Genomic DNA, 57351 nt, shown 5'->3' on the forward strand with positions numbered 1-57351 from the left:
GCGTCCGAACCACAGCAACTACATGGCCGGCCGCACACCCAAACACATGCTCGACACCCTCAAAGCCCGACAGACAAACTGACACCCTCCACAGGGTCCACCTGTCAACAGGACCCCCGGACAGGACGGTCTAGTCGATCACCGCGACCACGTCGCCCGATCCGACGGAATCCCCGGGGGCGACCTTGACGTCCTTGACCGTTCCCGCCTTGTCGGCGTTGATGTTGTTCTCCATCTTCATCGCCTCGAGGACGCACACGGTCTGGCCGACCTCGACCTGGTCGCCGACCTCGACGAGCACCTTCACGATCGTGCCCTGCATCGGCACCGTGACAGCGCCGGAGCCCGCGGCGCTCGCGCCCCCGGCGGCGCCGCCGGCTGCTCGCCGGGGTCGGGGACCGGCAGATGCCGACCGGGCGGCGCCCGCTGGTGCGGCAGCGATCGACTCGGGCAGCCACATCGTGACGCTGAACCGCTTGCCGTTCACCTCGACATCGACGTCGCGGCGGGTCTTCGGCTCCGTCGCTGGTGTTTCGCCGCCGGGCGTCTGGCCACCCACCCCGCTGAGGTCGAGCACTTCCTCCACCCACTTCGTCGAGTGAGCAGCGGACCGGAAGTCGGGGTGCTCGAGGATGGCGATGTCGGCGGGGATCGTGGTGGCGATGCCCTCGATCGTCATCTCCCGCAGGGCCCGCACCATCCGTCGGATGGCGACGTCGCGGTCGCGACCCCACACGATCAGCTTGCCGACCAGGTTGTCGTAGAACTGGCTGACCGCATCGCCGGACTCGTAGCCGCCGTCCCACCGCACACCGAATCCCTGGGGGGGCACCAGCTTGTGGATCGGCCCCGGTGAGGGGATGAACGCGCCCCCCGCCGGGTCCTCGGCGTTGACCCGCACCTCGATGGCATGGCCGGTGCGCACGATCTCGTCCTGGGTGAACGACAGCGGCTCACCCGATGCCACCCGGATCTGTTCGGCCACGAGGTCGATGCCGGTGACCATCTCGGTGACCGGGTGCTCGACCTGCAGCCGGGTGTTCATCTCCAGGAAGTAGAACGCACCGTCCTGGTACAGGAACTCGACGGTGCCGGCGTTGTAGTAACCGCACGCCTGAGCCACCTTCACCGCCGCTTCGCCCATGGCTCGGCGGATCTCGTCGGGGAAGGCCGGTGCGGGGCTCTCCTCCACCAGCTTCTGGTGACGGCGCTGCGCCGAGCAGTCGCGCTCGCCGACCCACACGCAGTTGCCGTGGGTGTCGCCGATGATCTGCATCTCGATGTGGCGGGGCCAGGGGAGGTACCGCTCGACGTAGCACTCGGCCCGACCGAAGCCCTTGAGTGCCTCGGACTGCGCCGACTCGAACGCCTCGGCCGCCTCGTCCGCAGATCGCACGACCCGCATGCCGCGGCCGCCCCCTCCATAGGCCGCCTTGATCGCCACCGGCCAACCGTGCTCCTCGCCGAAGGCGATCACCTGGTCCGCGCTCTCGAGGAACTCGGTGGTCCCCGGCACACCAGCCACGCCGGCGGCCTCGGCGGCCCGCCGGCTGCTGACCTTGTCGCCCATGACCTCGATGGCCTCGGGAGGTGGTCCGATGAAGGTCACCCCCTGCGCGGTGATGGCGCGGGCGAAGTCGGTGTTCTCGGAGAAGAACCCGTATCCCGGGTGAACACCGTCCGCGCCCGAGCGCGCGATGGCATCGAGGATGGCGGCGGTGTTGAGGTAGCTCTCCGCTGCGGTCTGCCCGCCGAGGGCGAACGCCTCGTCGGCCAGCCGGACGTGAAGAGCATCCCGGTCGAGCTCGGAGTACACGGCCACCGTGGCGATGCCCATCTCCTGGCAGGCCCGGATGACCCGAACCGCGATCTCGCCCCGGTTGGCGATGAGAACCTTGGTCAGCACGCCATATGGTTACCTGCATGCGAGGGGACCGTGCCAGATCGGATCTCTCGGGCACCCGTTTCGCGGACCTCCGCTGGGTGGCCGAGACCACGTCGACGAACGCTGACCTGCTCCGGGAGGCGGCAGCAGGTGCACCCGAGGGCGTCGTGCTGGTGGCAGACCACCAGACCGCGGGCCGTGGGCGCCTCGGCCGGTCGTGGGAGTCCCCACCGGGCGCGTCCCTGCTCCTGTCGGTGCTGTTGCGACCCGCGCTGAAGCCCTCCCAGGCTCACCTGGTGGCGAGTGCCGTCGGGCTGTCGGCGGTCACCGCCTGCCAGCAGGTGGCGGATATCGAGCTCCGGCTGAAGTGGCCGAACGACCTCCTCGTCGACCTCGACGGTGTCGAGCGCAAGGCGGGGGGCATCCTCGCCGAGTCGATCATCGAGCACGACGTGCTCGAAGCGGTCGTGGTGGGGCTCGGGCTGAACGTGAATTGGCCGGAGACGATTCCGGAGGAGCTCGCAGGCATCGCCACCGCCCTCAACCTGGTGACCGGCAGGGAGGTGGATCGCGAGGACCTGCTCGTGGCACTGCTGCGCGAGCTCGACAGCTGGTGCGCCCAGCTCGAGCACGAGGAGGGGCGCGACCTGCTGCGCGCCACCTACCTGGCGCGCTCCGCGACGGTCGGGCGCGAGGTGCGGGTCGAGCGACCGGGCGGCACGCTCGAAGGTCGAGCGGTCGACGTGACGGCGGACGGTCACCTGGTCGTCGAGCACGAGACCGGCTCGGCGATCGAGATCACCGCCGGCGACGTGGTGCACCTGCGCCACGGTTGAGTGACGGCTGCCGTGAGGGGCCTTCCGCTCAGGGGTCGAGGGTTCGGGCCTGCAACTCGCGGAAGGCTCGCATGGCGTGCTCGGTCAGCGGGCCGGGGCACGCCGCCAGCACGACGCCGTCGACCGATCGGATGGGCTGGATGTCGCGGGTGCTCGACGTCAGGAACGCCTCGTCGGCCTGTGCCAGGCGGTCGAGCGGGATGTCCGCTTCCACCACCTCGACCAGCTCCAGCACCAGCTCGCGGGTGATCCCGGCGAGGCAACCGGCGCTGAGCGGGGGAGTCCACAACCTGCCGTCGAGACCGAGGAAGACGTTGGTCCCCGTCCCTTCGCAGAGGTTGCCGGCCGTGTTGGCGAAGATCGCCTCCTGGCCGCCGTGCTCGTTCGCGTACCGGAGTGCGACCACGTTCTCGGCGTAGGAGGTCGTTTTGAGGCCGGCCACCGCGCTGTGCTCGTTCCGCCGCCAGGGAACGGTCACCACCGCAGCCGATGGGGGCCACGGCGGCTGCGGGCTGACCGCGATCAGGATCGTAGGGCCACCGTCGCCCCGGTTGGAGCCCAGCGGTCCGGCGCCACCGGTGACGGTGATCCGGGCTCGACCCTCGGTGAGGTGGTTGGCGGCGATGGTGGCGGCGACACCGGCGCGCAGCTCGCCGTCGTCGTAGGGGATCTCGAGGCCGAGGCCGGCCGCGGAACGCCGGAGCCGGCGGAAATGGCGGGTCAGGGCGAACGCCTGGCCGTGCAGCACCTTGGTCGTCTCGAACACGCCGTCGCCGACCGTCAGCCCGTGATCCCACGCGGACACCGACGCGTCGTCGGGGGCGCGCAGCGCTCCGTCGATCCACACCAGCGGCGAGTCGGGGGTCACCCCGGCATGTTCGCGCGCCGGGCTGTCGCGCAGCTCATGCCGGCACGAAGGCGCCGGAGGCGACGTTGAGGAGGTTGCGGGCCTTGAGGTCGGTCTCGGCCCACTCGCCCTCAGGGGTGGATCCCCAGGTGATGCCGCCGCCCGTACCGAGATGGAGCCGGCCCTCCTCGATCCAGAAGGTACGGATGGCCACGTTCAGGTCGCCGGCGCGGCGATCCGCATCCACCCAGCCCACGGCCCCGCAATACACCCCGCGTGGTGCCGGCTCGAGGCGTTCGATGAGATCGAGTGCCGCCAGCTTCGGTGCCCCGGTCACCGATCCGGGCGGGAACGTGGCCTCCAGGAGCTCGGGCCATCCCGTCCCCGGGCGCAGGCGACCCTCGATCGTGCTGACCAGGTGGACCAGGCCGGGGTGGCGCTCCAGGGCGAGCAGGGAAGGGACTCGGACGGTGCCGTAGTCGCACACCCGACCCAGGTCGTTGCGGACCAGGTCGACGATCATCACGTTCTCCGCCCTGTCCTTGGCGGTCAGCTCCTCAGGGCTGGGGGCGGTGCCCTTGATGGGTGACGACCACACCCGGTCGCCGCGCCGGGAGAGGAACCGCTCGGGGCTGGCAGAGGCGACGTGCACGCCGTGGTCCGGCAGATCGACCACCGCGCTGAAGGGGGCGGGGTTGCCGAGCGCCAGCACGGCGCCGAGCGCCGCGACCTTCGCGCCGGGAGGCACCGGGGCGGAGAGCCGCCGGGTGAGGTTGACCTGGTACACGTCACCGGCGGCGATCGCCTCGCGGATGGTGCGCACGCCGCGCTCGAACCCCCCACGATCGAGGCTCGTGGTCCACGCGCCGGCCGGAGGGCCGATCCAGGGCCGACCCGGCCAGGGCCTCGCGGGGCGCACCCGGCCGAATCGGGCGCAGACGGGGCGCCCGGTGAAGGGCACCACGACCGCCCAGAAGCCCGAGCTGTCGAGTGCGGCCAGATCGTCGGTGACGTCCAGCAGCTCGGTGGCGAGCCGGTCACCCACGACCGCGAGGGCGTCGTCCACGGGTCGAGCCTATGGGCGGCGCGGCCTACGATCGAACCGTGGGATTCGAGTTGACGGCCGAGCAGGACGCGTTCCGCAAGGTGGTGCGCGAGTTCGCCGAGGCCGAGATCGCCCCGCGCGCGCAGGAGTGGGACCAGTCCCACACCTTCCCCGTCGACACCGTGCTGGCCATGGGTGAGCTGGGGCTGTTCGGGTTGCCCTTCCCGGAGGAGTACGGCGGCGGCGGCGCGGACCTGACGACCCTGTGCGTCGCCATCGAGGAGCTGGCCCGGGTGGATCAGTCGATGGCCATCACCCTCGAGGCCGCCGTCGGCCTCGGGGCCAACCCGATCTTCCGCTTCGGTACCGAGGAGCAGCGCCAGCGGTGGCTCCCCGACCTCTGCGCGGGCAGGGCGCTCGGTGCGTTCGGGCTGACCGAGCCCGATGCCGGCAGCGACGCCGGCGGCACCCGGACCCGGGCCCGGCTCGACGAGACCAGCGGCGAGTGGGTCATCCACGGTGAGAAGGCGTTCATCACCAACTCGGGCACCCCGATCACCTCCGTCATCACCATCACCGCGCTCACCGGGACGGCCGGCGCGGCACCCGAGATCAGCACCATCGTCGTTCCCGCCGGCTCCCCCGGCATGGTCGTGCACCCCCCGTACCGGAAGATGGGCTGGCACGCGAGCGACACCCACGGCCTGAGCTTCGACGGCTGCCGGGTGCCCGGCTCGAACCTCCTCGGCGAGCGAGGTCGAGGCTTCGCGAACTTCCTGGCGATCCTGGACGAGGGCCGGATCGCCATCGCCGCGCTCGCGGTCGGGGTGATCGAGGCGTGCCTGGACGCCTGCCGGCGCTACGCGTGCGAGCGCATCGCCTTCGGTCGGGCCATCGGCGCCAATCAGGCGGTGGCGTTCAAGGTCGCGGACCTCGCCGTGATGGCCGACGCGGCCCGGGCCTTGACCTACCGTGCTGCGGCCCTCGCCGACGCGGGGCGCCCGTTCAAGAAGGAGGCCGCCACCGCCAAGCTCTACGCGAGCGAAGCGGCTGTCACCGCCACCCGGGAGGCCACGCAGATATTCGGTGGCTACGGGTTCATGGATGAGACGCCCGTCTCGCGCCACTACCGCGACGCGAAGGTGCTCGAGATCGGTGAGGGAACCAGCGAGATCCAGCGGCTGGTCATCGCCCGCGAGCTCGGGCTTCCGGTCACGTAGCGCGCGAAGCGCCACCAAGCGCGCTGGTAGCGTGGCCGTCCGTGCGACGAGCCCGCCGGACGTGGCCACAGCGCCTGTTGATCACCGTCAACGTCGGGCTGGTGGTCATCTGCCTGGGCTCCGCCGCGGCGCTGACCTACGTGCAGCGCGAGGTGAGCGCCCTCCCACGGATCAGCATCGGTGGGGTGCTCGACGACCGGGCCGCTGCGGGGGAGCCGCAGAACATCCTGCTCGTCGGGGTGGACGACGGGAGTGGCCTGTCGTCCGGAGACCCGGTGCTCATCGGGCGGTCGCACTCGCTCAACACCGACACGATCATGGTGCTCCGCCTCGATCCCCGTTCGGAGAAGGCGCTGTTGCTGTCGCTGCCCCGGGACCTCTGGGTCCCGATTGCGGGGTCGAACTCGAAGGGGCGCATCAACTCGGCGATGGCCATGGGTGGGCCCGAGCGGCTGATCCAGACCATCCAGCAGGATTTCGGCATCCCGATCCACCACTTCGTGCAGGTCGACTTCGCTGGGTTCAAGGAGCTCGTGGCGGCGATCGACGGCGTTCCCATGTACTTCCCGTGGCCGGCCCGCGACCGCCGGACGGGGCTGGCGCAGGACGAGACCGGTTGTGTGACCCTCGACCCCGATCAGGCCTTGGCCTTGGCCCGTAGCCGCCACTTCGAGATCAACGAGGGCAAGGGGTGGAAGGAAGACCCGTCTTCGGACCACGGGCGTATCAGCAGGCAGCAGAGCTTCATCAAGGCTGCACTCAAACGAGCGGTGGCCCGAGGCGTGCGGAACCCGTTCACGCTCTCGCAGCTCATCCAGGTGGCGCAGAAGAACGTCACGCTCGACGACCAGCTCACCACGCAAGACCTGCTCGACCTCGGTTCGCAGTTCCGCGAGTTCGATCCCGACACCCTGGAGGTGTTCACCCCACCGACCCGAGGCGGCTTCGCCGGAGCGGCATCGGTGCTGTTCCTCGACGAGAAGGGCGCCCAGCCGATCTTCGACCGGTTCCGGGGTGTGGACCCCGATTCGGACCTGGTCGCCAGCATCCGGGTGGAGGTGAGGAACGGCTCAGGGCGCAGCGGCCAGGGGCGGCAAGCCCTCGACGCGCTCGGCCGTCTCGGGTTCGTGAGCGTGCGCTCCGTCGACGCTTCGAGCTTCCGAGTCGATCGGACGACCGTGCTCTACCGGCCGGGGAGCGAACGGCAAGCGGCCGAGCTGGCGAGGTATCTCGACGGGGCGGTCGGCTTCGAGATGGATCCGAGCCTGCCCGACGATGTGACGGTCGGCCTGGTCACCGGCACGGACTTCAACTCCGTGAGCGCGGACCCGCGACCCCTCGAGGACTTCCAGGCGTTCCTCGACGCACCGACGACCGCTCCGATGTTGCCGTCCACCACCACCCCTACCGAACAGGCCGAACCTGCCGAGGGCGCGGTGGGCTACGTCCCGATGCCACCGCCCGGGGTCAGCTGCGGCTGATCGACGCGACCCGCGGCAGTTGGTCTCGGCGGCCACCCACCCACGAGTACGATGGCGCCTGCCAGCGAGCCAGGGTGAGGGTGGATGGGAAGCAGGATCGCGGTCATCGGCACGGGGTACGTCGGCCTCACGACGGGCGCGTGCTTCGCCCACCTGGGCCATGACGTCGTCTGCGCCGACGTGGACGAGGCCAAGATCGAACGTCTGCGCAGCGGCGAGGTCCCGATCCTCGAGTCTGGTCTCGAGGAGATGGTGCGGGAGGGCTTGCGGTCGGGCCGGCTCCGGTTCGTGGTCGGCGCGGCTGGCGCGGTCCGCGACGCCGAGTTCGCATACCTGTGCGTCCCGACGCCACAGGGGCTCGATGGGTCGGCCGACCTGAGCTACATCGAAGCCGCGGCGAGGGAGATCGCTCCGCATCTCCCGCCTGCCGCGGTGGTGGTCAACAAGTCGACGGTGCCGGTCGGCTCGACCAGGTTCGTCGAGCAAGCGCTCGGCCGGTCCGACGTGTTCGTGGTCTCCAACCCCGAGTTCCTCAGGGAGGGCTCCGCGGTCACCGACTTCCTCCATCCCGACCGGATCATCATCGGCAGCGACGACCAGAGCGCCGCCATCCGGGTGGCTGCGCTCTACCTCGACGTCCCGGCTCCGTTGATGGTCACCGACCCCGCTTCCGCCGAGACCATCAAGTACGCGAGCAACGCGTTCCTGGCGACCAAGCTTTCGTTCGTCAACGCCATCGCCGCGGTGTGCGAAGCCGTCGGGGCGGATGTCAACGACGTCGTGCTCGGGATGGGCTACGACAAGCGCATCGGGCACGAGTTCCTGAAGCCCGGTCCCGGCTGGGGAGGGAGCTGCTTCCCGAAGGATTCGCGGGCGCTGCTGTACCTCGCCAAGGAGGCCGGGTACCACTTCGACCTGCTCGAAGGGGTGATCTCCGTCAACCATGAGCAGTTCGAACGGGTGGTGGAGAAGATCAGGCGCATGGTGGGCACGCTGGAGGGATCGACGGTCGCGGTGTGGGGGCTCACGTTCAAGGCCAACACCGACGACCTGCGCGAGTCACCCTCACTGGAGATCGTGGGCCGCCTCCTCGACTCGGGCGCGGTGGTGCGGGGGTACGACCCGACGGTCCGCGGGCCGCTCGATCAGCTCCCCGGCCTGCAGGTCTGCGACGATCCGTACGCGGCCTGCGGCGGGGCCGACGTCCTGGCGGTGCTCACCGAGTGGGACGAGTTCAAGTGGCTCGATCTGGACAAGGTGGGTGAGCAGCTCCGCCACCGTCAGGTCGTCGACGGCCGCAACCTCCTCGACCGCAGCGCGCTGGCGCGCCGGGGCTTCCGCTACGAGGGCATCGGGCGCACCTGATGGCCAGGATCGTCGTCACCGGGGGAGCAGGCTTCCTCGGTTCACATCTTGCCGATCATCTCCTCGCCCGGGGCGACGAGGTGATCGCCATCGACAACCTGGTCACCGGATCGGTGGCGAACATCGAGCATCTCTTCGGCGTCGAAGGCTTCACGTTCGTGAAGCACGACGTCAGCGAGTACCTCTGGGTGCCGGGACCGGTCGACGCGGTGCTGCATTTCGCCAGCCCGGCATCACCCAAGGACTACCTGGAGATGCCGATCCAGACGCTCAAGGTCGGCAGCCTGGGTACGCACAACGGCCTCGGCCTGGCCAAGGCCAAGCAGGCGACGTTCATGCTCGCATCCACCAGCGAGGTGTACGGCGATCCTGAGGTGCATCCCCAGCCCGAGAGCTACTGGGGCCACGTCAACCCGGTCGGCCCCCGCGGGGTGTACGACGAGGCCAAGCGGTTCGCCGAAGCGATGACGATGGCGTATCACCGGTACCACGGGATCGATGTGCGCATCGTCCGCATCTTCAACACCTACGGGCCTCGGATGCGTGCCGAAGATGGTCGCGTGGTGTCGAACTTCATCGTCCAGGCTCTCAAGGGCGAACCGATCACCATCTACGGCGACGGCACTCAGACCCGCAGCTTCTGCTACGTCGACGACGAGATCCGGGGATTTCTGGCCCTGCTCGACTCCGGCGAGAGCGGGCCCGTCAACATCGGCAACGACGGGGAGTTCACGGTCCGTGAGCTCGCGGACCTGGTCCTCGAGGTCACCGGCTCCTCGTCAGAGGTCGTCCATGAGCCGCTGCCGGTCGACGATCCCCGCCAGCGCCAGCCTGATCTGACGATGGCCCGGCAGCGGTTGGGGTGGCAACCGGAGATCGGCCTGCGCGAAGGCATCGAGCGCACGGTGACCTACTTCCGCCAGCTCCTCGACGTCTGAGCCGGGGCCATGGCACGGCAGCTACGCGTCGCGGTCACGCTCGAGCAGTGCTGGCACGACGTGCCGGGGGGCACGGCGCGATCGGCTCTGGACGCGGTGAGCGCCATGATCCGCCATGCGCACCTCGATCTGGTGGGGGTCAGCGCCCGCCATCGCCACCCACCCCCGCCCGAATGGCGACCGGAGATCGCGGTGCGGATGCTGCCGCTCCCGCGCCTGGCTCTCTACGAGAGCTGGCATGCCCTGCGCTGGCCGGCCGTCCAGCTGGCGACCGGGCCGGTCGACGTCATCCACGCCACCGGCATGGCCGTGCCGCCCCGATCGGCACCGCTGGTGGTCACCGTGCACGACCTGGGGTTCCTGCACCAACCGGGCCACGTCACCAAACACGGTCTGCGGTTCTTCCGGCGAGCGATCGACCTGGCCAGGCGCGAGGCGGACCTGGTGATCGCGCCCTCGCAGGCCACGATCGACGACTGCGTGGCTCACGGCTTCGACCCGACCCGGCTCCGGCTGGTGCCCTGGGGCATCCGCATCGAGGCCGCCTCGGCATCGGCAGTCGGGCAGGCGCTCACCGCTCGCCGGATCGAACGGCCCTACGTGCTGTGGACCGGGACGGTCGAGCCGCGCAAGAACCTACCGGTGCTGCTGGAGGCGTTCGGCCGACTCGAGGACGACGGTGTGGAGCTGGTGCTGGCCGGCCCTGCCGGATGGAACGAGGATCTCGAGCGGCTGATCGGACCGAGCCTGCGTGACCGGGTGCATGTGCTCGGCTTCGTACCGCCGCCGGACCTCCGCGCGCTGTATGCCGGCGCGAGGCTCTTCTGCCTCCCGAGCATCCGGGAGGGCTTCGGCCTGCCCGTGCTCGAGGCGATGGCTCAGGGGACCCCGGTGGTGACCTCTGCGGGCACGGCGACCGAGGAGGTGGTGGGCGACGCGGGTCTGGTCGTGGATCCCGCCGATGTCGAGGGGCTCGCGCATGCCATGGAGCGGATCCTGCGCGACGACGCGCTCGCCCGCCGGCTCGGCGAGCTGGGTCGGCAGCGGGCTGCCACCTTCACCTGGGAGCGCACCGCCGAGTCGCTCGTGGCTGCCTACGAGGAGGCGGCCGGAAGATGAAGGGATCATCGTCCCATCGCATCGGGTGCAACCTCCTCTGGCTGGTTCCCGGGGTGGTCGGCGGGAGCGAGGAGTACACGGTGGGCATTTTGCGCGCCTGGGTCCGTCAAGCCCACCGCTTCCCCGATCTGGAGCTCGTGCTGTTCGTGAACCAGCGCTTCCCGGCGCGCTACCCGGACCTGGTGCGGGACCTGCGCTGCATCGTGGCGCCGGTGTCGGGACGCTCGAAGCCGCTCCGGGTGGCGGCCGAGAGCACGTGGCTGGCGTGGCGATCGCGCCGGGAGCAGGTGGCGCTCGTCCATCACATGGGTGGCACGATGCCCGCTTGCAGAACAGCTCCCGGTGTCCTCACCATCCACGACCTGCAGCCCTGGGACCTGCCCCAGAACTTCGGCTGGACCAAGCGGGCCTACCTCCGGGTCGCGGTCCCCCGGTCCGCTCGGGCTGCCGTGGCGATCGTCACCCTGAGCAGCTGGGCCGGCCGGGACGTCGCCAGGCAGCTGGCGGTGGATCCCGCTCGGATCACCACGGTACCGCCTGATCTCCCTCGATGCCCCGAACCAGCCACGCCGGCGGGGACCGTGCTGTCAGCATACGACCTGGTCGGTCGCCCGTTCGTCCTCTACCCGGCGATCACCTATCCGCACAAGAACCACGCGACCCTGCTCCGGGCGTTCGCGCTGGCCGTCCGCTCGGACCCGGCGCCCGTGCTGGTGCTCACGGCGGGGAGCGGGCCCGCCGAGCCGGACTGCCGCCGGCTCATCGGTGAGCTCGGCATCGGCCCGCAGGTCCGGCGGACCTACCGGGTCCCGAGCGATCACCTCGACGTGCTCTACCGGGAGGCCACCGCACTAGCGTTCCCGTCACGGTATGAGGGCTTCGGCTTGCCGGTGATCGAAGCGATGAGTCGGGGATGCCCGGTCCTGGCCAGCGACGCGGGCGCGCTGGCGGAGGTAATTGGCGACGGGGGCGAGCTCCTCCCCCCTGACGACGTCGAGGCGTGGGCAGGGGCCATCCGCCGGGTGCTCGACGACGAGCCGTTCCGAGCGGAGCTCTCGCGGCGGGCGCGCTCGCGGGCCTCGACCTTCGAGCGCAGCGACTCGCCCCACCGGCTGGCGGAGGTGTACCGGCGAGCCATCGCCGCCGCGCGGGGGGGTGCCCGGTGACGGCGCGTCGAGCGCTCGAGGTGACCATCCTCTGTCCGCACTTCACGCCGGACGTGGCGCCTACCGGCGAGGTGATGACGAGGATCGCCGCCGAGCTGGTCCAGCGGGGCCACCGGCTGCACGTGGTCACCTCGCTGCCGTGGTACGAGCACCACGCGGTGGAGCCCGGCTGGGAAGGCCAGCTGGTGCGCACGGAACGAGCCGGCTGGGGACGGGTCAGCCGGATCCACCCGTTCCCGACCGACAAGCGCAACATCCCGGCCCGAGCCGTGGCGTTCGGCGGCTTCACCGGATTCGCTACGGCAGTGGCCCTCGGTGGCCCGCGCCCCGATGTCGTCCTCGCCATGTCGCCGCCGCTGACCCTCGGGCTTGCGGGATGGGTCGTCAGCAGGGTGCACCGAGTGCCGCTGGTGTTCAACATCCAGGACGTGTTCCCCGACGTCGCGGTCGAGCTCGGCCTGCTCACCGGGCGACGGGTCATCGCCGCGGCGCGGCACCTGGAGCGCATCTCCTATCGGCGGTCCGACGTGGTCACCGTCCTGTCGGACGACCTGGCGGAGAACGTGAAGGCGAAGATCACACAGGGCCTGCACGGTCGGGCCGCGGCCCGGCAGGCCGCGAAGGTGCACGTCATCCCCAACTTCGTCGACACCGGCTGGATCACTCCCGGGCCGAAAGAGAACCGCTACCGCGCCCTCAACGGTCTGGAAGGCAAGCGGGTGGTCATGTACGCGGGCAATGTGGGTCTCTCGCAGTCGCTCGAGCTGCTCCTCGACGCAGCGGCGGCGATGGTCGATGAGCCCGGAGTGGTGTTCGTCATCAATGGCGGCGGGGCTGCTCGCCCCGAGCTGGAACGACGCGCCCAGGGGATGTCCAACGTCCGCTTCATCGACATGCAGCCGAAGGAACGGCTCCCCGAGGTCCTGGCTGCGGCGGACGTCCACGTGGTGCCGCTCAAGAAGGGCCTGGCGTGGTCGAGCGTCCCGAGCAAGCTCTACTCGATCCTCGCCGCGGGTCGGCCGATCGTGGCCAGCGTCGACCCCGGTACCGAGGTGGCCCGGACGGTCGAGCGGGCGGGCGCCGGCCTGGCCGTCCCCCCGGGGGACCCGGAGTCGTTCACGAAGGCCATCCGGCGCCTGCTGGACGCGCCTGATGAAGCTGCCGCCATGGGCTCGTCGGGAAGGCGCTTCGTCGAGTCCTGGGCGTCGCCGGCTGCGGTGGCAGGAGCGTACGAGCAGCTCTTGTTCACCCTGCGCGCCGGAATGCCGAGCCGTGGCGACTAGCGTGGTCGTGCTATGGGCAAGGCATCCTCCTCCAAGAAGGTGGCGCGCGCCGCGAGAGCCGGTGGGTCCGTCCGGCCCTCCCAACGCAAGTTCGTGTTCCCGCTCGCGGTCTTCGCCATCGTCGTGCTCGGTGTCGGCCTGATCTGGTTCGCACGTGGTGAGTCGGGGCTCGACCCGGCCAGCGCGTCACCGCCCACCTCGAAGGACCACTGGCACAACGCGTACGGCTTCTACGTGTGCAACGCCTTCGGTGCTCCCCTCACCGACGTCAAGAACGACACCACGGGCATCCACACCCACGGAGACGGCTTGATCCACATCCACCCCTTCAGCGATAGCCACGGCGGCAAGAACGCGACGCTCGCCAAGTGGGGCGACATGGTCGGGGTGACCTTCGGTTCGAGCTCGATCACCATGCCCGATGGCACCAAGTACGAGAACGGCATGGACTGCGACGGTCAGCCCGCCAACCTGAAGGTCTATGTCTGGCCAGCGGACGATCCCAACGCAGAGCCGACGGTCTACGACCGCGACTTCGGCAAGGTGCAGTTGAAGGCCGACCGCGACGCGATCACGATCGCCATCGTCCCGGATGGGGCCGAGGTGCCTCGCCCACCCAGCCTCTCCAACCTCGACAATCCCGTCGACCTCCCCGGCGGCGGCTCGCCGACGTCGACCATCGCGCTGGACGGCTCGACCCAGCCGAGCTCGGTGGTCCAGGGGGAGACCGACACCGGCGCGACGGTCACCATCCCCTCCCAGGACCCGACCCCGAGTGAGCCTTCCACGACAACGCCAGCCACGGCGACCCCGTGAGAGCCGTCGTCCTGGTCGGCGGCTTCGGGACGCGGCTGCGACCGTTGACCTCGACCATCCCGAAGCAGATGCTCCCGATCGTGGGCCGACCGATGATCGAACGCGTCATCGAGGCGCTGAGCCGGCACGGTGTGACCGACGCGATCCTCTCCCTCGGGTACCGGCCGGATGCGTTCCTCGAGGCGTACCCGGACGACGTCTGTGCCGGGGTCAGGCTGCACTACGCGGTGGAAGCTGAACCGCTCGACACGGCCGGCGCGGTGCGGTTCGCTGCGGAGGAAGGCGGGATCGACAGCACCTTCCTGGTGGTGAACGGTGACGTGCTCACCGACCTGGACATCTCCGAGCTGTGGCGTGTGCACCGCGAGCGCAACGCGGAGGGCACGATCGCCCTCACGCCGGTCGACGACCCGAGCCGCTACGGCGTGGTCCCCATCGACCAGGACGGCCGGGTGGAGGCCTTCATCGAGAAGCCGCCGCCGGGCGAGGCGCCGAGTCACTGGATCAACGCCGGCACCTACGTACTCGAGCCCTCGGTCCTCGAGCGGATCCCTGCCGGCCGGAGGGTGTCGATCGAGCGGGAGACCTTCCCGGCCATGGTCGCGGATCGATCGCTGTTCGCGCTCCAGAGCGATGCGTACTGGGTCGATGCCGGCACCCCGGCTACCTACCTGCAGGTGCAACTCGACCTCATCGACGGGGTGCGCGGTGTACCGGAACCAGCGATCGCCGCGTCCGCGGCGGTGAGTGAACAGGCAGACGTCGAGCATTCGATCGTGATGGACGGGGCGCGGATCGACGCCGGGGCGCGGGTCGTCGACTCCGCGGTCCTGCCAGGCGCCCGGATCGCTGTGGGGGCGACCGTGATGCGGTCCATCGTCGGCCCCGATGCGGTCGTGGGTGAGGGCGCGGTCCTCGACGAGCTGACCGTGGTGGGAGGGGCGATGACGGTGGATCCAGGCCTGAAGGCGCACGGCGCCCGGATACCCATGGAGACGACATGAAGACAATCGTCACCGGCGGCGCGGGCTTCATCGGCAGCCATCTCGTCGATCGGCTGCTCGCCGAGGGCCACGACGTCGATGTCGTGGACAGCCTCTGGACCGGCAACCTCGCGAACCTCGAGCCCGCCCGGCGTGCCCACGGCGATCGCCTGAGGTTCCACCACCTCGACATCCGGGACGCGACCCTGGTCGAGCTCATCGAAGCTCGCGCTCCTGAGGTGGTGTTCCACCTGGCCGCCCAGGCCGACGTTCGGGTGTCGGTGGCTCGGCCCGTGTTCGATGCCGAGGTCAACGTCATCGGCAGCCTGCAGGTGATGGAGGGCGCTCGGCGTGCCGGAGCCCGCAAGGTGGTGGTGGCCTCCAGCGGAGGGACGATCTACGGCGAGCCGAGCCCGGACGCGCTGCCGGTCACCGAGGACCATCCCCAGCACCCGACATCCCCGTACGGCGTCGCCAAGAAGGTGGTCGACGATTACCTGTTCTGCTACCACGCGTTGCATGGCCTGGCGTTCACGGCACTGGCGCTGGCCAACGTCTACGGGCCGCGCCAGGACCCCAACGGCGAGGCAGGGGTGGTGGCCATCTTCGCCGGACGACTCCTGTCGGGAAAGCCGTGCACCATCTTCGGTGACGGCGAGCAGACCCGCGACTTCGTCTACGTCGCCGACGTCGTGGACGCGTTCGTGCGGTCGGTGACCGACGGTGACGGGATGCTCCTCAACATCGGCACCGGTGTGGAGACCACGGTCAACGAGCTCTACGACTCCATGGCCCGTGCCGCCGGGGTCGAACAGCCCGCCCGCCACGCCCCTCCCCGAGCAGGGGAGCTGGCCCGTTCCGCGCTCGACCCCGCACTGGCCGGCAAGATCCTCGGCTGGACGCCCCGGACCGATCTGGACACGGGCACGGTCGCGGTCCTCGACTGGTTCCGAGCACAGCGTCCCGCTTAGCGGAAGAGATCCTCGCCGGGCGCTCTCACCAGCTCGCCCCGGACGCTCGAGTCGCGCAGCCATGCCCGGTCGATGCCCCGCAGGATCGCGACCGGGATGCCTGTGGCCTTCCCCATCACCAGCTCGGCGGCGGCGGCGAGCTCATCGGCGATCGCCACCTCGGTGACCTGCAGCTCGCGACCGAACGAGTCGGTCGATCCGCGCAGGTCGACGATCGCCGCCACGCCCGCGCAGCCGATGGCGACGTCGACGACCCCGCGACGCCAGGCTCGCCCGAACGTGTCGGACACGACCACGGCCACCTCGACGCCCGCCTTGCCCCGGATCCCGTCGCGAATGCGCCGAGCAGATCGGTCTGGGTCAGCTGGCAGGAGCGCGGCCTGGCCCCGGGCCACGTTGGAGAGGTCGATGCCGGCATTCGCGCACACGAACCCGTGCGCCGTCTCGCTGATGACCAGGTCGCCCCGGCGGCGCAGCACCCGGACCGATTCCTGCTCCACCAGCGTCTTGTGGCTGGTGGGGTTCGTCGGGTCGATCGGCACCAGGCGGTTCTCGGCTTTCGAGACGACCTTCTGGGTCACGACCAGCACGTCGCCATCCTGTAGTGCCGTCACCTCGTCGCGCGCTGCGGTCGAGACGATGATGGAGGCAAGGTCATCGCCGGGCGCGACCTCGGGGATGCCCGCCAGCCCGAAGATCTCGATGCGGTTCACGTGACGCCCCGGGCTGTGCGCAGGACGGTCTCGGCGAGGACCGATGCAGCGTGCAGGTCCGACATGATGGCGGGTGCGGTGACGCAGCGAAGTCCTTCCTCCTCGACGGCGGGAGCCAACTCACGGTCGGCTTCGTCCACCACGAGGGTGGCGGCGATCTCCCGGTAGAGACGGGCCACCCCTACGACGGTCGGCTCGTGGCCGAGCTCGCTCATCAACCGGTCAGCGGGCCCCTTCAGGGCAGCGCCGGCGACGATGGGGGACACGGCCACCACCCGATCGCGCCGAGCGGCGATCGCGTCCCGGATCCCCGGTACGGCGAGGATCGGGTCGATCGACACCAGCGGGTTCGAGGGCGCGACCACCACGGTGTCGGCGCCGGTGATGGCGTCGAGCACCCCGGGGGCGGGTCGAGCGGTGGTGGCGCCGTCGAAGCGGAGGGCGGACACCCGCACGGCGTGTCGGCGCTGGACGAAGTACTCCTGGAAGCCGACCTCGAGCCCCCCCTCGTCGGGAAGAGTGACCATGGTGCGGAGGCGATCGTCGGTGGCCGGGACGATCGCTACCTCGACGTCCCAGGCGCGGGCGATCTCGCCTGTCACGATCGACAGGGGTGCGCCGTCGAGCAGCCGCTGCGTGCGGTAGAGGTGGGTGCCCAGATCGAGGTCCCCGAGCCGGAACCAGCTCGCACCCCCGTAACGCTCCAGCGCCTCCATCGCCCGCCAGCTCTCGTCGGCCAGCCCCCAGCCGCGCTCGGGGTCCGCGGCACCGGCGAGCGTGTAGGTCACGGTGTCGATGTCGGGGCTGACGTGCAGCCCGTGCAGCTCGAGGTCGTCGCCCACGTTGACGATGGCCGTGATACTGGCCGGCTCCGCCACCTGCACCAGCCCGGTGAGGAACCGGGCGGCTCCGACACCCCCGGCGATGACGGCGATCATCCGGTCGCTCCCCGGCGTCAACGACCGGGCCGGCCTCGGTCCGAGAGCAGGGCCAGGTCGGCGTCGACCATCAGGTGCACCAGCTCCTCGAATGAGGTCTTCGGCTTCCAGCCGAGCACCGCCCGGGCCTTGGAAGCATCCCCGACGAGGAGATCGACCTCCGCCGGGCGGAAGAAGCGCTCGTCCTGCACGACGAAGTCCTCGTAGTCGAGGCCGACGTGGCCGAAGGCGAGCTCGCAGAACTCGCGCACCGAGTGGGTCTCGCCGGTGGCGATGACGTAGTCGTCGGCCGCGTCCTGCTGGAGCATCAGCCACATCGCCTCGACGTAGTCACCGGCGTAGCCCCAGTCGCGCTGCGCCTCGAGGTTGCCGAGGCGCAGCTCGTCGTCGAGCCCGAGCTTGATGCGGGCCACTCCGTGGGAGATCTTGCGGGTCACGAATTCCAAGCCCCGCCGGCTCGACTCGTGGTTGAAGAGGATGCCGCTCGTCGCGTGCAGCTGGTAGGACTCCCGGTAGTTGACCGTGATCCAGTGCCCGTAGACCTTCGCCACGCCGTAGGGGCTGCGAGGGTAGAAGGGTGTGCGCTCGTTCTGGGGCACCTCGACGACCTTGCCGAACATCTCGCTGCTGCTCGCCTGGTAGAAGCGGATGTCGGGGTCGACGAGGCGGATCGCATCGAGTAGGCGGGTGACACCGAGGGCGGTGGTCTCGCCGGTCAGCACCGGTTGACCGAACGAGGTCTGGACGAACGACTGCGCGGCGAGGTTGTAGACCTCATGGGGCCGGTGGCTGCGCAGCACCTCGATCAGCGAGGCCTCGTCGAGGAGATCGCCCGGCACCAGTGTGAGGCGGTCCTGGATGTGGCTGATCCGCTCGAAGGTGACGGTGCTGGACCGCCTGACCATGCCGGTCACCTCGTAGCCCTTCTCCAGCAACAACTCTGCCAGGTAGGACCCGTCCTGGCCGGTGATCCCGGTGATGAGCGCGCGTCGGGCCATGGGTGTACGTCCTATCGTGGTTCGGGCCGGTTGTCTGCTAAGTGGGTTGGCACGTGAACGAGAACCTCGGTCGCCGCATCGCGGAGCTTCGGGGCAAGGCCGGGTTGACCCAGCAGGAGCTGGCCGAGCGCCTGGCGGTCTCCCGGGTGACGGTGTCGCACCTCGAGGCCGGCCTGACCATCCCGGGAGAGCGCACCGTCGCACTGCTGGCCAGCGTCTTCCAGCTCGAACCGCACGAGCTGGTCGCCGGCACGTCGTACCCCGCCGCCAAGGCTGAACGCTTGCCCGTGGTGGTGGCCCGTTACACGGAGGTGGCCCACCAGCTCGCACTGCTCGACAACGACCTCGCCTGGTTGGAGCACGTGCCAGCGAGGCACAGCCAGGCGGTCATCGCTCGTTGGGAGTCGGTGCTCGCCGACCTCGCCGAGGTGACCCACGACGAGCGGGAGCGACGAGCGTTGCGGGAAGCCCGGGAGCGGTTGCGCTCGCTGCGGGCCAGCCCACACGAGCGTTAGGCCCCGACGCGGGCGCGCCACTCATCGAGCACGTCCGCGAGGGTCTCGTGGAGGGGGATCCGTGGTTCCCACCCGGTGTCCTTGTGCAGCTTGGTGTAGTCGCCCCGCAGGATGGGGACGTCGACCGGTCGCTGGAGGTCGGGATCGCCCTCGAGGCGCATAGGCCGGGAAGCCATGCCCACCAGCCGGTCCGCGAGCTCGCTGATCGCGATGTCGACCCCTCGGCACACGTTGTAGGCCTCCCCCGGTTCCCCGTCGAGCACGAGCAACCGGTACGCGCGCACGACGTCACGGACATCGGTGAAGTCGCGCCGGGGCGTGAGGTTGCCTACGGGGACCACCTCCCGCCCTTCGAGCTCGTTGCGGGCGATGCGCTCGGCGAGCGCCGGGCATACGAAGCGGTTGCTCTGCCCGGGACCGAGGTGGTTGAACGCGCGGGCCCGCACGACGGCGATCCGATAGCCGAGCCACGCCTGGAGCCCGAGGTAGTCGGCGGCGATCTTGCTCGCGGCGTACGGGGTGATCGGGCGCAGCGGGGACTCCTCCGTCAGCGGGAGCTCCGCCAGTGACACCTTGCCGTACACGTCCGCGCTGGTCACGACGAGCACCCTCGCGCCCAGCCCCCGGCACGCGAGCAGCAGGTTGAGCGTCCCCTCGGCGTTCACCCGGAACGTGTCGATCGGCTGCTCCCAGGAGGCGCCCACGTCGCTCCATCCCCCCAGGTGGTAGACGGCGTCAGGCGCCTCGTCCCGCACTAGCGCCGCCAGGCCCTCAGCGTCGAGGAGGTCCGGATGCCCGGCGTGGCGATCGATCCCGACGACCTCGTCGCCCATCGCGGCCAGGTGCGCGGTGAGGTGGCGCCCGACGAAGCCCGCCGCACCGGTGACCAGCGCCTTCATCGGATCATCATGCCGCGTCGGCGATCCGGTGGTAGAGCCTGGCGAGCTGCTCGGCGGTGTCCTGCCAGGAGAACAGCTCGGCCCGGGCCTTCCCCCGCAGCCGGAGTTGATCCGCCAACTCCTCGTCGGTGAGCACCTCTTCCAGTGCGTGCGCCAGCGCCTGGTCGTCGCCCGGCTCGACGCAGCGGGCCGCGTCCCCCACCACCTCGGGGATGCCGCCGGTGCGGGTGGTCACCACCGGGGTCCCCGCCGCCATGGCCTCGAGGGGCGGGAGGCCGAACCCTTCGTACACCGACGGGTAGGCCAGCACCGCGGCTCCGCGCAGCAGGGCGGCGCGCTGGGTCTCGCTCACCCAGCCGAGGCGCACGATCCGGGATCGATGCGCAGCCTGGTCGATCGCCGCGTCCAGTGCCACCGTGCCCCAACCGTCCGGTCCGGCAATGACCAGGCGGACCTCCGGCAGTCCCGCGGCGACGGCATCGAAGGCCGCCACCAGCCCGGGGAGGTTCTTGCGCGGCTCGATGGTGCCGAGCGCCAGCACGTAGCGGTCGCACCCCGCGAGCTGCCTGCCCGAGGCCGGATCGGCATCGGGTACCGGACTCACACCGTTGGGGATGGTCACCACCTTGGCCGGCTCCGCGCCGAGCAGCTCCACGACCTCGGCGGCGACGAACCGCGAGACGGTGTGGATCCACGCGCCGCGGCCGATGGCACGCCTGATGAGCGCGGGGAACTGCAGCGTGTCGCTGGTGCAGTACTCGGGGTATCGCAGGATGGTGAGGTCGTGGACGGTGATGAGCTCGGCCGCTCGCCAGGCCGGCGGGGCGAGGAAGTTCGGTCCGTGGACCACCTCCACCCGGCCCGACCAGCACTCGACCGGGGGGATGCGCCCGTGCCGCCAGAGGAACCGAAGCGGTGGACCGAGCATCGGGAACGGGGAGACCGCGATGCCGGGGGGGAGCACGGCTCGCAGCTTCGTCCGGGCCCGCGGCCAGTAGCCGAACGCCGAGATCCGGAGGTCGGGTCGCCGGGCGAGGCGGAAGATCGTCTCCTCGACGAACCGCCCGACGCCCGTGCGGGTGTCGAGCAGCGCCACGGCGTCGAGCGCGACGCGTACCGGTCGGTCGATGTTCATGCGATCGGGACAGCCGCTGGCGGGACCGTTCAGGCGCGATCTTCGCGGCCGAGCAGGCCGTCCATCAACCGCCGCGGCCCGTCGAGCTGCTGTTCGAGGGACTTCTCGAGCTCACGCCGCCGCACCTGGAGCTTCTGGAAGGCGATCACGCCGAACCCGACGGTGACGTACACGGTGTCGCGGAAGAGCCTCAACGCATCGTGACCCACCCCGCGAACGCTACCGGCGCGAGCCGGAGGGTCACAAAGGCCCCGGTACGGCGACCCGAGGGGTGAACCAGCGGCGCGCTATCGGGGGGTAGCCTGCCAGGACCGTGAGTCCCTCCGCCGACGAAGCGCCTGACCCTGCCGCGCCCGATCAACCGGAGCAGGGTGCCGCCCCGCTCCCTCCTCCGGTAGTGATCGTCATCGTGGCCCACAACCCGGGACCCTGGTTCGAGGACACCCTGCACAGCGTCGCCGCGCAGCAGTACGGGAACACGTCGGTGTTGGTGATCGACGCCGGTGGCACCGCGGACCTCCAACCACGTATCGCTCCCATCCTGCCGGATGCGCTGTTGCGCCGGATCGAGCGCAACGACGGGTTCGGTGCGGCGTGCAACACCGTGCTCACCGCGGTGCAGGGAGCGGCGTTCTACCTCTTCTGCCACGACGACGTGCGGCTGGCGCCCGACGTGGTGCAGGTGCTGGTGGAAGAGGCGTTCCGCTCCAACGCGGGCATCGTCGGGCCGAAGATCGTGGACTGGCGCGCGCCGGAGCGGCTGTTGCAGGTCGGTATGGGCGCGGACCGGTTCGGCCACCCCGCGCCCTACGTCGATCGGGGCGAGCTGGACCAGGCACAGCACGACGCCGTTCGTGACGTCTTCTACATCCCCGGTGCGGCGACGTTGGTACGGGCCGACCTGTTCGCGGCCCTGGGCGGGTTCGACCCGGGCATCTCCTTCCACGGTGATGATCTCGACTTGTGCTGGCGAGCGCATGTGGTGGGTGCGAGGGTCGTGGTCGCCCCGGCCGCTCGGGTCGCGCACCTCGAAGCCCTCGGCGCGCGCCGGCCCGCCGATGATCGTCGCCGCCTCCAGATGCGGCATCGCCTCCGGGCCATGAGGGTGTCCACCACCTGGTGGACGCGGGCCCGCACCGTTCCGCGCGCCGCCCTGCTGGCGATCCTCGAGGTCGTCTACGCGACCCTCATCGGGCGGTTCGGCCAGGCGCGCGACGTCCTGAGCGCCTGGCTCTGGAACGCCCGCCGCGGCGGTGAGGTCCGCTCGCGCCGCAAGGCGCTCGCGGCCGTACGCACCGTCCCCGACCGGGAGGTCAGCCAGCTGCAGGCACGGGGCAGCGCCCGGCTCGCCGCGTTCCTCCGTGGCCAGCTGGGCTCGTCGGACGACCCGCTCACCTCCATCGCCGGTGCTGGGCGCGACCTGGCAACGACGATGCGGTCCTCGCGCGCCCGCACCACCGTGCTCGCCTGGGTAGTGGCGGCGCTCGTGCTGGTGATCGGCAGCCGCGACCTGATCTTCGGTCGCCTGTCGGCCATCGGCGATCTGCCGGTGCTCGGTAGCTCGGCGACCGATTTAGTCGCGCAGTGGGCCAGCGGCTACCGGGCGGTGGGCCTGGGAGCCGAGACCACGAACCCGACCGCTCTCGGGCTCGTCGGCCTCCTCGGCTTCCCGCTGTTCGGGGCCATGTCCCTGCTGCGCAAGCTGGTCCTGCTCGGCATGATCCCGCTGGGCGCGGCAGGGACGTGGCGATTGTGCAAGCCCATCGGTTCCCGTCGCTCCCGCGTGGTGGGCTTGATCGTCTACCTCTGCATCCCGCTGCCCTACAACTCGATCGCCACGGGGGAGTGGGGCGGGCTGGTGCTCTACGGGCTCACGCCGTGGATCGTCGGCCAACTCGCCAAGGCTGGGGGTCTTGCTCCGTTCGGTCCCCTCGGGGGCCGGGCGGGCCCGGGGGTCCGGCCCCGCCCGCTGGTGCAGCGGGTCGTGATGGTCGGGGTCCTCACCGCCCTCGGCGGCATGGTCTTCCCGATCACCGTCGTGGTCGTCCCCGCCGGCGGGGTCGCCCTCGTCGTGGGTGGCCTGCTCGCCGGCCAGTGGGCTGGCGCGTGGCGGGTGCTGGTCGCCTCCGTCGCTGGAGCGCTCGTGGCCGTCGTGCTCCTCGCACCCTGGTCGGCTTCCCTGCTCAGCAAGGGGTGGGCGGAGGTGCTCGCCACATCCGCCGTCGGGCAGAGCCCTCTGGGTCTCCAGGATCTGCTCCGGTTCCGCACGGGGCCGTTCGGCGCTGGCATCCTCGGGTACGCCACGCTGGTGGTGGCGGCCTTGCCGCTGGTCATCGGTCGGGACTGGCGGCTCTCCTGGGCGGTCCGGGGCTGGGCGACGGCCGCGGCCTCGTTCAGCGTGGTTTGGGTCATGTCACAGGGGTGGCTCCCCGCCGACTTGGCTCCGGCATCGCTGTTGCTGGCGCCGGCAGCGGTGGGCCTCGCGCTGGCATCGGCCCTGGGCATGGCTGCCTTCGAGGTGGACCTACCCGACTACCACTTCGGTTGGCGCCAGATCGGATCGCTGCTCGCTGGCGCCGCCCTGGTGCTGGCCACGTTCCCCATCATCGGGGGAGCGGTCGGTGGACGATGGGAGCAGCCGGCCGGTGACTACGACCGTACTCTGAGCTTCCTGGACAAAGAAGGTGAGGAAGCCCCCTTCCGGGTGCTCTGGGTCGGTGAGGCCTCGGTCCTGCCGCTGGCCGGCTGGCAGCTGGACCCCTCCACGGTCGACCGGCTCGCGCCAGGTGCCCGCCTCGCCTACGCCACGTCCGCCGACGGAACCCCGAGGGTCGGCGACCGGTGGAGCACGACGGATGGTCCCACTCCGCTCGTGGGCGAGGCGCTGGCGACGGCTGCCGCCGGTGGCACCAGCCGGCTCGGCGCGCTCCTGGCCCCGATGGGGATCCGCTACATCGTCGTGCCCCAGGCGCTCGCTCCGGAGCCCTACAGCGAGCCTTCCTACGACGCTTCGGGCCTGCGGGCGCTGTTCGAGTCTCAGCTCGACCTCTCGGCGGTCACCGCCGCGGGGGTCGTGGTCTACCAGAACGACGTCTGGGGACCGACCCGGGCGTTGCTGGCGGCCGGTACGGAGATCCCCGGGGACGCCGTCCCTCCCACCGATCGGGTCCTTCCCCAGGTAGAAGGGGCTCCGGTGGCGTTGCCGGAGAGGGTGGGGGTCGAGCGCTTCGAGGGGGGCATCGACCAGCCGGCCACCGTCTACCTGGCGGAGGCCTCCAGCGATCGCTGGGTGCTGGAGGCGGGCGGTGCGGCTGCGGACCGTACGACCGCCCTGGGTTGGGCGAATGCGTTCACGGTCGACACCCCGGCGGATGCGACGTTGCGCTTCGACACCCCGCCGGTCCGCAGGTTGATGCTGGCCGGCCAGGTGCTGTTGTGGCTGGTGGCCATCGGGTACCTGCTGAGGGTGCGCGTCGTGCATGATGAGCGCCGACCGCTCCGGGAGACCGGGCGGGTACCGGAGTCGACGTCATGAGGTCCTGGCGCTGGCCGGCACTGCTGCTCCTCGCCGTGCTGCTCGCGGGTGCCACGGTGGCCGAGCGCCGCCAGACGGCTGGCGAGGCGCCGGCGGGCCAGCAGCCGTTCGATCAGGCGGTGCCGGTGGCGTCGCCGGCGGGCGCGGTCGGCTCGACCTGGTACTGCGCGGGGGGTACGGCCACCGGGTCCCAGGAAGGGCTGGCGGAGCACGTGGTCCACGTGGCCAACACCTCGGACGTCGCCGTCACGGCCCGCCTGACCGCCTACCCCAGTGAGGGGCGGCCGGCGACGAGGACGATCGACGTGGCGCCCCGGTCCCGGGTCGCCGTCTCCCTGGCGGAGCTCGTGACCGCCCCGTTCGCCGCCGCGCTGGTCGAGGTGAGAGGCGGGGGCGTGGCGGTCGAGCACGAGCTCACCGGTCCCAGCGGTCGGGCGTTCGGTGCGTGTGCGTCGGCTCCCTCGAACACGTGGTACTTCCCTGCGGGCACGACCCGGGCGGGCACCCGTATGGTGCTGGCCCTGTTCAACCCCTTTGCAGGCGACGCCGTGGTCGACATCACGTTCGACACCGATGACGGGACCCGGACCCCGCAGGCCTACCAGGCGCTGGTGGTTCCGGGCGGGCGCCTGCTGGCCGTCGACGTGAGCGAGGTGGTGACCTTGCGGGCAGAGGTCGCTGCCGAGGTCAGGGCCCGGTCCGGCCGGCTGGTGGTCGACCAGATCCAGTCGGGTGACGGCAGCGAGGGCGCCCCGAAGGGTCTGGCCGTCACCCTCGGCGCCTCCGCGCCGGCGGAGACCTGGCTCTTTCCCGACGGGGTGGGCGCCAGCGGGTACGCGGAGACGATCGCCCTCTACAACCCCGGCGAGACCACCGCCGAGGTGGACGTGCAGGTTCTGCTCGACGACCCCGACCTCAACGGGATCCCGGAGCCCTTCGAGGTAAGCGTGGGCCCGCGTCGGTCGATGACCATCGACATCCTCGGCGACGGTCGGGTACCCGTCGGTGTGGGGCACGCCATCGTGGTGCGTAGCCGGAACGGCCAGCCGGTAGCCGCCGAGCGAGCCGTCGTCGGTTCTTCTGAAGCGGCTCAGCCCGGCTGGAGCTTCACGGTCGGTGCCCCGGTGCTGGCCAGCCGCTGGATCGTGCCGGTGGCGTCGGCTGGCGGTACCTCGGGGGCGGCCGTGGTCGTACTCAACCCATCGGCGACCGAGACCGCCCGGTTCACGATGGAAGCGATGGGCGACGGGCGCGCCACCGTGCCCGAGGGGTTCGCCGACGTGGAGCTCGCGCCCGGCGAGCGGCGGATCTTCGACCTCGGCAGTGACGCGCTCGGGTTCCGGGCGTTGATGGTGGTGATCGACGGGGAGGGAACCGTGGTGGGGGAGTCACGGTTCGGCTTCTCGCGGGGCTCGGATCTCTCCTACCTCCTCGCGGTGCCCGTGGGTGACACGGTCGCTCCCGCGGTGGGGACGGTGGGCGAGCTCACCCCCGACGAGATCATCCTCGGAGGCTGACCGTGGAGCGGGTGCTGCTCGCGGCGGCGCTGATCGCCGTCGCGGCGCTGGTGGCGGTGCTGATCCAGCGGCGGCAGCCGTCGCCGGAGGCGGCCCCGAGCTTCGCGGTGCCCGAGCGGGTCGATCGTGGTGAGCTCGCCGGATCGGATCGTCCGTGGCTGCTGGCCGTGTTCACCTCGAACACCTGCAGCACCTGTGAGGAGGTCGTCGGTGAGCTCGCACCGCTCGCGGGTCCCGACGTGGCGTTCGCGGAGATCGAGGTGGGCGCGGCCCGGGCGCTGCACGAACGCTACGCGATCGGCGCCGTGCCCCTCCTGCTGATCGTCGATGCGCACGGCAACGTCCGCCGCCACGCGTTTGGTCCGATCACCCGCCGCGAGGTGGAGACGCTGCTGGACGCGCTCCGACAGGAGCGCTGAGCGCCCGACCGGTCGGGCCGGAGCGGATCAGCCGGCGCCCGGAGGCACCGATGCGTGAGGCGACCCCACCGGCGCGTCGGCCTCGGCCGCGTCATCCGACGTCTCATCCGCTGGCGGCGTCGGTGCGGCCCGGTCGCGGGCGAGCTCGATGAGGCGGGTCACCTCCGCCCCGTCGATGGTCTCGTGCTCGAGGAGGGCCCGGGCGACGAGGTCGAGGCCCTTGCGGTTCTCGGTGAGGATCGTGCGGCAGCGTTCCTCCTGCTCCCGCAGGATTCGCTCGACCTCCTCGTCGATGACCCTGGCCGTGTCGTCGCTGTAGTCACGGGTGTGCATGAGGTCCTCGCCGAGGAAGACCTGGCCCTGGGAGCCCCAGGCCATGGGGCCGACCCGGGCGCTCATGCCCCACTCGCGCACCATCTTGCGGGCCAGCTCGGTGGCGCCGACGAGGTCGTTGTTGGCGCCGGTCGAGATGACACCGAACACGAGCTCCTCGGCGATGCGCCCTCCCATGCGCACCACGAGTGAGTCCTCGATGTAGTCCTGCCGGTAGATGTGGCGATCCTCTTCGGGGAGCTGCATGGTGACACCCAGCGCCATACCGGAGGGGATGATGGTGACCTTGTGGAGCGGGTCAGCCGTCGGTAGGACGGCGGCGCACACCGCGTGGCCGGCCTCGTGGTACGCGATGGCCTCCTTCTCCTCGTCGGAGAGGGCCATCGACTCCCGGCGCTGCCCCATCACCACCCGGTCGCGGGCCATGTCGAAGTGGCGGGCATGGATCTGCTCCGCGCCCTCGCGCACGGCGAAGAGCGCCGCTTCGTTCACCAGGTTGGCGAGATCGGCCCCACTCATGCCGGGGGTGCCCCGGGCGACGAGATCGAGGTCCACGTCGGGAGCGATCTTCTTGTGCCTGACGTGGACGTCGAGGATCCGGCGACGGTCTTCCAGCTCGGGGAGGGGGACGACCACCTGACGGTCGAACCGGCCGGGCCGCAGCAGTGCCGGGTCGAGGATGTCGGGCCGGTTCGTGGCCGCCATCATCACGATCCCCGCGCTGACCTCGAAGCCGTCCATCTCCGCCAGCATCTGGTTGAGGGTCTGCTCCCGCTCGTCGTGGCCGCCGCCGAGGCCTGCCCCGCGCTTGCGGCCGATCGAGTCGATCTCGTCGATGAAGATGATGGCCCGCCCCATCTTGCGGGCCGACTGGAACAGGTCACGTACCCGGCTGGCGCCGACGCCGACGAACATCTCCATGAAGTCGGAACCGGTCACGGAGAGGAAGGGGACACCGGCCTCGCCGGCCACTGCCCTGGCGATCAAGGTCTTGCCGGTGCCAGGCGGGCCGACCAGCAGCACGCCCTTGGGGATGCGGGCGCCGATCTCGCTGAACCGTTCGGGGTGCTTCAGGAAGTCGACCACCTCGGTGATCTCCTGCTTCACGCCCTCGTATCCGGCGACGTCAGCGAACGTCGTGCCCGGTCGCTCGGTGCTGTATGTCTTCGCCCGGGACCGACCGATGGACATGATCCCGCCCATCTGGGAGCTCGCCCGCCGTTGCATCCAGGCGAAGAAGAGCACGATCAAGCCGAAGAAGATGATGAGTGGCAGCACCTGCTCGAGCAGCCCCGTCGTGGGGGTTTCGAACTTCACGTCCTGCTTGGCCATCAGGTCGAGGTCCCCGTCGGGTGGCTTGACCGGACCGGTGGCGTGGAACTCGGTGCCGTCGGTGAGGGTGCCGCTGATGTTGCCGTTGCTGTTGTTGAAGGTCGCGTCCTGAACCTGCTGGGCTTGGAGCTTGTCGATGAACTCGCCGTAGCTGATCTCGGTACCCGAGGACCGCTGCACGAGCTGGGGCAGGAAGAGCGCCAGCAACACGACCCCCAGCAGGACCCAGACCATCCACTTGGGCCACCCCTGCTCGCCGCCGAGGCGCCCCTGGCCGCGACCGTCGGGGCCGGGCGGGGGAGGAGGGCTGTCCGGGCTCATGCCGTCAAGGTTAGAAGACCTCGGCCCGAAAACCCGCCGCGGGTCGCACGGGCCAACGCGCGACGGTGAGCATGCGCGGTCGAGGACGTGCTCAGCTCGCCTCGCGCACCAGGCTCGGCACGAGGTTCCGGCGGTCGCGCAGCTCCCAGCCGTTGGGCACCGAGAACCCGTCGGCGTGGCGCCGGCACAGGTCGTACGTGGAGGGATGGGGCTCGGCGGTGAGCTCGACGAGCCACACCGTGCGCTCGGCGTAGGCGTACCCGAAGGTCGACGAAGCGCTCTCGGCGCATCCGGGGCGGGCACACTGGCGGGTCATGGGTCATGACGCTACCGGGTGCCCCCGGCCCGGACGTGGATCCGCCCCGGATGCACGTCGAGCTCCTCGCCTCCCGCCGTGCGGCTCGACGTGCCACCATGCGAATCCATGACCGAGGCCCTCACCGACGTCGACGCGCTCGGCGCCTCCGAGGAGCGACAGGAGGGCGGCGCTCCACTGGACGACGTCCCGACGCCGCCCGCTGGCCCCGACCTGCAGGACCTGGAGCCCTCCGAGCCGCCTCCGCCGCCGTCGCGGCTGTTCGGCCTGACCGTCGAGGGCTGGGTCTCCCTGCTCATCGTCGCGGGGTGCGTGCTGTTCACGTTCTCCCAGCTCAGCCCGAGCGACGTGCTCTCGACCACGACCCCGGCAGGGGGCGATATGGGCGCTCACGTCTGGGGCCCGGCCTACCTGCGCGACCACCTGCTCCCGGCCGGGCGGCTCACGGGGTGGACTCCGGACTGGTACGACGGCTTCCCTGCCTTCCACTTCTACATGGTGATCCCCTCGTTGGTGATCGCCCTGCTGAGCTACGTGCTGCCCTACGGGTTGGCCTTCAAGCTCGTGGCCATCAGCGGGGTGCTCACCCTGCCGATCGCGGGGTGGGCGTTCGGCCGTCTCACCCGCCTCCCGTTCCCGATCCCCGCCCTGCTCGCGGTGGGGATGACGGCGTTCCTGTTCGACCGATCGTTCTCCATCTACGGGGGGAACATCCCCTCCACCCTCGCCGGGGAGTTCGCGTTCAGCATCTCGCTCACGTTCGCGGTGCTGTACCTGGGGGTGCTGGGGCGAGGCCTCCAGACCGGCAGGCACCGCGGGTGGGCCGCGACGCTGCTCGCCCTCACGGCGCTGTGCCACCTGATCCCGCTGTTCTTCGCCCTCGCCGGCACCGCGATCTGGTTCGTGCTGACCCTCGAATGGCGCCGGCTCGACGCCCGTGTGGCCGGCGCACTGGTGGCGGTATCCGCGATCGCCGCTGCGGGCTTGGCCGCCTTCACGTCCTTCGCTCAGGAGATCGTGGTCGGCTGGGTTCGCTTCGGGGTGCTCTGGGCGATGGTGGCCCTGGTGGCCCTCGTGGTCGCGACGATGATCGCCGAGTTCCCGAAGGTCCGGCTGCTCTACCTGGCGACGGTGCTACCGGTGGCAGGCCTGATCACCGCCTTCTGGACGGTCCCCTTCTACCTCCAGAGTCGGTACATGAACGACATGGGGTGGGAGAAGAAGGAGAACTACGCCAACTACCTGTTCAGCCGTGAGCACCTCGATCCCCAGCTCGTGGACGCTCCCCCCATCAAGTGGCTGCTGGCCCTGGCCGCGGTCGGGGCGCTCATGGCGATCGTGTGGGGGATCGCCGAGCGCCGCCGGGGCGGCATGTTCTGGATCGGTGTGGCGCTGGTCGCGGCGATCGGGTTCGTGCTGGCCCCGCAAAGCAGGCTGTGGAACGCCCGGCTGCTGCCCTTCTACTACCTCGCGCTCTACTGCCTCGGCGCGATCGGGGTGGCGTACGTGCTCCGTACCTTCGCCATGCTGTTCGCGAAGGACCCCCTGCGCCCCGTTCGCTGGGTGCCGGTGGCCGGCGCGTCGGTGGCCGCGCTGCTGGCCATCGTCGCGCTGGCGGTGCCGCTACGCGCTCTGCCCCGGAGCATCCTCGGCATGAACCTCGTACACCAACGGTCCGACCAGCAGTACCAGTGGTGGTTCCTGCCGCCCACGAAGGACGACAGCTTCATCGACTCGTGGGCCAAGTGGAACTTCTCCGGCTACGAGGGCAAGGCTGCCTATCCCGAGTACCACGACATCGTGCAGACCATGGCCGATCTCGGTCGAGAGCGCGGCTGTGGTCGGGCGATGTGGGAGCACGAGGAGCAGCACGATCGTTACGGCACGCCGATGGCGCTCATGCTGCTCCCGTTCTGGACCGACGGGTGCATCGGCTCACAGGAGGGGCTCTACTTCGAGGCCTCCAGCACGACGCCCTACCACTTCATCAACCAGGACGAGCTCTCCTCGGCGCCGTCGAACGCCCAGCGGGATCTGCCCTACGGTCCCGGCGTGCCCAGCCGCAGCGACTTCGACCGGGGCATCCAACACCTCCAGATGCTGGGCGTGAAGTACTACATGGCCATCAGCGATCGGATGATCGACTACGGCCGCCGCAACCCGGATCTCACCGAGGTGGCCACGTCGGGACCGTGGGTGGTGTTCGAGGTGGCGGAAAGCGAGCTGGTCACGCCGTTGCCGTACGAACCGGCGGTGGTGCGCGGCATCGAGGACTCGCACAAGACGTGGTTGGAGCGCTCGATGCGCTGGTACACCGATCCCCGGGCGTGGGCGGTGCCGCTGGCTGCCGACGGCCCGTCGGAGTGGCAGCGCATCGACGCGGACCAGCAACCGAGCGAACGACCGGTCCCCGCGGTCACGGTCTCCAACATACGAACGACCACAGACTCGATCGAGTTCGACGTCGACCAACCCGGCACCCCCGTGCTGGTGAAGACCTCGTACTTCCCCAACTGGAAGGCGTCCGGGGCCCGAGGGCCCTACCGGGTTACGCCCAACCTGATGGTGGTCGTCCCGACGAGCAACCACGTCGAGTTGCGCTACGGCTACACGGGCGTCGACCTGGCCGGATGGGGGCTGTCGTTCGTGGGGCTCGTCGGGCTGTTCTGGCTGTTCCGGTCCCGTCCACTGGTCATGTCTGACAGCGAGCGGCGAGACACCGAGGTGCCCGAAGCCGAGGCCGCGCCGGCTGCCGCGGGGGACGGGGGCCGCGAGGCGAGCGCGCAAGCGGAGGAGGCCCTCGAGCGGTGAGCCGCCTCCGGGACGCCGCTGTCGGGGCCGCGGGGGCCTTCCTCGCGGTTGGCGCCTGGCGGGCCATCTCCCGGCGGCCGTTGGCCACGAGCTGGATCCGCTCCGACCTCGACCGCAGGCGGCCGCGACCGCCGGCCCCCGGCGACCTCCGCCTCACGGTGGTCGTCCCCGCCTTCGCGGAGCAGGGACGCATCGGTGAGACTGTCCGCCGGCTCCGGGTCGATCTCGACAAGGTCGCCACCGATGGCGGGCTGGAGATCATCGTGGTCGATGACGGGTCGCCCGACAGCACCGCCCGCGAGGCGGAGCGGGCGGGGGCCGACCGGGTCGTCCGTCATCCCCGCAACCGGGGCAAGGGGGCGGCGGTGCGCACGGGCGTGCTCATGGCCCGCGGGCGCACCATCGCCTTCACCGACGCCGATCTGGCTTACTCGCCGGACCAGATCCTGGGCCTGCTGGAGGAGATCGAGGCCGGCTGGGACGTGGTGGTCGGCAGCCGCCGCCACACCGAGACCACCACCCTGGTGCGCGCTCGCCGGCTGCGTGAGGTGGGCGGCCGGGCCATCAACCTGCTCACCCGGGCCGTGCTGCTCGGCCACTACCGCGACACTCAGTGCGGCTTGAAGGCCTTCCGCTCCGACGTGGCCCGGGTGATCTTCACCCACTGTCGGGTCGACGGCTTCGCGTTCGACGTCGAGGTCTTCCACCTGATCGAGCGGTACCACCTGTCACTGGCCGAGGTCCCCGTGCGGGTCGAGAACTCGCCCGCGTCGACGGTCAAGGTGGCTCGCGACGCGCTGCGGCTGGTGCGTGACCTGTTCCGCATCCGCCGCTGGGCCCGCCAAGGTGTGTACGACCCGCTGCCCGGCGAGCTCGATCCGGGTGATCTCCCGGTCGGCTGAGGACCGGCCGGTCTGGGAGTCGGCAGCGCACCACCCACTAGGGTTGGCCCGCCATGGCAACCATCAGCGCCGAGGCGCTCGACTCGATCTTCAAGGCCTACGACGTCCGCGGCACCGTTCCTGACCAGCTCGACGCGGACGTCGTCGAGCGGGTGGGCGCCGCCTTCGCCCGCTTCGCCCGCGACGAGGCCGAGGCCGGGCGGCACGGTCCGGCCGACCGGGTGCTCGTGGCCCACGACATGCGGCCGTCGGGCCCGGCGTTCGCCGAGGCATTCGCCCGCGGTGTCATCTCCCAGGGACTCGACGTCATCCACATGGGGCTGGCCTCCACCGATCTGCTCTTCTGGGCGGCCGGCCACTTCGACGCGCCGGGAGCGATGCTCACCGCGTCCCACAACCCCGCGCAGTACAACGGCATCAAGCTGTGCCTCGCCGGCGCTAGGCCCGTCGGCATCGAGACCGGCCTGGCCCGCATCAAGCAGGACACGCTCACCGGCCTGCCGGAACGAGACCGGAAGGGGTCGATCACGAGCGTGGACGCGCTGCCCGCGTTCGCCGAGCACGTCCATTCCTTCGTCGACGTGGCGGGGCTGAAGCCGCTCAAGATCGTGGCGGACGCGGCCAACGGTATGGGGGGGCTCATCGCGCCGGCCGTCTTCTCGGGGCTGCCGTTCGAGCTCGAGGTGCTCTACGGCGAGCTCGACGGCACCTTCCCCAACCACCCGGCCGACCCGATCCAGCCGGAGAACCTCCGTGACCTGCAAGCTCGGGTGGTCGAGACGGGAGCCGACGTGGGCCTCGCCTTCGACGGCGACGCCGACCGGGTGTTCCTCGTCGACGACCAGGGCCAACCACTCTCGGGATCCCTGACGACCGCGATCGTGGCCGCAGCGATCCTCGAGAAGCATCCGGGGTCGACGATCCTCTACAACCTGATCTGCTCGAAGGCCGTGCCCGAGATCATCCGTGAACGGGGTGGGAAACCGGTCCGGACCCGGGTGGGCCACTCGTTCATCAAGCAGGTCATGGCCGAGACCGGCGCGGCGTTCGGGGGCGAGCACTCCGGCCACTACTACTTCCGGGACAACTACCGGGCGGACTCCGGAATCATCGCCGCGCTCGTGGTGCTGGAGGTGCTCTCCCATGCCGGCGAGCCACTGTCGTCGCTGCGCGTCCCGTACGAGCGGTATGCGGACTCGGGTGAGATCAACACCCGGGTGCGCGACGCGGCCGCCGTGATCGACCGGGTGGCCGAGCACTTCGCCGGCGCGGCGCAGGACCGGCTCGACGGCTTGACCGTCGATCTGGGTGACTGGTGGTTCAACCTCCGCCCGTCCAACACCGAGCCACTGCTCCGGTTGAACCTCGAGGCTCGCGACCGCCCGTCCTGCGACCGGCACGTCGAGGAGGTACGAGCTCTGATCGCCGCAGCCGACGACGCTACGAAGGGAGCGTGAGCATGGCACTCGACCCGCAGCTTCTCGAGATCCTCGCCTGCCCCGAGGACAAGGGTCCCCTCCTGTACTTCGAGGACGAGGATCTGCTGTACAACCCGCGCCTCAAGCGGGGCTACGAGGTCCGCGACGGCATCCCGATCATGCTGGTCGACGAGGCTCGCTCCGTCTCCGACGAGGAGCACGAGCGTCTGATGGCGAAGGCCGATGCCGAGGGCATCCGACCCACGTTCGAGGAGTGAGCCAGCCTTGAACGACATCCTGGACACCCTCGGGATGTTCGACGCGGCTGCCGCACTGCCCGAGCAGGTCGCGGCAGCAGCCGAGACGGCTCGCGCGGTCACCGGGCCGCTCCCCGACCACGACGACATCGAGAACGTCGTCGTGTTGGGCATGGGGGGCAGCGGCATCGGCGGCGACCTCCTCCGGGAGGTCGCGGGGCCGTTCATGCCGGTTCCCGTGGTGGTGCACAAGGGCTACGGCATCCCCAACTTCATCGGGGAGGGCTCGCTGGTGTTCGCGCTGTCGTTCTCGGGGAACACCGAGGAGACCCTGGAAGCAGCCTCGGAGGCCGCCGCAGCCGGTGGCCGTCTGGTCGTGGTGAGCAACGGTGGTGACCTGGCCGAGCTGGCCGAGCAGTGGGGCGCGGCGACCGTTCCGGTCCAGGAGGGCATCCCGATGCCCCGGGCGGCGATCGGCGCCCTCAGCATCCCGCCTCTGGTGGTGCTCGAGACGGTGGGTCTCTTCCCCGGCGCGTCGGCATGGGTCGAGGCGGCAGTGGCCCAGCTTCGTGCCCGCCGTGACGAGCTGATCACGGAGGGGAACATGGCCCAGCGGCTCGCCCGGCGCATCGGACGGCAGCTCCCGATCGTCTACGGCGGGGGCGGGCTGGGCGGGCTGGCCGCGCTGCGGTGGAAGAACCAGTTCAACGAGAACGCCAAGGTCCCGGCCTTCTGGAACCAGCTCCCCGAGCTGTGCCACAACGAGCTGTGCGGGTGGGGCCAGCACGGCGACGTCACTCGCCAGGTCTTCCGGCTGATCGAGCTCCGGCACGACTACGAGCACCCGCAGGTGATGCGCCGCTTCGATCTGGTCAACGAGTTCGTGGAGGAGGTCGTGGCCGCGATCGAGGTGGTGGAGGCCCAGGGTGAGGGCGCGCTCGCGCAGCTCTTGGATCTCGTGCTGATCGGCGACTTCGTCAGCCTCCACCTCGCCGCCCTCGCCGACGTCGATCCCGGCCCGGTGCCCGTGCTGGACCTGATCAAGGAGCGCCTCGCGGACGGCGGCTGACGCCGTCCGGCCCTCGGGCCGGCACGGCTGAGCGGCACGACTACACTCCGCTTCCCGGGCTGCCGTGATCGGTGTCAGAAGACCCCAGCCCGCGGAGAGCACGCATCCGCCCGTCGGCGTGGTCATGGCGAGCGCGACCTCGTGCTCGCCTCGCGTTCGACTCGAGCCCGGGAGACCCCATGACCATCACCACCGCGTTCACCGACGCCAAGGACTTCCGCGTCGCCGATCTGGCCCTGGCCTCGTTCGGTCGGAAGGAGATCCAGCTGGCCGAGCACGAGATGCCCGGTCTCATGGCGTTGCGAGCCGAGTACTCCGACGCCCAGCCACTGCGCGGCGCTCGCATCACGGGGTCGCTGCACATGACCGTGCAGACCGCGGTGCTCATCGAGACCCTCACCGCACTCGGGGCGCAGGTCCGCTGGGCGAGCTGCAACATCTTCTCGACGCAGGACCACGCGGCGGCCGCGGTCGTCGTCGGGCCCGACGGCACGCCCGACGACCCGAGAGGGGTCCCGGTGTACGCCTGGAAGGGTGAGACCCTCGAGGAGTACTGGTGGTGCACCGAGCAGGCCTTGCGCTGGCCGACGGATGACGACGGCACGCCGGGCGGACCGAACATGATCCTCGACGACGGTGGGGACGCCACCCTGCTCGTGCACAAGGGCGTCGAGTTCGAGCGGGCGGGCAAGGTCCCCGAGCCCTCCGACGACGACAGCGAGGAGTGGGCAGTGGTCCTCGGACTCCTCCGTCGCACGTTGTCGGAGGACCCGCAGCTCTGGCACCGGATCGCGGCGGGCATCAAGGGCGTCACCGAGGAGACGACCACCGGCGTCCACCGTCTCTACCAGATGCAGGAGCTCAACCAGCTCCTGTTCCCCGCGATCAACGTCAACGACTCGGTCACCAAGTCGAAGTTCGACAACCTCTACGGATGCCGCCACTCCCTGATCGACGGCATCAACCGGGCCACCGACGTCATGATCGGCGGGAAGGTGGCGGTGGTCTGCGGCTACGGGGACGTCGGCAAGGGCTGCGCGGCCTCGCTGCGCGGCCAGGGGGCGCGGGTGATCGTGACGGAGGTCGACCCGATCTGCGCCCTGCAGGCGGCCATGGAGGGGTACCAGGTCACGCGCCTCGAGGACGTTCTCGACGAGGCCGACATCTTCATCACCGCGACCGGCTGCAAGGACGTGATCACGGCCGAGCACATGGCCCGGATGAAGCACCAGGCGATCGTTGGGAACATCGGCCACTTCGACAACGAGATCGACATGGCCGGGCTGAAGCGCCTGTCCGACGTGCAGCGGGTCAACATCAAGCCGCAGGTGGACGAGTACGTGTTCCCCGACGGGCACTCGGTGATCATCCTGGCCGAGGGACGGCTGCTGAACCTGGGCTGCGCGACCGGGCACCCGAGCTTCGTGATGTCCAACAGCTTCTCGAACCAGGTCATCGCCCAGATCGAGCTGTACACCCACACGGACTTCTACGAGCGCAAGGTGTACACGCTGCCTAAGCACCTCGACGAGAAGGTCGCCCGGCTGCACCTGGATGCTCTGGGCGTGAAGCTCACGACGCTCACCGAAGAGCAGGCCGCCTACCTCGGCGTGGCGCCCGAGGGCCCGTTCAAGCCCGATCACTACCGTTACTGACCATCGGGCCGGTCGCCCGGCTCACGACCAGGGAGGACCACGATGGAGGAGCTGCGGGGCAAGGTCGCGGTGGTGACCGGCGCGGCGTCGGGGATCGGGCTGGGGCTGGCGAAGCGCTTCGGGGCCGAGGGCATGAAGCTGGTCCTCGCCGACGTCGATGAGCCCGGCCTGCGAGCCGCAACGGACGAGCTGCGGTCCGCCGGTGCGGAGGTGATCGGGGTACGCACGGACGTCTCCGACGGCGGCGACGTCGAGGCGCTTTTGGACGCCACACTCGACGTCTTCGGCGCCGTCCACCTGGTCTGCAACAACGCCGGGGTCGGCATCGGAGGCCAGATCACGGGCCTCGACGTCAAGGACTGGGAGTGGGCGCTGGGGGTGAACCTCTGGGGCGTCATCCACGGCATGCGGGTCTTCCTCCCCGTGCTTCTCGAGCAGGACGAAGGTCACATCGTCAACACCGCCTCGGTGGCCGGGCTCTTCGCCACCCCCTTCATGGCGCCCTACTGCGCGACGAAATACGCGGTCGTGGCCATCTCGGAGTGCGCCTACCACGAGCTGGCGATGCAGGGATCACAGGTGGGCATCTCGGTGCTGTGCCCCGCGTGGGTCCGCACCAACATCGCCGATTCGGAACGCAGCCGGCCCGCGCACCTGCAGGTCGAGCGACCCGGCGACGCGCCGGGAGCGCCAGACCTGCGCGAGGTCCTGAGGGAGGTGATCGCGACCGGCAAGGACCCGAGCGAGGTGGCCCAGACGGTCGCTGATGCGGTGCGCAGCAAGCGTTTCTACGTCGTGACCCACCGCGAGAGCCTCGCTGCGATCGAGGCTCGCATGCGGGCGATCCTCGACGGCGGTGCCCCACCCCTGTTGATGCCCTGAACGGGGTGTATCGGCCACCACCTGCCCCACGGCGGTCGTGCACCCCGGCCGCGTTGGTCACCGCGCACGTGACCGAGTAGGGCGTGACCGGCCGGTCGGTGTCCCAGTCCCGCCGTAAGCTCCGGCCGTGCTCTCGTTGTTGCTGCCGCCGACCTGCGGGGTGTGCCGGTCGCCTGGTTCGTCGCCGTGCGCCCGCTGCGCGTCCGAGCTCGTCCCGGCGGCCGAGACGCCGGCGCCTGCCGGCCTCGAATCGTGCCGGGCGCTGATCGCGTACGAGGGCACGGGCCGCCTGCTCGTCACCGCGCTCAAGTACCGCAACCACCGCGAGGTGCTGGATCACATCGCCGGGCCGCTGGCGATGCTCGCCGACCCGTCGGCGGTCGACGTGGTGACCTGGGCTCCCACCACGGGGAGCAGGCGGAGAGATCGGGGCTTCGACCAGGCACGCCTCCTCGCCGAGGAGGTGGCCCAGGCGTTGCGGCGGCCGTGCCGCCGGCTGCTCGACCGGCTCCCGGGGCCTCCACAGACCGGCAAGGGCGTGCTCGAGCGGATCGGGGGGCCGTCGTTCACGGCTCGGTCGGTGGTCGGGCTGCGGGTCCTCGTGGTGGACGACGTGATGACCACGGGGAGCACGCTGTCACGGGCCGCCGCTGCGCTACGGCGGGAGGGTGCCACGGCGATCCACGGGCTCGCGCTGGCTCGTACCCCGCGCACCGGTCCCGCTGCGGTCGAGCGGGCGGGACGGGCCCGTCAAGGACGCCCGGGCGCGCTCAAGTGTGGCGGGTGAGCGGCCGAAGAAGTGGGTGAATGACAACGTGGTGATCTTCCACAACGAGGCGGATGATGCAGCCCACCCAGGTTCAGGTCGAGCGGTCTCTCGAAGCGCTGCGGGGCGGGAACACCGAAGCGCCCGCGTCGGTCGCGGCCGATCCCGAGCGACGGATCGAAGACGTCCCCACCGCGGTGTTCGAGGTGCTGGCCGAGTCGCCGCCGGTCCGGGTCGATCGCCTGGAGCAGGCCCGTCAGCGCCTCGTGGCTGGCGAGCAGCCCACGGCTGACGACCTGGCCCGGCGCATGGTCGGTCGGCTGGTGTGCGACCGCCTGCGCTGAGGGGTCACCGCAGCGGGGTCGGATACGGATCGGTAGGGTCGGGCCATCCTCGCCGGGGTCAGATCGAAGTGGCACGACCGTGCCATGCGGGTGCTCGTGCTGGACGAGTCGCCGCTGTTCAGGCGGCAGCTCATCGTCGCGCTCGAGCGGCATCCCGACATCGAGGTGATCGGCGAGGCGGCAGAGGCTGACACCGGCCTGGGCCGCACGGCCGAACTGGTTCCTGATGTCGCCGTCCTCACCATGCGCCTCCCGCCGATGGGAGGCAGGCGCGCCGCGGTCTCTCTCCGGGAGGTCGCCCCGGGGATCGAGGTCCTGATCGTGGTCGGGCCCGACGACGATCCGGAGCTGGCGAGGTTAGCCCGGGCAGGCGTCACCGGCTTCGTCCCCTGGGAGGCGGCGACCGCGCGATGCGCCGTCGCGGTTGAAGAGCTCGTGCGCGGGCGGCCGGTCCTGACTCCTCGGGCTGCAGCTGCGGTGCTCGCCGAGTACGAGCGCCTCGGCCGCCACGCCGGCTCCATCCAGGACGATCTCTCCCCGCCCGTGCTCGAGGGGCGCGAGCGGCAGGTACTGGAGCGCTTGGCCGACGGCTCCTCGCTCATCGGGGCCAGCGAGGACCTGGCCGGGGGTGCACCGACGGCCGCCAACCTGGTGCGCAACGCCCTGCTGAGGCTCCAACGTCATGCCAGGGCCGAGGCGATCCTGCACACGGCACCTGCACCCTCGACCGGCGGCGGCTGATCCCCGGCTGCCGGACCTGGCACCCACCGGTAGACTCGGACGTCTCATGGGCGTATTCGACAAGCTCTTGCGGGCCGGCGAGGGCAGGAAGCTGCGGGCCCTGCAGGCGCTGGTGCCCGACATCAATGCGCTGGAGCCGGAGCTCCAGGCGCTCTCCGACGCCGAGCTGCGGGCCAAGACGGACGAGTTCCGTCTGCGCCTCGACAACGGCGCGGATCTCGACGACCTGCTCATCGAGGCGTTCGCGGTGGTGCGCGAATCCGCGACCCGGGTGATCGGCCAACGTCACTACGACGTTCAGCTGATGGGCGGCGCGGCGTTGCACTTCGGCTGGGTGGCGGAGATGAAGACCGGCGAGGGCAAGACCCTCGTCTCCACCCTCCCCGTCTACCTGAATGCGCTCAACCGCAGGGGAGTCCACGTCATCACGGTGAACGACTACCTCGCCACCCGCGACTCGGAGTGGATGGGCCAGGTGCACCGCTTCCTCGGGCTCAGCGTCGGGTTGATCATCCCGGGCCAGTACGACGCCGACCACAAGCGCGCGCAGTACGCGTGCGACATCACCTACGGCACCAACAACGAGTTCGGCTTCGACTACCTCCGGGACAACATGGCAATGACCCGAGCCGACCAGGTGCAGCGAGGGCACGTCTACGCCATCGTCGACGAGGTCGACTCCATCCTGATCGACGAGGCTCGCACCCCGCTGATCATCTCCGGCCGAGTGGCCGATGCCGCCAAGCTCTACTACCAGTTCGCGAGCATCGTCCGGGGCCTCAAGCGCGATGTGCACTACGAGGTCGACGAGGAGAAGCGTACGGTCGCGCCGACCGACGAGGGCGTGGAGGCGGTCGAGAAGGCCCTCGGCGTCGAGAACATGTACGACGGTGTCTCGCAGAACCTGGTCCATCAGCTCCAAGCGGCTCTCAGGGCCAAGGAGCTGTTCAAACGTGACAAGGACTACGTGGTCCAGCACGGCGAGGTGAAGATCGTCGATGAGTTCACCGGTCGCATCCTGGAGGGGCGTCGCTGGTCCGAGGGTCTCCACCAGGCCGTGGAGGCCAAGGAAGGGGTGAGGATCAAGGAGGAGAACCAGACCCTGGCGACGGTCACCCTCCAGAACTACTTCCGCATGTACGAGAAGCTCGCCGGCATGACGGGCACCGCGCAGAGCGACGCCGCGGAGCTCGCCAACACCTACGAGCTGCAGGTCGTGCCCATCCCCACCCACCGGCCGATGATCCGCATCGACCAACCCGATCTCATCTACAAAACCGAGGACGCGAAGTTCGCCGCGGTGGTCGAGGACATCGTCGAGCGCCACGAGATCGGCCAGCCCGTGCTGGTGGGCACCATCTCGGTCGAGAAGTCCGAGAAGCTCTCCCGCATGTTGGCCAAGCACGGGGTCCCCCACGAGGTGCTCAACGCCAAGCAGCACTTCCGGGAGGCGGAGATCATCGCCCAGGCCGGCCGCCTCCACGCGGTGACGGTGGCGACCAACATGGCGGGCCGCGGCGTCGACATCCTCCTGGGTGGCAACCCGGAGGGCTTGGCGAAGCGTGACGTCGTGGCCGAAGGTCTCGACCCCGAGTCCGAGGAGGGCCGGGCCCGGATACAGGAGCTCACGGCCAAGTACGCGCCGGAGTGCAAGGCCGAGGGGGACCAGGTCCGCGAGCTCGGCGGCCTGTACGTCCTCGGCACCGAACGGCACGAGAGCCGCCGGATCGACAACCAGCTCCGGGGCCGTTCTGGCCGCCAGGGGGACCCGGGCGAGAGCCGCTTCTACCTGTCCCTCGAGGACGACCTGATGCGCCTGTTCGCCACCGGGGCCATGGCCTGGGTGATGGGCAAGGCCCTGCCCGACGACGTCCCCATCGAGGCGAAGATGGTCACGAAGGCCATCGAACGGGCGCAGAACACCGTCGAGCAGCGCAACGCCGAGATCCGCAAGAACGTCCTCAAGTACGACGAGGTGATGAACGAGCAGCGCAAGGTCATCTACAAGCGCCGCGACCAGATCCTCGACGCGGCCGACCTGCGCGACGAAGCCCTCGAGTACCTGGCGGAGGCCGTCGAGGGCATCATCGGCACCTACTGCGTGAGCGACTACGTCGAAGAGTGGGATCTCGATGGTCTGATCCCCGAGATCGCCACCTTCTGGCCGACGAAGGTGACGGCCGAGGAGCTGCGCCAGCTCGCCACCACCGACGACCTCTACGAGCGGTTGATGGGCGAGGCGCTCGCCTGCTACGAGGCTCGCGAGGCCGAGCTCGGGGTGGAGACCATGCGGGAGGTCGAGCGCCAGGTGATGCTGCGCATCATCGACCAGCGCTGGCGTGAGCATCTCTACGAGATGGACTACCTGCAGGAGGGCATCAACCTGCGGGCGATGGGTCAGAAGGACCCGCTGGTCGAGTGGCAGCGTGAGGGCTTCGAGATGTTCGGGGCGATGATGCAGTCGATCGCCCAGGACTTCGTGAAGTACGTGATGCACGCGCAGGTCTCGGTGGCGCAGCAGCCGCAGGCCGAGCCCGCGGTGCGCGACGTGCAGTACAGCGCGCCGTCGGATCCTTCCGAGGCGGGGAGCAACCTGGCGGCCGCAGCTCGGGCTCAGGCCCTCGCCGAGGGCGGGGAGCCACCGCCGGAGGCGGTCCAGGAGGTGACCCAGCAGCCCGTCGTCAAGAGCGAGTGGGACAAGACCCCACGTAACGCGCCCTGCCCGTGCGGTTCGGGCAAGAAGTTCAAGCTGTGCCACGGCCGCTGAGCGGCCAGGTCAGGTGAGCCCGATGAATGATTTCAGCGACGATCTCGCGTCCCTCCGCCGGCGGCTGGAGCAGGCGCACGGCTACCTGCGGATCGACGAGCTCGAGCGCGTCCGGCCCCAGCTGGAGACCGAGGCGTCCCGACCGGATCTCTGGGACGACCCCGAGACGGCCCGCAAGGTCACCAGCGAGCTCGCGGCCGTCACCGACGACCTCGATCTCTACGAAGGGCTGCGCCGGCAGCTGGACGACGCCGAGACGCTCTTCGAGCTGGGACGGGAGGAGGGGGACGACTCGGTCGAGCCCGAGATCGCCGCGGCGATCGCCGATCTGTCCAGCAGGTTGGACGAGCTCGAGCTACGGGCGCTGTTCACCGGTGAGTACGACGAGCGCGACGCGGTGTGCGAGGTCCATTCCGGCGCCGGAGGGACGGATTCGCAGGACTGGGCCGAGATGCTGTTGCGCATGTACCTGCGGTGGGCCGAGAAGCGCGGCTTCACCGTCGAGCTCGATGAGGTGCAGGCCGGGCAGGAAGCGGGCATCACCTCGGCCACGTTCATCGTGCACGGGCGCTATGCGTACGGACTCATGCGCTCGGAGCGCGGTGTGCACCGTCTGGTACGCATCTCGCCGTTCGATGCCAACGCACGGCGCCACACGGCGTTCGCCTCCGTGGCGGTGGTCCCGTTCATGGAGGAGGAAGACATCGAGATCGAGATCGACGACAAGGATCTCCGCATCGACACTTACCGTTCGTCGGGAGCTGGCGGTCAGCACGTGAACGTGACCGACTCGGCCGTGCGGATCACCCACCTGCCCACCGGCATCGTGACCTCGTGCCAGAACGAGCGCAGCCAGCACCAGAACAAGGAGCGAGCGATGCAGATCCTGAAGGCCAAGCTCGCCGATCTGCAGCGGGCTGAGCGGGAGGCGGAGCTGGCCGCGCTCTCGGGTGAGCAGAAGAAGGTCGAGTGGGGCAGCCAGATCCGCTCGTACGTGCTGCACCCGTACCAGCAGGTGAAGGATCTCCGGTCGGGCTTCGAGGTCGGCAACGTGGAGGGGGTGCTCGACGGCGACCTCGACGGGCTCATGGAGGCCTACCTGCGCTGGGAGCGCTCCGCCGCCGAGCCGGCCGGCGAGTAGGGGCGGGGAGCCCCGACCCCGCTCGGGCCCAGCTCCGGCCGGACGACCAGCCCAGATGGGGGCTGTCACCACCAGGGGTCCGGGCGCGTCTACGCTGGCGGGCCGGTGCTCGCCAGGGCGGAGGGTGCGCCAGTCCACTCCAGAGCCCGTTGTAACGTGATCGCAACATGATCAAACTCGAGCACGTCACCAAGACCTACAAGGGCAACGTCGTCGCGCTGCGCGATGCCACCCTCGAGATCCAGAAGGGGGAGTTCGTCTTCCTGGTGGGCGCGTCCGGCTCGGGCAAGTCGACCTTCATCCGCCTGCTCAACCGGGAGGAGATCCCCGAATCGGGTCGCATCTACGTGGCCGGCAAGGACATCGGCGACCTGTCGCAGTGGAAGGTCCCCTTCCTCCGCCGCAACATCGGCTGCGTCTTCCAGGACTTCAAGCTCCTGTCGAACAAGACCGTCTTCGAGAACGTGGCCTTCGCGCTGGAGGTGATCGGTCGCCCCCGCAACGTCATCCGCACACAGGTGCCGGCGATCCTCGAGCTGGTCGGGCTGGGCGACAAGGCGTCTCGGTTCCCCCACGAGTTGTCCGGCGGTGAGCAGCAACGGGTCTCGATCGCCCGGGCGTTCGTCAACCGTCCCCTGGTCCTGTTGGCCGACGAGCCCACCGGCAACCTCGACCCGGCGACCTCGGTCGGCATCATGCGCTTGCTCGATCGCATCAACAAGACCGGCACCACGGTGGTGATGGCCACCCATGACCGAGGCATCGTCGACACGATGCGCCGACGGGTCATCGAGCTCGACCGAGGTTCGATCGTCCGCGACCAGGTGCGCGGCGTCTACGAGTAGGGACCCATGGCCATCAAGCTCGATTACGTCGTCCGCGAGACGGGCAGCAACCTCGCCCGGAACATCACGATCACCATCGCCTCGATCCTGACCGTGATGGTCTCGCTGTTCCTGGTCGGGTTCTCCCTCATGGTCAGCCAGGGTGTCCGCAACGCCACCGAGCGCTGGCAGGAGGGTGTCGAGTTCGTGGTGTTCATGCACGCCGACGCGACACCGGAGCAGATCGCATCCGTGCAGGCCGATCTCGAAGGCAGCCCCGAGGTGCAGAAGGTGTCCTTCGTCGACAAGAACGCGGCCTACGACGAGTTCAAGCGGCTGTTCTCCGATTCCCCCGAGCTGGTCGACAGCGTCACCCCGGAGATCCTGCCGTCGTCGTTCCGGGTCGAGCCGGTCACGAAGGACGCCGACGTGGTGCAGGCCCTGGGCAACCAGTTCCAGCAGCGGCCGGGCGTACTCAAGGTGGTGTTCGCGAGCGACACCATCCGGCTCATCCAGCAGCTCTCGAGTCGCCTGACGATCGGCATGGCGATCGTGGCGTTCATCCTGCTCGGGGCCGCGCTCCTGCTCATCCTCAACACCATCCGCATGGCGATGTTCGCTCGACGGCGCGAGATCGAGGTGCAGAAGCTCGTGGGGGCCACCAACTGGTTCATCAGGGTCCCGTTCATGGTCGAGGGTCTCGTTCAGGGGGTCGCCGGTGCCGCCATGGCCATCATCATGCTCGTGGTCTTCAGGCCCTTCTTCGAGAGCTGGCTGCCCGAGGACCAGTTCCCGCTGTTCAGCGCGCTGACGACGAGCAACGTCGAGGCGTTCTGGATCTACGTGATCATCGGGGTGGTCGGTTGCCTCATCGGTACCATCGGCGCCGGTGTCGCGGTCACCCGTTTCCTCGACGTCTGAGGCGAACGTCGTGCGAGGCGCCCGTCCGGTCGTCGCCGTCCTGCTCCTGGCAGCGTTGGTGGCCAACGACGTCGGGGCGGTGCACGCGCAGGACCAGTCGCAGGTGCACGGCGAATACGAAGAGGTGCTCGCGGAGGAGGCCCGGGCCCGCAACGACTACGAGGCCGCGGTGCTCCGGCAGTTCGCTCTCGCCGAGCAGGTCCGGGCCCTCGACGCGGACATCGCCTCGATGCAGTCCGGGTTGCAGACGGCTCAGGAGGCACTGGCCGCAGCCGAGGTCCGCGCTCTTCAGACCCGAGCCAGGCTGGAGGACACCGAGCGCCGGTTGGCGGAGGAGAAGCGCCGTTTTCAGGCCCAGGCCGTGGCCGCGTACATCGACGGCGGTTCCGCACCCTACGCCAGTCTGTCGGCGGCGTTGAGGAGCGAGGAGGGCCTCGATGCGCTCGCCAAGAGCCAGGTCTACGCCTCGGCGGTCGTCATCGATCGCAAGCAGCTCGTGGAGCGGTTCACGAGCCTGCGTGAGGAGGTCGACCGTCTGAGCGATGAAGCCGAACAGCGTCGCCTCGAGGCGAAGGCGGCGCGCGACGACGTGGCCGACCGGGTCGCTCAGCTCGAGCGACAGCGCCAGGAGCGTGTCCACGCGCAAGCCCAGGCCGAGGCAGCCGCGGCGGAGGCTCAGCGACTCTCCGGTGAGCTGGAGCTCAAGCGGCGGATGTACGAGCTGCGGTACGCCGAGCTGGCGACCCAGTCGGACTCGATCCGCGACGTGCTGGCTCGCCGCCAGCAGGACCAGATCCCTGCGCTCAGCACCTACGGCATCTTCCTCAACCCGGTGAAGGGCGGCCGGGTGGTCTCCGGCTACGGCATGCGGACGCACCCGGTGCTCGGGGTGGAACGGATGCACGCCGGCCTCGACATCGACGGCGGGCAAGGCGAGCCGATCCGGGCATCCGCTGACGGCGTGGTGCTGCTGGCGGAGGAGCGTGGTGGCTACGGACTGACGGTGGTGATCGACCACGGCAACCAGCTCGCCACCCTGTACGGGCACATGAGTGCCCTCGGGGTGAAGGCGGGCGACGCGGTGGCCCGCGGTGACGTCATCGGCGCGGTCGGCAGCACCGGTCTCTCGACCGGCCCGCACTGCCACTGGGAGGTGCGGGTGCTCGGCGTCCCCGTCGACGGGACGCCGTACCTGTCGAGGTCACCGGACTGACGTCGCCGGCGGTCGGCCTGCCGGGTAGGCCGGGTTCGTGCGAGCATCGGGCATGGACTTCGCCCAGATCCTCTACGACGTCGACGGGCCGGTGGCCACCATCACCATGAACCGGCCGGAACGGCTGAACGCCTTCACGATCACGATGCAGCGGGAGATGGTGGCCGCACTGGACCTCGCCGACGCGGACGACGACGTGCGAGCCGTGATCGTGACGGGTGCGGGGAAGGGGTTCTGTGCCGGCGCGGATCTCGGCGGGGGTGGCGAGACGTTCAACGCCGAGGCGGTGGTGGAGGCGACAGGAGGCGGCTCCCCCACGCCAGAGGGCAATCCTTACCCCCGGGACTTCGGCGGGCTGCTCACCCTGCGGATCTTCCGGATGATCAAGCCGGTCATCGCGGCCATCAACGGGGCGGCGGTAGGCATCGGGGCGACCATGACACTGCCCATGGACGTCCGTCTGGCGGCGGACGACGCCAAGCTCGGCTTCGTCTTCGCCGGGCGAGGCATCGTCCCGGAAGCCGCGTCGAGCTGGTTCCTGCCCCGGGTCGTGGGTATCAGCCAGGCCCTGGAGTGGACCATGACCGCGCGGGTGTTCCCCGCTGAGGAGGGGTTGCGGGGCGGCCTGATCCGTAGCCTGCACCCGAAGGATGATCTGCTGCCCGCGGCCCGCGCGCTGGCCGAGGAGATCGCCACCAACGCGGCGCCGGTCTCGGTCGCGCTGACCCGGCAGATGCTGTGGCGGATGTTGGGGGCGGACCATCCGATGGTGGCCCACCGAGTCGACTCCCGGGGCGTCTACTCGACGGGCCGCTCGGTCGACGCCCGTGAGGGGGTCATGGCATTCCTGGAGAAGCGGCCTGCTTCCTGGGCGATGCGTCCTTCGACCGACATGCCAGAGTGGTACCCGTGGTGGCACGAGCCCGAGTACGAGTGACGCCGTGAACCGCGAGGGGCCGACCGAGCCCTCCCTGCTCCCCGCCCTCCGGCCGCCGCAACGACTCCCCGAGGTGGGCGAGGCCGTCGAGCGGGCGAGCCGGGTCGTGCTCGGGGCGGTGCTCCTCGTCGGTGACGGTGTGGCCGCGGCGCTCCGGAGCGCGACCGCCGAGCAGGAGGGGGCGGCGCCCCCGCACGGCCCGTCGGCCTGGGTCGCTGCCCGACGGGTCGCGGTGGGACTCGCGTTCGAGACGCAGCGCCGCGTCGCCCGGGTGGCCGACACCTCGGCGAAGGTGGTGCTGCCCACCCTCGGGTGGCTCCTCGGATCGCCGATCGCCGAGCCTGCCGTGCGGCGGGTCGCCGATCGGCTCGATCGTGCCTACCAGGCGGGCCTGCTCGAGGAGCAGGCGGCTCGGGAGCTGGCGGGGCGAACGGGCGAGGCCACGGTGGAGATGGCGGTCCCGTTCATGTTGAGCGAGGTCGACCTCGAGCCGATCGTCGACCAGGTGCTGAGCGAGCTGGATCTGCCCGCTCTGGTGCAGCGGGTCATGGCGGAGCTGGACCTGGACCCGATCGTGAAGCGGGTGCTCGCCGATCTCGACCTGCCCGCCCTGGTCAACGAGGTGGTCGGCGAGCTGCAGCTGTCGAGCGTGGTGCTCGAGGCGACCGGGGGCATCACCGAGGACGTCGTCGAGCAGGTCCGTGCGCGAACCGCCTCGGCCGATGCCGTGGTGGAGCGGGTGGTGGCGAAGGTGCTCCGCAGGAGGGTCGGTGCGCCCTCGATGGCCGCATTCGACGATCACGAGCCGCCCGGAGACGCGGGTGGAGCATCCCCGCGATGAGCGACCTGGTGTCTGACCGGCTCGGACCGGGAACGGATCTCGACTCCCTGCAGGGTCAGCGAGCGGGGTTCGTCACCCGGGCGGCCGCGTTCGTCATCGACTTCCTGGTGGTCGTGGCCGGCTATCCCGCGATCATGTGGGGCATCGGCGTGCTCATCGGGTTGGTGCGCTTCGAGCAGCCGCAGTATCCCGAGCTGCCGGATGGGCTCGAGTTGTCGATCTCCGCCGCTTGGACGTGGTGCTACTTCGCCGGGTCCTGGTACGCCGTGGGTCGCACGGTCGGCCAGGCGGTGATGGGGGTCAGGGTGGTGGGACGGGGCAGGTTCCGGGTGGGGCTCGTCCGTTCGCTCCTGCGCACCTGGGTGATGTTCCTCACCCTGTTCGTGGTCGGACCGGTGTGGCTCCTGCTCAGCACGAGCCGCCTCGCGATCCACGATCGTGTGGCGCGCACGCAGGTGATCTACGAGCGGTCACGGAAGCGGTCCGACCTCCGGGTGGGGCTCGGTCCCGGCGGAACGGCGGGGCCTCAGCCGAAGTAGTCGGGCTCGTTGCCCGGCTTCCATTTGATGTTGCAGCCCAGGCTGGGGTGCTGATCTTCCGGTACGGGTCGGCCGCTCAGCACCGCTTCCACGGCCGCCTCGAGGTCGGCGCCGGTCACCGGACGTTCGTTGCCTGGCCGGCTGCCGTCGAACTGGCCGCGGTAGACCAGTCGCCGATCGCCATCGAACAGGAAGAAGTCCGGTGTGCACGCAGCCCGGTACGCCTTGGCCACGGATTGGTCCTCGTCGAACAGGTACGGGAAGTCCCAACCGGCCTGCCGGGCGAAGGTCACCATCTGCTCGGGAGCATCGGCGGGGTAGGCGTGCACGTCGTTGCTGTTGATCCCCACCACCGCGACACCGCGGGCGATCCAGCGGCGGGTCAGCAGTCCCAGCTGCTTCGCGATGTGCTTGACGTACGGGCAGTGGTTGCTGAGGAAGATGACCAGCAGGGCCGGTGCCCCGCCGAGCTGGTCGAGCGAGACCCGCCCGCCTCCGACGGGATCCGGCAGGTCGAAAGTCGGTGCTTGGGTGCCGAGTGGCAGCATGGTCGAGTTGACCGAGACCATGCACCCCACTCTACGGTGCAGCCCATGGGGTGGACGCCGGTGGCCCGCTCCGAGACCGTCGAGCCGGGGGCGGTGGTCGAGATCACCCTGGACGGCCGCGAGGTGGTCCTGTGGCGAGGGCGCTCGGGGGTGATCTGCGTGATGGATGCCCGTTGCCCCCATCAGTGGTCGCCGCTCGGGGCCGAGGGCCGGGTCGACGGGGACGAGCTGGTGTGCACGGCACACTTCTGGCGTTTCGATCGGGAGGGCTGCGGCACCAAGGTCACGGTCCTCGGTCGTCGCGATCCCAAGGCGGATATCAGGGTCCACCCCAGCCGGGAGCGCGACGGGGTGGTGGAGGTGCTGCTGGGCACCGCTCAGCTCGAGGGTCCACCGCAGGCGGAGGGCGGCGTGGCACGTTGAGGTGGTGTCCGACCTCGTGGACCAGCCGCCGAGCGCCGAGGGGCGGGAGCCATCGGACCCGGCCCCGGCACCCGAACGGATGCCGCCGTGGGTGCCCCGGGCCATCGCCTTGTTCATGGTGGGCATCGGCAGCCTCTTGGTCGTCGAATGGCTCCTCGACCGACTCCAGAGGCTGCTCCTCGACCTGCTGGTAGCCCTGTTCGTGTCGTTCGCCCTGGAGCCCGCGGTCAACTGGTTGCAGCACCGTGGCTGGCGCCGCGGGTGGGCCACCGGCGTCTCCTTCCTGGGGTTGTTGGTCTTCCTGGCCGTGTTCCTCTTCGCCATCGGGGCGGTGGTCGTCGATCAGGTCTCGCAGTTCATCGACCAGACTGACGAGTACGCCCAGAACGTGGCCGACTTCGTCAACGACCACTTCGGGGCGAACATCTCCGTGGACCAGCTGCGCGATGAGCTGACCCGCGAGGACGGGCCGGTCCGTGGGTTCGCGACCCGGCTGGCAGGGAACGCGCTCGGTATCGGGATGAGCGCGCTGGCCGCGCTGTTCCGGCTGCTCACGATCGGACTGTTCACCTTCTACCTGGTGGCCGACGGGCCCAAGTTCCGGCGCTCCGTGTGCTCGTTCCTGCCACCGGCTCGCCAACAGCGCGTCCTGGAGACCTGGGAGATCGCCATCGACAAGACCGGCGGCTACCTCTACTCACGGGCCCTGCTGGCCGGGTTGTCCACCCTCTTCCACTGGGTCGCGTTCGAGCTGACCGGGGTGAACTACGCCCTGGCGCTGGCGCTGTTCGTCGGGATCATCTCCCAGTTCGTGCCCACGATCGGGACCTATATCGCCGGTGCGGTGCCGGTGATGGTGGCGTTGGCAGCCGATCCCGTCCAGGCGTTGTGGGTGCTCGGCATCGTGGTCGTGTACCAGCAGGTCGAGAACTACGTCTTCGCCCCCCGGATCACGTCCCGGACCATGCAGTTGCACCCCGCGGTGGCGTTCGGGACGGTGATCGCCGGGGCCGCGCTCTTCGGGGGTGTCGGGGCGCTGCTGGCCCTCCCGGCGGCGGCGGTGCTGCAAGCCCTGGGTAGCGCCTACATCGCCCGGCACGAGGTGATCGAGAGCAGGATGACGGCCGAACCGCGCCCCAAACGGTCCCGCGCCCGGTTCACTAGGGGGAGGCCGCGCGAAGATGGGCGCTGAGCGGACGCACGAGGAGCGACGTCGACATGGCCAACCCGGTTCTCACCCCTGAACGCTGGCAGAGGGAGCTCACCGACGACCAGCCGGGCTGGGCCGCCCCGCGAGCGGCCACCGCGGCGGGCTACGCCGCCGGGGGCGTGCGGGAGCCGATGGCACCCCCCATGGCGGGGGCACCCACGATGACGGTCGGCGGCACCCTCACCGCGACCGGCGTGCTGTTCCTGTGCATCCTGCTCACCGGGTGGGTCGGCTGGATCCAGGTGACCCAGACCGCGGTGGACCGGACCCTGCCCGACGGGACGGTCGTCACCGACATCGTGACCGACTACCCGGGCTGGGTCTTCTGGCCGATGATCGCCGCGGTGGTGGTCGCGTTCGTGACTGTGGTCAAGCCCCACCTGGCCCGGTTCCTCGCCCCGCTGTACGCACTGGGGTTCGGCTTCTCGATCGGCGCCATCTCCCACATGTACGACTTGCAGTACGACGGCATCGTCGTGCAGGCCGTGGGCGCCACGCTGGCGGCACTCGGGGCGATGTTCGTCCTCTACGCCACCCGGATCATCAAGGTCACCCAGCGCTTCGTCATGGTCGTGGTCGGGGCGACGGCAGGGATCTTCGTGCTGTACCTGGTGACGTGGATCGCGTCGATCTTCGGCGCTGACATCGCCTTCTGGCGCCAGCCGACCGCGCTCGGCATCGGCATCTCGGTGGTGATCTGCATCGTGGCTGCGCTCAACCTGGCGATTGACTTCGCGTTCATCGAGCAGGCCACGAAGGCCGGCGCGCCGAAGTACATGGAGTGGTACGGCGCGTTCGGCATCACGGTGACCCTGGTCTGGCTGTACCTGGAGATGCTGCGGCTGCTGGCCCTGCTCCGCCAGGACTGACCGGTCCGGGCGGCCGGCGTGACCGGGGCCGGGAATGATCCCGGCCACTCCTCGGTTGATACCCCTTAGGGTACCTGCCCTCCGCTCCCACGGAGCATCCACCTCTCGAGCCAACCGCAAGGAGTGCCACATGGCGACGGTCGCGCTGACCAAGGACACCTTCGAGGCGACGGTGCGTGACAACTCGACGGTGTTGATCGACTTCTGGGCGTCGTGGTGCGGCCCGTGCCGGATGTTCGCCCCCGTCTACGAGAAGGTTTCTGCGAACCATCCCGGTATCGTGTTCGGAAAGGTCGACACCGAGACCGAACACGAGCTCGCCGAGGCGTTCGGCATCCGGTCGATCCCGACGCTCATGATCATCCGTGACGAAGTGGTGCTCTACAGCCAACCGGGAGCGATCAGCGAAGACGCACTCGAGGACTTGGTGCGACAGGCAAGCGAGATCGACATGGATGAGGTCCGGCGCCAGATCGCAGCCGAACGGGCAGCGGCCGGCGCCTGAGGTCTCGGCCGGCGTCGGTAAGGGTCTCCCTCCCACTCCCGCCACCAGTACCGGCGCCGGCCGACCTCTCCTGTCTTGCCGGTATCTCCCCGGGCCGCCAGGAGGGTGCCTGACGCGACGTTGTCCTCGTGCCATCATCTGCTCATGACCGGTACGTCCCACCGAGGACGTCTGCTCGTCGCCACGCCTGTCATCGGCGACCCCAACTTCCACCGCACCGTGGTGCTCCTGCTCGAGCACAACGAGCAAGGTGCCCTGGGCTTGGTCCTCAACCGGCCCACCGACGTGGCTCTTCTCGACCCGTTGCCCGAGTGGGAGGGTCTGGCGGCTTCGCCGCGGGTGGTGTTCGTCGGTGGTCCCGTGGAGCAGGGAGCGGCGATCGGGTTGGCGCAGCGGCGGCCGGTGCAGGCGAGCGGCGACGGCTTCGATCCCATCCTCGGGTCGATCGGCACGCTCGACCTCTCGCGTGATCCGCACGACGTCGACGAGACGATCGAGGCGGTGCGGGTGTTCGCGGGCTACGCCGGATGGGGCCCCCGACAACTCGAGCACGAGCTGGCAGCGGGCGCGTGGATCGTGGTCGACGCCCACCCCGATGACATCCTCTGCGACCATCCCGGCGAGCTCTGGCGGGATGTGCTCCGCCGCCAGGGCGGCGACCTGGCACTGTTGAGCTACTGCCCGCCCGACCCGTCTCTCAACTGACCCGACGGCGGAGGCCGGCGAGCACCGCGGGCCCGCAGGACCACCGTGACCACCACCGCGAGGATCACTACGGTGGCGAGAGCGAGGGGGAGCCCGGTGGCTCGCCCGGGCGTCGAGTCGTGCTCGGCCGGTCGCTGGAGTCGTTCGGGATCGAGATCGCGCGGTGGGGTGGAGGACGGTGGCACCTGCTGATCGGCGGCGGCCGTGGCGGCGGAGGCGGGTGACGAGGCCGACGTGAGCTGCGTTCCACCCGTCACCCACATCGCGGACGCCGCCACGGCGGCGACCAGGACGGCACGAGCGATCGGAGGCATCACCGCTGGAGCGTAGGCCGTTAGGGTGACCGGCGTGCTCCGGGGCGACAACGTCGACGGCGGCGCGTTCGGGTGCTGGGCGCGCGACGCGGACGACTCGCCCACCTATCTGGTCGGTGGCTCGGCCACACCAGAGGGGGTGCTGCCCCCCGGCGGGATCGCCGCCTGCTGGCACCAGATCGGCAACGCCGGGCTCACCGCCACCGCGCACGCCGGAGGATGGGTCACCCTGTGGGCCACGAGCCGGGGAATGATTCGTCTCACCGGCCCGTCGAGCCGGTGGGGGGTGGTGGGCGAGGTGCCGGTGCGGCGGCGCGCTCGGTTCGGGTGTGGCTACGCGGCATGGGAGGCGAGCTACGCGGGCGGGCTGCTCGTGCGGCGGCGGGTCGGGTCGCCGTGCGACGACACGCCGGTGCTCCGAGTCGACGTCGAGATCGCCAACCCGGACGGGCGGCTCGCGGTGGCCTACGAGGAGGACTGGGTCGTCGAGCCGACCGTGCTGCTCGTCGGGGCCCTGATGAGCCCGCATCTCCCGCCCCCGCCCGGCGCTTCGCTCACCCATCGGCTGGCCTGGCACGCCACCTACGGGCTGTCAGCGGTGGTCCGCGCCCTGACGACCGCGGCGCGCTCCGTGGCCTCCGCTCGGCTGGTCGGCCCACCGCGATTCGACGCCGACCGGCGGGCCGTGTGGAGCGCGCCACGGCACCCCCCGCGGCCCGCTCTCGGGCCTGCGTGGGTCGACCGGTCGTTGCCCACGTTGGTGGTGGCATCGCTCGACGAGGACGTGCCCTGCGAGGGTGGGGGGTCGGCGCTGCGCCTGCGGGTGGGCGACGTCGGTCGCGGCCGGACCGAGCGGCTCGCCTTCGCCGTCGCGCTCGCGGACGACCCCGGGGACGTCGATGCGCTCATCGATCGGGCCCGGCAGGCGGACCCAGCTGCGAGTGCCCGATCCTGGGGGTCGCTGGCGGTGCTCGACACCGGCGGGCGGGCGCCGGCGCTCGAACGGGAGACGGCCTGGCATGCCGCGTACCTCGTCGGCGCCCAGCAACCCGACGCCTACTTCGGCCATCGGTACGTGAGCCAGGGCTCTGCCTACGCCTTCGTGCACGGCCTCCAGGGGGCACCCCGTGACTACGCGATCTTCTCGGTCCCGCTCACGCTGATCGATCCGGCCGGGGCCCGCCACCTGCTGCAGGTCATGATGCGGATGACCAAGCCGAGTGGCTCGGTGCTCTATGCCCACACCGGTAGGGGGCAGTGCACCGCAGGTGGGGTCCACGCCGCACCGACGGACCTGCCGATCTTCTTCCTGTGGGCACTGACCGAGTACGTGTGGGCCACCGGTGACCGGGCGCTGCTCGACCAGCCGGTGCCGTTCTACCCGGCCGAGGACCGAGCGACGGCCACGCCGCGTGACCGGGTGGCCCAGGCGTTCCACTACCTGCGGGACCGGGTGGGCCGCGGGCCGCACGGCCTGCTGCGGGTCGGCAGCGGTGACTGGGCCGATCCGATCTCCGCCATGGTGGTTGACCGTCGAGCGTTCCACGAGCACGGCGAGTCCGGCTTCAACACCGCTTTCGCGGTCTACGTGCTGCCGCGGGCGGCGCGCCTCATCGCCGAGAGTCACCCGATCGATGCAGCGGAGATGGTGGCCCTGGCCGGGGAGCTGCGGCGAGCCATGCAGAACACCTGGCAGGGGGAGTGGTTCCTGCGTGGCTACGACGGCCGGGGTGGGCCGCTCGGTGAGCGGCACCTGTTCCTCGACGGCCAGGTGTGGCCCCTCATCGCGGGCATCGGCGACGACGCGCAGCGGGCCCGCCTGGTCTCGGCCATCGGTGATCGCAACGATGATCCCTCCCCGATCGGCGCCACGATCCTCGACCGACCTCACCCGGTGCGCTTCGGGATGCTGGCGCCGGGTTGGGACTGCAACGGCGGGGTCTGGGCCGCCATCAACGCCCTGCTGGCCTGGGGCTACGCGCTGCACGACCCGGCTCGGGCCTGGCGTCTCCTCGAGAAGCAGTCGCTCGCCGGCCACGCCCGGGCGTACCCGAACGTGTGGTTCGGGATCTGGAGCGGGCCGGACGCCTACAACGCCTGGTTCGGTTCGAGGCCGGGGGAGACGTTCGTGCAGCCGGCCACACCCATGCAGGAGTACCCGGTGATGAACGCCAATGCGCACGCGGGGCCACTACTCGCGCTGATGAGGGTGCTGGGTCTCGAGGCGACCGAGCAGGGCATGGTCGTCCAGCCGCGGGAGGTGCCGGTGCGGTGGTCGTTGACCACCCCGGTGGGGACCTTCAGCGGAGGTCCGCCGCGGTGACGAGGTCCACCAGCGTGCCGCAACCGGGTGTGGCCTCTATCCAGGCGTCGATGTCCAACCTGAGGGTGGCCAGTGCAGCGGTGCGTAGCCGAGCGGTCGTGCGGCAGAGCAGTTCGATGAGCTCCTCGAGGCTCGGGTTGTGCCCGACCACCATCACGTCCCTCACGTCGGCGGGGAGCCCCCGGACCAGCTCGAGGAGACCGGCGGCGTCGGCACCGTAGACCCGCGGCTCGACCCGCAGGGGGCACCCGAGGGCCTCTACGACCGGCTCGGCGGTATCCAGTGCCCGCTTGGCATCCGAGGAGATGACCAGGCCGACCGGCCAGCCCCCGATGTGCTCCGCGATGAGCTGCCGAGCTCTCACCCCGCGCCGGTTCAGGGGCCGGTCATGGTCCTCCATGGCCTGCGACCAATCCGACTTGGCGTGGCGGAGCAGGCGCAGCGTCCTCACGGCAACCGGGCTGGGACGGCCGGGCACTCAGGTGCCGAAGGTCGAACGCAGCGCGGACGCGGCCTCGGCGACCGCCTCGGAACCGGCGGGAATGAGCCCTCCCATGGAGAAGAAGCCGTGGATCTGGCCCTCGTAGCAGCGGAGGGTCACGTCGACGCCCGCCTGCCGCATCCGCTCGGCATAGGCGTTGCCCTCGTCGCGCAGGGGGTCGTACTCCGCGGTGATGACCAGCGCGGGTGGCAGGTCGGCGAGCATCTCGAGGTCGGCGTGCAGCGGCGACACGCGGGGATCGGTGGGATCGGCGCCGGCGAGGTAGTGGTCGAGGAACCAGCGCATGGTGTCCGCCTCGAGTAGGTAGCCGGAGCCATTCTCGGCGTGTGAGGGGAGCGAGGTGGTCGCATCGGTGACGGGGTAGACGAGAAGCTGGAACCCGAACCCGTCGACCTCCTGGGCCACCACCGTGGCCAGGTTGCCCCCGGCAGAGTCGCCACCCACCGCCACCCGGCTGGGATCGCCTCCGATCTCGGCGGCGTGCTCGAGCACCCACTCGCCGACGCTGAGGCAGTCCTCGAGACCACGGGGGAACGGGTGTTCGGGCGCGAGGGAGTAGTCGACCGAGACCACGAGGCAGCCCGCCCGGGAAGCGAGCTCGGCACAGACGGGCACGCTCAACTCCGAGCTGCCGATCACCCATCCGCCGCCATGGAACCAGACCAGCACCGGAAACGGCTCGGTGCCGTGAGGCTCGACGAGATGGACCGGTACCCCCGTGATCTCGCTCCGCTCCACCGAGGCGACCTCCGGGGCCGGGCCTGCCGCCAGCGAGGACAGCCCCGCGTAGTCGGCACGGGCTTCCTCGGGGGTACGCGCCGTGACCGGTGGCCCGCCGAACTGGGCGATCAGGTCGAGGATCTGCTGCGCGGCAGGGTCGAGTGGCATCGGGACCTCCACGGCCGACACGGACGTGCGGGCACGGTAGCTCAGGGCATCCGGATCTGCGCCGGGGAGCGGTGAGGAGGCCCGGGTGCCGGACCGGTACGCTCGTCGCC

At 70.2% G+C, this 57351-nt stretch carries 54 protein-coding genes; 39 read left to right on the forward strand and 15 right to left on the reverse strand.

The window, feature by feature from the left end; translation table 11 throughout:
- Positions 1-130 precede the first annotated feature (130 nt).
- The gene (locus tag HZF19_RS12815) at positions 131-1906 is read right to left on the reverse strand and encodes an acetyl-CoA carboxylase biotin carboxylase subunit (protein ID WP_307781219.1); all 1776 of its coding nucleotides are present in this window, start codon (positions 1904-1906) and stop codon (positions 131-133) included.
- A gap of 17 nt (positions 1907-1923) precedes the next feature.
- Here HZF19_RS12815 and HZF19_RS12820 point away from each other — a divergent pair, with 17 nt between their 5' ends.
- Positions 1924-2721: a biotin--[acetyl-CoA-carboxylase] ligase gene (locus tag HZF19_RS12820; RefSeq protein WP_208029184.1), complete on the forward strand. Its 798-nt coding sequence runs from the start codon at positions 1924-1926 to the stop codon at positions 2719-2721.
- Between the two features lie 28 nt (positions 2722-2749).
- Here HZF19_RS12820 and HZF19_RS12825 read toward each other — a convergent pair whose 3' ends face one another.
- Both HZF19_RS12825 and HZF19_RS12830 read right to left on the reverse strand, forming a co-directional pair.
- The gene (locus HZF19_RS12825) at positions 2750-3589 is read right to left on the reverse strand and encodes an aminotransferase class IV (RefSeq protein WP_208029185.1); all 840 of its coding nucleotides are present in this window, start codon (positions 3587-3589) and stop codon (positions 2750-2752) included.
- A 34-nt stretch (positions 3590-3623) separates the two neighbouring features.
- On the reverse strand, positions 3624-4634 hold the full coding sequence (locus tag HZF19_RS12830) for an anthranilate synthase component I family protein (RefSeq protein ID WP_208029186.1): 1011 nt from the start codon (positions 4632-4634) through the stop codon (positions 3624-3626).
- Positions 4635-4672: 38 nt separating this feature from the next.
- On the opposite strand from HZF19_RS12830, the gene HZF19_RS12835 reads away from it, so the two are divergent.
- The 10 genes from HZF19_RS12835 to HZF19_RS12880 all read left to right on the forward strand — a co-directional run bounded on the left by HZF19_RS12835 (position 4673) and on the right by HZF19_RS12880 (position 15955).
- Entirely contained in the window at positions 4673-5833 is a 1161-nt protein-coding gene (locus HZF19_RS12835; protein ID WP_208029187.1) for an acyl-CoA dehydrogenase family protein, read from the forward strand.
- 41 nt (positions 5834-5874) lie between these two features.
- Positions 5875-7314 carry an LCP family protein gene (locus tag HZF19_RS12840; protein WP_208029188.1) on the forward strand — a complete coding sequence of 480 codons (1440 nt, stop codon included), beginning with the start codon at positions 5875-5877 and terminating at the stop codon, positions 7312-7314.
- 84 nt (positions 7315-7398) lie between these two features.
- Positions 7399-8679 (forward strand): UDP-glucose dehydrogenase family protein, encoded by a 1281-nt coding sequence (locus tag HZF19_RS12845; protein WP_208029189.1) that lies wholly within the window; start codon positions 7399-7401, stop codon positions 8677-8679.
- The gene (locus tag HZF19_RS12850; protein WP_208029190.1) at positions 8679-9617 is read left to right on the forward strand and encodes a UDP-glucuronic acid decarboxylase family protein; all 939 of its coding nucleotides are present in this window, start codon (positions 8679-8681) and stop codon (positions 9615-9617) included. The genes HZF19_RS12845 and HZF19_RS12850 overlap by 1 nt, the downstream gene beginning before the upstream one ends.
- A 9-nt stretch (positions 9618-9626) precedes the next feature.
- Complete coding sequence (locus tag HZF19_RS12855) at positions 9627-10736, forward strand: glycosyltransferase family 4 protein (protein ID WP_208029191.1); 1110 nt, start codon at positions 9627-9629, stop codon at positions 10734-10736.
- The gene (locus HZF19_RS12860) at positions 10733-11902 is read left to right on the forward strand and encodes a glycosyltransferase family 4 protein (RefSeq protein WP_208029192.1); all 1170 of its coding nucleotides are present in this window, start codon (positions 10733-10735) and stop codon (positions 11900-11902) included. Before HZF19_RS12855 ends, HZF19_RS12860 begins: the two co-directional genes overlap by 4 nt.
- Complete coding sequence (locus HZF19_RS12865; protein WP_307781220.1) at positions 11899-13185, forward strand: glycosyltransferase family 4 protein; 1287 nt, start codon at positions 11899-11901, stop codon at positions 13183-13185. Before HZF19_RS12860 ends, HZF19_RS12865 begins: the two co-directional genes overlap by 4 nt.
- Positions 13186-13197: 12 nt before the next feature.
- Positions 13198-14001: a hypothetical protein gene (locus HZF19_RS12870; RefSeq protein WP_208029193.1), complete on the forward strand. Its 804-nt coding sequence runs from the start codon at positions 13198-13200 to the stop codon at positions 13999-14001.
- Positions 13998-15005, forward strand: coding sequence for a nucleotidyltransferase family protein (locus tag HZF19_RS12875; RefSeq protein ID WP_208029194.1), 1008 nt, complete (start codon positions 13998-14000; stop codon positions 15003-15005). The genes HZF19_RS12870 and HZF19_RS12875 overlap by 4 nt, the downstream gene beginning before the upstream one ends.
- Positions 15002-15955 carry an NAD-dependent epimerase/dehydratase family protein gene (locus HZF19_RS12880; protein WP_208029195.1) on the forward strand — a complete coding sequence of 318 codons (954 nt, stop codon included), beginning with the start codon at positions 15002-15004 and terminating at the stop codon, positions 15953-15955. Before HZF19_RS12875 ends, HZF19_RS12880 begins: the two co-directional genes overlap by 4 nt.
- Here the strand turns inward: HZF19_RS12880 and cofE are convergent.
- Genes cofE through gmd form a run of 3 tightly spaced genes read right to left on the reverse strand, consistent with a single transcriptional unit; the run spans position 15952 to position 18604 of the window.
- Entirely contained in the window at positions 15952-16668 is a 717-nt protein-coding gene (cofE, locus tag HZF19_RS12885; protein WP_208029196.1) for a coenzyme F420-0:L-glutamate ligase, read from the reverse strand. The two genes, HZF19_RS12880 and cofE, sit on opposite strands and share 4 nt — an antisense overlap.
- Positions 16665-17606 (reverse strand): 2-phospho-L-lactate transferase, encoded by a 942-nt coding sequence (gene cofD / locus HZF19_RS12890; protein ID WP_235980035.1) that lies wholly within the window; start codon positions 17604-17606, stop codon positions 16665-16667. Before cofD ends, cofE begins: the two co-directional genes overlap by 4 nt.
- A gap of 17 nt (positions 17607-17623) precedes the next feature.
- Positions 17624-18604: a GDP-mannose 4,6-dehydratase gene (gene gmd / locus HZF19_RS12895; protein ID WP_208029198.1), complete on the reverse strand. Its 981-nt coding sequence runs from the start codon at positions 18602-18604 to the stop codon at positions 17624-17626.
- A gap of 53 nt (positions 18605-18657) precedes the next feature.
- Here gmd and HZF19_RS12900 point away from each other — a divergent pair, with 53 nt between their 5' ends.
- A complete protein-coding gene (locus tag HZF19_RS12900; RefSeq protein ID WP_208029199.1) occupies positions 18658-19119 on the forward strand; it encodes a helix-turn-helix transcriptional regulator in 462 nt (153 codons plus the stop codon).
- On the opposite strand, the gene HZF19_RS12905 is transcribed toward HZF19_RS12900, so the two are convergent.
- The 3 genes from HZF19_RS12905 to HZF19_RS12915 are packed head-to-tail and all read right to left on the reverse strand — an operon-like array spanning position 19116 to position 21362.
- Positions 19116-20018 carry a GDP-mannose 4,6-dehydratase gene (locus HZF19_RS12905; RefSeq protein WP_208029200.1) on the reverse strand — a complete coding sequence of 301 codons (903 nt, stop codon included), beginning with the start codon at positions 20016-20018 and terminating at the stop codon, positions 19116-19118. The genes HZF19_RS12900 and HZF19_RS12905 overlap by 4 nt on opposite strands.
- 7 nt (positions 20019-20025) lie before the next feature.
- Entirely contained in the window at positions 20026-21153 is a 1128-nt protein-coding gene (locus HZF19_RS12910; protein WP_208029201.1) for a glycosyltransferase family 4 protein, read from the reverse strand.
- A 29-nt stretch (positions 21154-21182) separates the two neighbouring features.
- Entirely contained in the window at positions 21183-21362 is a 180-nt protein-coding gene (locus tag HZF19_RS12915) for a hypothetical protein (RefSeq protein WP_208029202.1), read from the reverse strand.
- Positions 21363-21466: 104 nt separating this feature from the next.
- Between HZF19_RS12915 and HZF19_RS12920 the strand changes: the two genes are divergently transcribed.
- The 3 genes from HZF19_RS12920 to HZF19_RS12930 are packed head-to-tail and all read left to right on the forward strand — an operon-like array spanning position 21467 to position 26624.
- Positions 21467-24688: a glycosyltransferase gene (locus HZF19_RS12920; RefSeq protein ID WP_208029203.1), complete on the forward strand. Its 3222-nt coding sequence runs from the start codon at positions 21467-21469 to the stop codon at positions 24686-24688.
- Positions 24685-26205, forward strand: coding sequence for a DUF5719 family protein (locus tag HZF19_RS12925; protein ID WP_208029204.1), 1521 nt, complete (start codon positions 24685-24687; stop codon positions 26203-26205). The genes HZF19_RS12920 and HZF19_RS12925 overlap by 4 nt, the downstream gene beginning before the upstream one ends.
- A 2-nt stretch (positions 26206-26207) precedes the next feature.
- Positions 26208-26624 carry a TlpA family protein disulfide reductase gene (locus HZF19_RS12930; protein ID WP_208029205.1) on the forward strand — a complete coding sequence of 139 codons (417 nt, stop codon included), beginning with the start codon at positions 26208-26210 and terminating at the stop codon, positions 26622-26624.
- Between the two features lie 27 nt (positions 26625-26651).
- On the opposite strand, the gene ftsH is transcribed toward HZF19_RS12930, so the two are convergent.
- Complete coding sequence (gene ftsH / locus HZF19_RS12935; RefSeq protein ID WP_208029206.1) at positions 26652-28610, reverse strand: ATP-dependent zinc metalloprotease FtsH; 1959 nt, start codon at positions 28608-28610, stop codon at positions 26652-26654.
- Between the two features lie 91 nt (positions 28611-28701).
- Positions 28702-28926: a DUF3499 family protein gene (locus HZF19_RS12940; RefSeq protein WP_208029207.1), complete on the reverse strand. Its 225-nt coding sequence runs from the start codon at positions 28924-28926 to the stop codon at positions 28702-28704.
- A 108-nt stretch (positions 28927-29034) separates the two neighbouring features.
- Here HZF19_RS12940 and HZF19_RS12945 point away from each other — a divergent pair, with 108 nt between their 5' ends.
- The 18 genes from HZF19_RS12945 to HZF19_RS13030 all read left to right on the forward strand — a co-directional run bounded on the left by HZF19_RS12945 (position 29035) and on the right by HZF19_RS13030 (position 48954).
- Positions 29035-31737 (forward strand): hypothetical protein, encoded by a 2703-nt coding sequence (locus HZF19_RS12945; protein ID WP_208029208.1) that lies wholly within the window; start codon positions 29035-29037, stop codon positions 31735-31737.
- Complete coding sequence (locus HZF19_RS12950; protein WP_208029209.1) at positions 31734-32639, forward strand: glycosyltransferase; 906 nt, start codon at positions 31734-31736, stop codon at positions 32637-32639. The genes HZF19_RS12945 and HZF19_RS12950 overlap by 4 nt, the downstream gene beginning before the upstream one ends.
- 53 nt (positions 32640-32692) lie before the next feature.
- Complete coding sequence (locus HZF19_RS12955; RefSeq protein WP_208029210.1) at positions 32693-34096, forward strand: phosphomannomutase/phosphoglucomutase; 1404 nt, start codon at positions 32693-32695, stop codon at positions 34094-34096.
- A 2-nt stretch (positions 34097-34098) separates the two neighbouring features.
- The gene (locus tag HZF19_RS12960) at positions 34099-34335 is read left to right on the forward strand and encodes a Trm112 family protein (RefSeq protein WP_208029211.1); all 237 of its coding nucleotides are present in this window, start codon (positions 34099-34101) and stop codon (positions 34333-34335) included.
- Between the two features lie 7 nt (positions 34336-34342).
- Positions 34343-35383: a bifunctional phosphoglucose/phosphomannose isomerase gene (locus tag HZF19_RS12965; RefSeq protein ID WP_208029212.1), complete on the forward strand. Its 1041-nt coding sequence runs from the start codon at positions 34343-34345 to the stop codon at positions 35381-35383.
- A gap of 179 nt (positions 35384-35562) precedes the next feature.
- Positions 35563-37038 carry an adenosylhomocysteinase gene (gene ahcY / locus HZF19_RS12970; RefSeq protein ID WP_208029213.1) on the forward strand — a complete coding sequence of 492 codons (1476 nt, stop codon included), beginning with the start codon at positions 35563-35565 and terminating at the stop codon, positions 37036-37038.
- Positions 37039-37080: 42 nt separating this feature from the next.
- Positions 37081-37920 (forward strand): SDR family NAD(P)-dependent oxidoreductase, encoded by an 840-nt coding sequence (locus tag HZF19_RS12975; protein WP_208029214.1) that lies wholly within the window; start codon positions 37081-37083, stop codon positions 37918-37920.
- Positions 37921-38047: 127 nt separating this feature from the next.
- On the forward strand, positions 38048-38707 hold the full coding sequence (locus tag HZF19_RS12980) for a ComF family protein (protein ID WP_208029215.1): 660 nt from the start codon (positions 38048-38050) through the stop codon (positions 38705-38707).
- 53 nt (positions 38708-38760) lie between these two features.
- Positions 38761-39030 carry a hypothetical protein gene (locus tag HZF19_RS12985; protein ID WP_208029216.1) on the forward strand — a complete coding sequence of 90 codons (270 nt, stop codon included), beginning with the start codon at positions 38761-38763 and terminating at the stop codon, positions 39028-39030.
- A gap of 84 nt (positions 39031-39114) precedes the next feature.
- Positions 39115-39771, forward strand: a complete 657-nt coding sequence (locus tag HZF19_RS12990) for a response regulator transcription factor (protein WP_208029217.1) — start codon at positions 39115-39117, stop codon at positions 39769-39771.
- Between the two features lie 46 nt (positions 39772-39817).
- Positions 39818-42538, forward strand: coding sequence for a preprotein translocase subunit SecA (gene secA, locus HZF19_RS12995; protein ID WP_208029218.1), 2721 nt, complete (start codon positions 39818-39820; stop codon positions 42536-42538).
- A gap of 22 nt (positions 42539-42560) precedes the next feature.
- Positions 42561-43679, forward strand: coding sequence for a peptide chain release factor 2 (prfB, locus tag HZF19_RS13000; RefSeq protein WP_208029219.1), 1119 nt, complete (start codon positions 42561-42563; stop codon positions 43677-43679).
- Positions 43680-43846: 167 nt separating this feature from the next.
- Positions 43847-44524 carry a cell division ATP-binding protein FtsE gene (gene ftsE / locus HZF19_RS13005; RefSeq protein ID WP_208029220.1) on the forward strand — a complete coding sequence of 226 codons (678 nt, stop codon included), beginning with the start codon at positions 43847-43849 and terminating at the stop codon, positions 44522-44524.
- 6 nt (positions 44525-44530) lie between these two features.
- Positions 44531-45424: a cell division protein FtsX gene (locus tag HZF19_RS13010; protein ID WP_208029221.1), complete on the forward strand. Its 894-nt coding sequence runs from the start codon at positions 44531-44533 to the stop codon at positions 45422-45424.
- Positions 45393-46637, forward strand: coding sequence for a peptidoglycan DD-metalloendopeptidase family protein (locus HZF19_RS17230; protein WP_208029222.1), 1245 nt, complete (start codon positions 45393-45395; stop codon positions 46635-46637). Before HZF19_RS13010 ends, HZF19_RS17230 begins: the two co-directional genes overlap by 32 nt.
- Before the next feature lie 52 nt (positions 46638-46689).
- Entirely contained in the window at positions 46690-47574 is an 885-nt protein-coding gene (locus tag HZF19_RS13020) for a crotonase/enoyl-CoA hydratase family protein (RefSeq protein WP_208029223.1), read from the forward strand.
- 4 nt (positions 47575-47578) lie between these two features.
- A complete protein-coding gene (locus HZF19_RS13025; protein ID WP_208029224.1) occupies positions 47579-48415 on the forward strand; it encodes a hypothetical protein in 837 nt (278 codons plus the stop codon).
- Entirely contained in the window at positions 48412-48954 is a 543-nt protein-coding gene (locus HZF19_RS13030; protein WP_208029225.1) for an RDD family protein, read from the forward strand. Before HZF19_RS13025 ends, HZF19_RS13030 begins: the two co-directional genes overlap by 4 nt.
- Here the strand turns inward: HZF19_RS13030 and HZF19_RS13035 are convergent.
- Positions 48942-49523, reverse strand: a complete 582-nt coding sequence (locus HZF19_RS13035) for a thioredoxin family protein (RefSeq protein ID WP_208029226.1) — start codon at positions 49521-49523, stop codon at positions 48942-48944. The genes HZF19_RS13030 and HZF19_RS13035 overlap by 13 nt on opposite strands.
- Before the next feature lie 24 nt (positions 49524-49547).
- Here HZF19_RS13035 and HZF19_RS13040 point away from each other — a divergent pair, with 24 nt between their 5' ends.
- The 5 genes from HZF19_RS13040 to HZF19_RS13060 all read left to right on the forward strand — a co-directional run bounded on the left by HZF19_RS13040 (position 49548) and on the right by HZF19_RS13060 (position 53214).
- Positions 49548-49925, forward strand: coding sequence for a Rieske 2Fe-2S domain-containing protein (locus HZF19_RS13040; protein WP_208029227.1), 378 nt, complete (start codon positions 49548-49550; stop codon positions 49923-49925).
- A 4-nt stretch (positions 49926-49929) separates the two neighbouring features.
- A complete protein-coding gene (locus tag HZF19_RS13045) occupies positions 49930-51117 on the forward strand; it encodes an AI-2E family transporter (protein ID WP_208029228.1) in 1188 nt (395 codons plus the stop codon).
- A gap of 26 nt (positions 51118-51143) precedes the next feature.
- Complete coding sequence (locus tag HZF19_RS13050; protein ID WP_208029229.1) at positions 51144-52004, forward strand: Bax inhibitor-1/YccA family protein; 861 nt, start codon at positions 51144-51146, stop codon at positions 52002-52004.
- A gap of 130 nt (positions 52005-52134) precedes the next feature.
- Positions 52135-52509, forward strand: a complete 375-nt coding sequence (trxA, locus tag HZF19_RS13055; protein ID WP_208029230.1) for a thioredoxin — start codon at positions 52135-52137, stop codon at positions 52507-52509.
- A gap of 144 nt (positions 52510-52653) precedes the next feature.
- Positions 52654-53214, forward strand: coding sequence for a YqgE/AlgH family protein (locus HZF19_RS13060; protein ID WP_208029231.1), 561 nt, complete (start codon positions 52654-52656; stop codon positions 53212-53214).
- On the opposite strand, the gene HZF19_RS13065 is transcribed toward HZF19_RS13060, so the two are convergent.
- Positions 53184-53528, reverse strand: a complete 345-nt coding sequence (locus tag HZF19_RS13065) for a hypothetical protein (protein WP_208029232.1) — start codon at positions 53526-53528, stop codon at positions 53184-53186. The two genes, HZF19_RS13060 and HZF19_RS13065, sit on opposite strands and share 31 nt — an antisense overlap.
- A gap of 25 nt (positions 53529-53553) precedes the next feature.
- Here HZF19_RS13065 and HZF19_RS16960 point away from each other — a divergent pair, with 25 nt between their 5' ends.
- Entirely contained in the window at positions 53554-55851 is a 2298-nt protein-coding gene (locus HZF19_RS16960; protein ID WP_208029233.1) for a GH36-type glycosyl hydrolase domain-containing protein, read from the forward strand.
- Here HZF19_RS16960 and HZF19_RS13075 read toward each other — a convergent pair.
- Both HZF19_RS13075 and HZF19_RS13080 read right to left on the reverse strand, forming a co-directional pair.
- On the reverse strand, positions 55829-56302 hold the full coding sequence (locus HZF19_RS13075; protein WP_208029234.1) for a SixA phosphatase family protein: 474 nt from the start codon (positions 56300-56302) through the stop codon (positions 55829-55831). The two genes, HZF19_RS16960 and HZF19_RS13075, sit on opposite strands and share 23 nt — an antisense overlap.
- A gap of 27 nt (positions 56303-56329) precedes the next feature.
- Positions 56330-57241: an alpha/beta hydrolase gene (locus tag HZF19_RS13080; protein ID WP_208029235.1), complete on the reverse strand. Its 912-nt coding sequence runs from the start codon at positions 57239-57241 to the stop codon at positions 56330-56332.
- Between the last annotated feature and the right edge of the window lie 110 nt (positions 57242-57351).

Origin of the sequence: Rhabdothermincola sediminis (genome assembly GCF_014805525.1) — a bacterium.
Classification (GTDB): Bacteria; Actinomycetota; Acidimicrobiia; order Acidimicrobiales; family Acidimicrobilacustridaceae; genus Rhabdothermincola; species Rhabdothermincola sediminis.

Coding starts and splice junctions, on each gene's coding strand:
- ahcY (WP_208029213.1), top strand. CDS start 35,563: ATGACCATCACCACCGCGTTCACCGACGCCAAGGACTTCCGCGTCGCC.
- HZF19_RS12845 (WP_208029189.1), top strand. CDS start 7,399: ATGGGAAGCAGGATCGCGGTCATCGGCACGGGGTACGTCGGCCTCACG.
- HZF19_RS12940 (WP_208029207.1), bottom strand. CDS start 28,926: ATGACCCGCCAGTGTGCCCGCCCCGGATGCGCCGAGAGCGCTTCGTCG.
- gmd (WP_208029198.1), bottom strand. CDS start 18,604: ATGGCCCGACGCGCGCTCATCACCGGGATCACCGGCCAGGACGGGTCC.
- ftsH (WP_208029206.1), bottom strand. CDS start 28,610: ATGAGCCCGGACAGCCCTCCTCCCCCGCCCGGCCCCGACGGTCGCGGC.
- HZF19_RS12945 (WP_208029208.1), top strand. CDS start 29,035: ATGACCGAGGCCCTCACCGACGTCGACGCGCTCGGCGCCTCCGAGGAG.
- HZF19_RS12985 (WP_208029216.1), top strand. CDS start 38,761: ATGATGCAGCCCACCCAGGTTCAGGTCGAGCGGTCTCTCGAAGCGCTG.
- HZF19_RS12860 (WP_208029192.1), top strand. CDS start 10,733: ATGAAGGGATCATCGTCCCATCGCATCGGGTGCAACCTCCTCTGGCTG.
- HZF19_RS12850 (WP_208029190.1), top strand. CDS start 8,679: ATGGCCAGGATCGTCGTCACCGGGGGAGCAGGCTTCCTCGGTTCACAT.
- HZF19_RS12960 (WP_208029211.1), top strand. CDS start 34,099: ATGGCACTCGACCCGCAGCTTCTCGAGATCCTCGCCTGCCCCGAGGAC.
- HZF19_RS13080 (WP_208029235.1), bottom strand. CDS start 57,241: ATGCCACTCGACCCTGCCGCGCAGCAGATCCTCGACCTGATCGCCCAG.
- HZF19_RS12910 (WP_208029201.1), bottom strand. CDS start 21,153: ATGAACATCGACCGACCGGTACGCGTCGCGCTCGACGCCGTGGCGCTG.
- HZF19_RS13065 (WP_208029232.1), bottom strand. CDS start 53,528: ATGCCTCCGATCGCTCGTGCCGTCCTGGTCGCCGCCGTGGCGGCGTCC.
- HZF19_RS12955 (WP_208029210.1), top strand. CDS start 32,693: ATGGCAACCATCAGCGCCGAGGCGCTCGACTCGATCTTCAAGGCCTAC.
- ftsE (WP_208029220.1), top strand. CDS start 43,847: ATGATCAAACTCGAGCACGTCACCAAGACCTACAAGGGCAACGTCGTC.
- trxA (WP_208029230.1), top strand. CDS start 52,135: ATGGCGACGGTCGCGCTGACCAAGGACACCTTCGAGGCGACGGTGCGT.
- HZF19_RS12880 (WP_208029195.1), top strand. CDS start 15,002: ATGAAGACAATCGTCACCGGCGGCGCGGGCTTCATCGGCAGCCATCTC.
- HZF19_RS13040 (WP_208029227.1), top strand. CDS start 49,548: ATGGGGTGGACGCCGGTGGCCCGCTCCGAGACCGTCGAGCCGGGGGCG.
- HZF19_RS13050 (WP_208029229.1), top strand. CDS start 51,144: ATGGCCAACCCGGTTCTCACCCCTGAACGCTGGCAGAGGGAGCTCACC.
- HZF19_RS13030 (WP_208029225.1), top strand. CDS start 48,412: ATGAGCGACCTGGTGTCTGACCGGCTCGGACCGGGAACGGATCTCGAC.
- HZF19_RS12990 (WP_208029217.1), top strand. CDS start 39,115: ATGCGGGTGCTCGTGCTGGACGAGTCGCCGCTGTTCAGGCGGCAGCTC.
- HZF19_RS12975 (WP_208029214.1), top strand. CDS start 37,081: ATGGAGGAGCTGCGGGGCAAGGTCGCGGTGGTGACCGGCGCGGCGTCG.
- HZF19_RS13020 (WP_208029223.1), top strand. CDS start 46,690: ATGGACTTCGCCCAGATCCTCTACGACGTCGACGGGCCGGTGGCCACC.
- HZF19_RS12820 (WP_208029184.1), top strand. CDS start 1,924: ATGCGAGGGGACCGTGCCAGATCGGATCTCTCGGGCACCCGTTTCGCG.
- prfB (WP_208029219.1), top strand. CDS start 42,561: ATGAATGATTTCAGCGACGATCTCGCGTCCCTCCGCCGGCGGCTGGAG.
- cofD (WP_235980035.1), bottom strand. CDS start 17,606: ATGATCGCCGTCATCGCCGGGGGTGTCGGAGCCGCCCGGTTCCTCACC.
- secA (WP_208029218.1), top strand. CDS start 39,818: ATGGGCGTATTCGACAAGCTCTTGCGGGCCGGCGAGGGCAGGAAGCTG.
- HZF19_RS12855 (WP_208029191.1), top strand. CDS start 9,627: ATGGCACGGCAGCTACGCGTCGCGGTCACGCTCGAGCAGTGCTGGCAC.
- HZF19_RS12925 (WP_208029204.1), top strand. CDS start 24,685: ATGAGGTCCTGGCGCTGGCCGGCACTGCTGCTCCTCGCCGTGCTGCTC.
- HZF19_RS13060 (WP_208029231.1), top strand. CDS start 52,654: ATGACCGGTACGTCCCACCGAGGACGTCTGCTCGTCGCCACGCCTGTC.
- HZF19_RS13035 (WP_208029226.1), bottom strand. CDS start 49,523: ATGGTCTCGGTCAACTCGACCATGCTGCCACTCGGCACCCAAGCACCG.
- HZF19_RS12870 (WP_208029193.1), top strand. CDS start 13,198: ATGGGCAAGGCATCCTCCTCCAAGAAGGTGGCGCGCGCCGCGAGAGCC.
- HZF19_RS13010 (WP_208029221.1), top strand. CDS start 44,531: ATGGCCATCAAGCTCGATTACGTCGTCCGCGAGACGGGCAGCAACCTC.
- HZF19_RS12905 (WP_208029200.1), bottom strand. CDS start 20,018: ATGAAGGCGCTGGTCACCGGTGCGGCGGGCTTCGTCGGGCGCCACCTC.